The sequence below is a fragment of the Agrobacterium sp. NPDC089420 genome, assembly GCF_044900305.1.
Taxonomy (GTDB): domain Bacteria; phylum Pseudomonadota; class Alphaproteobacteria; order Rhizobiales; family Rhizobiaceae; genus Agrobacterium.
In genome coordinates, this window is sequence record NZ_JBJDMY010000022.1 from 1 (window position 1) to 44,791 (window position 44,791).

At 59.8% G+C, this 44,791-nt stretch carries 43 protein-coding genes; 26 read left to right on the forward strand and 17 right to left on the reverse strand.

Annotation, left to right across the window (positions count from 1 at the left end):
- The 7 genes from ACI2KA_RS23785 to ACI2KA_RS23815 form a co-directional block, all read left to right on the forward strand.
- The coding region (locus tag ACI2KA_RS23785; RefSeq protein ID WP_404504956.1) for a hypothetical protein at positions 1-101 on the forward strand (101 nt) is incomplete at its 5' end.
- A gap of 304 nt (positions 102-405) precedes the next feature.
- Positions 406-1,638 carry an ABC transporter substrate-binding protein gene (locus ACI2KA_RS23790; protein WP_404504923.1) on the forward strand — a complete coding sequence of 411 codons (1,233 nt, stop codon included), beginning with the start codon at positions 406-408 and terminating at the stop codon, positions 1,636-1,638.
- Between the two features lie 143 nt (positions 1,639-1,781).
- Entirely contained in the window at positions 1,782-2,684 is a 903-nt protein-coding gene (locus ACI2KA_RS23795) for a carbohydrate ABC transporter permease (protein WP_077985009.1), read from the forward strand.
- Positions 2,677-3,618 carry a carbohydrate ABC transporter permease gene (locus tag ACI2KA_RS23800; RefSeq protein WP_404504924.1) on the forward strand — a complete coding sequence of 314 codons (942 nt, stop codon included), beginning with the start codon at positions 2,677-2,679 and terminating at the stop codon, positions 3,616-3,618. Before ACI2KA_RS23795 ends, ACI2KA_RS23800 begins: the two co-directional genes overlap by 8 nt.
- A gap of 5 nt (positions 3,619-3,623) precedes the next feature.
- A complete protein-coding gene (locus ACI2KA_RS23805; RefSeq protein ID WP_404504925.1) occupies positions 3,624-4,712 on the forward strand; it encodes an ABC transporter ATP-binding protein in 1,089 nt (362 codons plus the stop codon).
- Positions 4,713-4,768: 56 nt separating this feature from the next.
- Positions 4,769-5,533, forward strand: a complete 765-nt coding sequence (locus ACI2KA_RS23810; RefSeq protein WP_404504926.1) for a sugar phosphate isomerase/epimerase family protein — start codon at positions 4,769-4,771, stop codon at positions 5,531-5,533.
- A gap of 23 nt (positions 5,534-5,556) precedes the next feature.
- On the forward strand, positions 5,557-6,690 hold the full coding sequence (locus ACI2KA_RS23815) for a Gfo/Idh/MocA family protein (protein ID WP_404504927.1): 1,134 nt from the start codon (positions 5,557-5,559) through the stop codon (positions 6,688-6,690).
- A 91-nt stretch (positions 6,691-6,781) separates the two neighbouring features.
- Here ACI2KA_RS23815 and ACI2KA_RS23820 read toward each other — a convergent pair whose 3' ends face one another.
- On the reverse strand, positions 6,782-6,952 hold the full coding sequence (locus ACI2KA_RS23820; protein WP_404504928.1) for a hypothetical protein: 171 nt from the start codon (positions 6,950-6,952) through the stop codon (positions 6,782-6,784).
- Positions 6,945-7,082: a hypothetical protein gene (locus ACI2KA_RS23825; RefSeq protein WP_304983532.1), complete on the reverse strand. Its 138-nt coding sequence runs from the start codon at positions 7,080-7,082 to the stop codon at positions 6,945-6,947. The genes ACI2KA_RS23820 and ACI2KA_RS23825 overlap by 8 nt, the downstream gene beginning before the upstream one ends.
- Positions 7,083-7,305: 223 nt before the next feature.
- Here ACI2KA_RS23825 and queC point away from each other — a divergent pair, with 223 nt between their 5' ends.
- Genes queC through queE form a run of 3 tightly spaced genes read left to right on the forward strand, consistent with a single transcriptional unit; the run spans position 7,306 to position 9,124 of the window.
- On the forward strand, positions 7,306-8,016 hold the full coding sequence (queC, locus tag ACI2KA_RS23830; protein WP_404504929.1) for a 7-cyano-7-deazaguanine synthase QueC: 711 nt from the start codon (positions 7,306-7,308) through the stop codon (positions 8,014-8,016).
- Positions 8,016-8,372, forward strand: coding sequence for a 6-carboxytetrahydropterin synthase QueD (queD, locus tag ACI2KA_RS23835; RefSeq protein WP_020811477.1), 357 nt, complete (start codon positions 8,016-8,018; stop codon positions 8,370-8,372). The genes queC and queD overlap by 1 nt, the downstream gene beginning before the upstream one ends.
- Positions 8,369-9,124 carry a 7-carboxy-7-deazaguanine synthase QueE gene (gene queE, locus ACI2KA_RS23840; protein ID WP_404504930.1) on the forward strand — a complete coding sequence of 252 codons (756 nt, stop codon included), beginning with the start codon at positions 8,369-8,371 and terminating at the stop codon, positions 9,122-9,124. Before queD ends, queE begins: the two co-directional genes overlap by 4 nt.
- A gap of 118 nt (positions 9,125-9,242) precedes the next feature.
- On the opposite strand, the gene ACI2KA_RS23845 is transcribed toward queE, so the two are convergent.
- From ACI2KA_RS23845 to ACI2KA_RS23870, 6 genes are all read right to left on the reverse strand, one after another.
- Positions 9,243-10,292, reverse strand: coding sequence for a Gfo/Idh/MocA family protein (locus ACI2KA_RS23845; protein WP_035220970.1), 1,050 nt, complete (start codon positions 10,290-10,292; stop codon positions 9,243-9,245).
- A 20-nt stretch (positions 10,293-10,312) separates the two neighbouring features.
- Positions 10,313-11,098 (reverse strand): ThuA domain-containing protein, encoded by a 786-nt coding sequence (locus ACI2KA_RS23850; RefSeq protein WP_046801358.1) that lies wholly within the window; start codon positions 11,096-11,098, stop codon positions 10,313-10,315.
- Between the two features lie 57 nt (positions 11,099-11,155).
- Entirely contained in the window at positions 11,156-12,184 is a 1,029-nt protein-coding gene (locus ACI2KA_RS23855) for an ABC transporter ATP-binding protein (protein WP_404504931.1), read from the reverse strand.
- A gap of 10 nt (positions 12,185-12,194) precedes the next feature.
- Entirely contained in the window at positions 12,195-13,028 is an 834-nt protein-coding gene (locus tag ACI2KA_RS23860; protein WP_003523786.1) for a carbohydrate ABC transporter permease, read from the reverse strand.
- Positions 13,025-13,999 carry a carbohydrate ABC transporter permease gene (locus ACI2KA_RS23865; RefSeq protein WP_404504932.1) on the reverse strand — a complete coding sequence of 325 codons (975 nt, stop codon included), beginning with the start codon at positions 13,997-13,999 and terminating at the stop codon, positions 13,025-13,027. Before ACI2KA_RS23865 ends, ACI2KA_RS23860 begins: the two co-directional genes overlap by 4 nt.
- Positions 14,000-14,063: 64 nt before the next feature.
- Positions 14,064-15,329, reverse strand: coding sequence for an ABC transporter substrate-binding protein (locus ACI2KA_RS23870; protein ID WP_404504933.1), 1,266 nt, complete (start codon positions 15,327-15,329; stop codon positions 14,064-14,066).
- A 269-nt stretch (positions 15,330-15,598) separates the two neighbouring features.
- Between ACI2KA_RS23870 and ACI2KA_RS23875 the strand changes: the two genes are divergently transcribed.
- Both ACI2KA_RS23875 and ACI2KA_RS23880 read left to right on the forward strand, forming a co-directional pair.
- A complete protein-coding gene (locus ACI2KA_RS23875; protein ID WP_404504934.1) occupies positions 15,599-16,612 on the forward strand; it encodes a substrate-binding domain-containing protein in 1,014 nt (337 codons plus the stop codon).
- A gap of 174 nt (positions 16,613-16,786) precedes the next feature.
- Complete coding sequence (locus ACI2KA_RS23880) at positions 16,787-16,984, forward strand: hypothetical protein (protein WP_003510923.1); 198 nt, start codon at positions 16,787-16,789, stop codon at positions 16,982-16,984.
- A 395-nt stretch (positions 16,985-17,379) separates the two neighbouring features.
- Here the strand turns inward: ACI2KA_RS23880 and ACI2KA_RS23885 are convergent, their stop codons facing one another.
- Complete coding sequence (locus tag ACI2KA_RS23885; RefSeq protein WP_404504935.1) at positions 17,380-17,970, reverse strand: DNA-3-methyladenine glycosylase; 591 nt, start codon at positions 17,968-17,970, stop codon at positions 17,380-17,382.
- A 99-nt stretch (positions 17,971-18,069) separates the two neighbouring features.
- Here ACI2KA_RS23885 and ACI2KA_RS23890 point away from each other — a divergent pair, with 99 nt between their 5' ends.
- The 4 genes from ACI2KA_RS23890 (at position 18,070) to ACI2KA_RS23905 (ending at position 21,274) form a co-directional block, all read left to right on the forward strand.
- The gene (locus ACI2KA_RS23890) at positions 18,070-18,450 is read left to right on the forward strand and encodes a hypothetical protein (RefSeq protein WP_404504936.1); all 381 of its coding nucleotides are present in this window, start codon (positions 18,070-18,072) and stop codon (positions 18,448-18,450) included.
- A 3-nt stretch (positions 18,451-18,453) separates the two neighbouring features.
- On the forward strand, positions 18,454-19,233 hold the full coding sequence (locus ACI2KA_RS23895; RefSeq protein WP_404504937.1) for an SDR family oxidoreductase: 780 nt from the start codon (positions 18,454-18,456) through the stop codon (positions 19,231-19,233).
- A 180-nt stretch (positions 19,234-19,413) separates the two neighbouring features.
- On the forward strand, positions 19,414-20,469 hold the full coding sequence (locus ACI2KA_RS23900; RefSeq protein WP_404504938.1) for a hypothetical protein: 1,056 nt from the start codon (positions 19,414-19,416) through the stop codon (positions 20,467-20,469).
- Between the two features lie 19 nt (positions 20,470-20,488).
- Positions 20,489-21,274 carry a L,D-transpeptidase gene (locus tag ACI2KA_RS23905; RefSeq protein ID WP_404504939.1) on the forward strand — a complete coding sequence of 262 codons (786 nt, stop codon included), beginning with the start codon at positions 20,489-20,491 and terminating at the stop codon, positions 21,272-21,274.
- Positions 21,275-21,349: 75 nt separating this feature from the next.
- Here ACI2KA_RS23905 and ACI2KA_RS23910 read toward each other — a convergent pair whose 3' ends face one another.
- Entirely contained in the window at positions 21,350-23,170 is a 1,821-nt protein-coding gene (locus ACI2KA_RS23910; protein ID WP_404504940.1) for a methyl-accepting chemotaxis protein, read from the reverse strand.
- A 143-nt stretch (positions 23,171-23,313) separates the two neighbouring features.
- Entirely contained in the window at positions 23,314-24,648 is a 1,335-nt protein-coding gene (locus tag ACI2KA_RS23915; protein ID WP_404504941.1) for an aspartate aminotransferase family protein, read from the reverse strand.
- A gap of 145 nt (positions 24,649-24,793) precedes the next feature.
- On the opposite strand from ACI2KA_RS23915, the gene ACI2KA_RS23920 reads away from it, so the two are divergent.
- From ACI2KA_RS23920 to ACI2KA_RS23935, 4 genes are all read left to right on the forward strand, one after another.
- The gene (locus tag ACI2KA_RS23920) at positions 24,794-25,342 is read left to right on the forward strand and encodes a cupin domain-containing protein (protein WP_004438580.1); all 549 of its coding nucleotides are present in this window, start codon (positions 24,794-24,796) and stop codon (positions 25,340-25,342) included.
- A gap of 619 nt (positions 25,343-25,961) precedes the next feature.
- Positions 25,962-26,642, forward strand: a complete 681-nt coding sequence (locus ACI2KA_RS23925) for a sugar transferase (protein ID WP_404504942.1) — start codon at positions 25,962-25,964, stop codon at positions 26,640-26,642.
- A gap of 191 nt (positions 26,643-26,833) precedes the next feature.
- On the forward strand, positions 26,834-28,093 hold the full coding sequence (locus ACI2KA_RS23930) for a polysaccharide biosynthesis/export family protein (RefSeq protein WP_404504943.1): 1,260 nt from the start codon (positions 26,834-26,836) through the stop codon (positions 28,091-28,093).
- A 7-nt stretch (positions 28,094-28,100) separates the two neighbouring features.
- Positions 28,101-29,369 (forward strand): O-antigen ligase family protein, encoded by a 1,269-nt coding sequence (locus tag ACI2KA_RS23935; protein ID WP_404504944.1) that lies wholly within the window; start codon positions 28,101-28,103, stop codon positions 29,367-29,369.
- On the opposite strand, the gene ACI2KA_RS23940 is transcribed toward ACI2KA_RS23935, so the two are convergent.
- The 5 genes from ACI2KA_RS23940 to ACI2KA_RS23960 all read right to left on the reverse strand — a co-directional run bounded on the left by ACI2KA_RS23940 (position 29,366) and on the right by ACI2KA_RS23960 (position 36,739).
- Complete coding sequence (locus ACI2KA_RS23940; protein ID WP_404504945.1) at positions 29,366-29,860, reverse strand: hypothetical protein; 495 nt, start codon at positions 29,858-29,860, stop codon at positions 29,366-29,368. The two genes, ACI2KA_RS23935 and ACI2KA_RS23940, sit on opposite strands and share 4 nt — an antisense overlap.
- Before the next feature lie 82 nt (positions 29,861-29,942).
- Positions 29,943-31,301, reverse strand: a complete 1,359-nt coding sequence (locus ACI2KA_RS23945) for an HlyD family type I secretion periplasmic adaptor subunit (protein ID WP_404504957.1) — start codon at positions 31,299-31,301, stop codon at positions 29,943-29,945.
- 8 nt (positions 31,302-31,309) lie between these two features.
- Positions 31,310-33,529 carry a type I secretion system permease/ATPase gene (locus ACI2KA_RS23950; protein ID WP_404504946.1) on the reverse strand — a complete coding sequence of 740 codons (2,220 nt, stop codon included), beginning with the start codon at positions 33,527-33,529 and terminating at the stop codon, positions 31,310-31,312.
- Between the two features lie 80 nt (positions 33,530-33,609).
- Positions 33,610-35,628, reverse strand: a complete 2,019-nt coding sequence (locus ACI2KA_RS23955; RefSeq protein ID WP_404504947.1) for a hypothetical protein — start codon at positions 35,626-35,628, stop codon at positions 33,610-33,612.
- 151 nt (positions 35,629-35,779) lie between these two features.
- Positions 35,780-36,739: a fibrinogen-binding protein gene (locus ACI2KA_RS23960; RefSeq protein WP_404504948.1), complete on the reverse strand. Its 960-nt coding sequence runs from the start codon at positions 36,737-36,739 to the stop codon at positions 35,780-35,782.
- Between the two features lie 911 nt (positions 36,740-37,650).
- Here ACI2KA_RS23960 and ACI2KA_RS23965 point away from each other — a divergent pair.
- Positions 37,651-38,421: a helix-turn-helix transcriptional regulator gene (locus tag ACI2KA_RS23965; RefSeq protein ID WP_404504949.1), complete on the forward strand. Its 771-nt coding sequence runs from the start codon at positions 37,651-37,653 to the stop codon at positions 38,419-38,421.
- A gap of 60 nt (positions 38,422-38,481) precedes the next feature.
- On the opposite strand, the gene ACI2KA_RS23970 is transcribed toward ACI2KA_RS23965, so the two are convergent.
- Complete coding sequence (locus tag ACI2KA_RS23970) at positions 38,482-38,832, reverse strand: hypothetical protein (RefSeq protein ID WP_404504950.1); 351 nt, start codon at positions 38,830-38,832, stop codon at positions 38,482-38,484.
- Positions 38,833-39,226: 394 nt separating this feature from the next.
- Between ACI2KA_RS23970 and ACI2KA_RS23975 the strand changes: the two genes are divergently transcribed.
- From ACI2KA_RS23975 to ACI2KA_RS23995, 5 genes are read left to right on the forward strand one after another with little or no spacing between them, the layout of a single operon-like run.
- Positions 39,227-40,249, forward strand: a complete 1,023-nt coding sequence (locus ACI2KA_RS23975) for a UDP-glucuronic acid decarboxylase family protein (protein WP_404504951.1) — start codon at positions 39,227-39,229, stop codon at positions 40,247-40,249.
- A gap of 1 nt (position 40,250) precedes the next feature.
- Positions 40,251-41,234 (forward strand): UDP-glucose 4-epimerase GalE, encoded by a 984-nt coding sequence (gene galE, locus ACI2KA_RS23980; protein ID WP_404504952.1) that lies wholly within the window; start codon positions 40,251-40,253, stop codon positions 41,232-41,234.
- Positions 41,231-43,159 carry a glycosyltransferase family 2 protein gene (locus ACI2KA_RS23985; protein ID WP_404504953.1) on the forward strand — a complete coding sequence of 643 codons (1,929 nt, stop codon included), beginning with the start codon at positions 41,231-41,233 and terminating at the stop codon, positions 43,157-43,159. Before galE ends, ACI2KA_RS23985 begins: the two co-directional genes overlap by 4 nt.
- Before the next feature lie 15 nt (positions 43,160-43,174).
- The gene (locus ACI2KA_RS23990) at positions 43,175-43,678 is read left to right on the forward strand and encodes a DUF995 domain-containing protein (protein WP_404504954.1); all 504 of its coding nucleotides are present in this window, start codon (positions 43,175-43,177) and stop codon (positions 43,676-43,678) included.
- Positions 43,679-43,691: 13 nt separating this feature from the next.
- Positions 43,692-44,654, forward strand: coding sequence for a glycoside hydrolase family 26 protein (locus tag ACI2KA_RS23995; RefSeq protein WP_404504955.1), 963 nt, complete (start codon positions 43,692-43,694; stop codon positions 44,652-44,654).
- Positions 44,655-44,791 lie beyond the last annotated feature (137 nt).

Genomic DNA, 44,791 nt, shown 5'->3' on the forward strand with positions numbered 1-44,791 from the left:
ATAACGGCCAGATCCCCCTCGAACTCATCGAAATCCAGACCGGAGCCTATATCGGAGAGGACGATGTCATCCGTATCGAGGATGATTACAAGCGACAATAACATCGCTAGCTGTGCCGGAGCGGCATGATCGAAGGCGGGGCGGATGATCTTCCGGCTCGCCTTTTCCGTTTCGGCCGATCAGCGCCTTTGTTCAGGGCGAATGACACTGTCGCCCGACGGCCCGGCAATCGGGCGGCTGGCCGGGTTGCATGCTTCATCCCCTGTCCTGCCACCTGCTCGGTCCATTTTCCGCCGTTGAAAGGGCCTGCGGAAAGCGGTGGCGAGATTCGTCTCTTAGGCGGTTGCCTAATGAAAAATCTTCGCATACGTTCCAACTGCAACGTTTCAGTGAGGGAGGAGACTCATGCGAATGCGTGTTATTTCTGCGGCCTTTTTGGCCAGTGTGATTATACCGGCGGGCATGGCCGGTGCCACCGATCTTGAGGTGACCCATTGGTGGACATCGGGCGGCGAGGCCGCAGCCGTGGCCGAGCTTGCCAAGGCTTTCGATGCGACCGGCAATAAATGGGTGGATGGCGCTATTGCCGGCTCGGGCGGCACGGCCCGGCCGATCATGATCAGCCGCATCACCGGCGGCGACCCGATGGGCGCCACACAGTTCAACCATGGCCGGCAGGCGGAAGAGCTGGTGCAGGCCGGCCTGATGCGCGACCTGTCCGACGTTGCCGAAAAGGGCAAGTGGAAAGAGGTGATCAAGCCGGCAAGCCTGCTCGACAGCTGCACCATCGACGGCAAGATCTATTGCGCGCCGGTCAACATCCATTCCTGGCAATGGCTGTGGCTTTCCAACGAAGCCTTCAAGAAGGCGGGCGTCGAGGTTCCGAAGAACTGGACGGAGTTCGTTGCGGCCGCACCGGCGCTGAAAAAGGCCGGCATCCAGCCGCTCGCGCTGGGCGGACAGGCATGGCAGGCCAACGGCCTGTTCGACACGCTGACGCTTTCGATCGGCGGCAAAGACCTTTATCAGAAAGTCTATGGCGACAAGGATGCCGAGGCGGCAGCAGGCCCCGAAATGGCGAAGATTTTCGCGGCGGCCGTCGAAGCGCGCGATATGGCCAAGGGCACCAATGTTCAGGACTGGAACCAGGCCACCAACATGGTGATTACCGGCAAGGCTGGCGGCCAGATCATGGGTGACTGGGCGCAGGGTGAATTCCAGCTCGCCAATCAGAAGGCCGGTACGGATTATTCCTGCCTGCCGGGTCTTGGCCTCAACGACTATATCACCACCGGCGGCGACGCCTTTTATTTCCCGGTGCTGAAGGACGAGGCGAAAACCAAGGCGCAGGACGTGCTGGCCGAAACCATCGTCGATCCGAAAACCCAGGTTGCCTTCAACCTGAAGAAGGGTTCGCTGCCGATTCGTGGCGACGTCGATCTCAATGCCGCCAACGACTGCATGAAGAAGGGTCTGGAAATTCTGGCCAAGGGCAATGCGCTGACCAGTACCGACCAGCTGATTTCTGCCGATACGCAGAAACAGAAGGAAGACCTGATGGCGGAATTCTTCGCGGGCTCGATGTCGGCGGAAGATGGGCAGAAACGTTTCGCGAGCATTATCGGCTCTGCTGACTGATTGTGATCTCTCCGGATCGGGGAGTGGTTCGCCGCTTCCCGATCCAACGTCCGGTCTGTGCGATATTTACCGGCACGGACCAGGTTTCATGCGGCAAGGTTTTTTGCTTGGCTGCAAACTGTAACGTTACAGGAGGAGGTAAAATGGCAGGACAAGCGCGCTCGGGGCGCCCCAACCAGCTCTTTCGCAATCTCAATTCCAAGATTGCCTCCATTCCGATGATCTTGACCGCCATGGTGATCTTCCTCGGCGGGACGATCTGGACGGTGGTTTATTCCTTCACCAATTCCAAGCTCCTGCCGCGGGCGAGCTTTATCGGTTTCGACCAATATGAACGGCTGTGGGCAGCGCCGCGCTGGATCGTATCCATTCAGAACCTGGCGATCTACGGCATCCTGTCGCTGATCTTCAGCCTCGTCATCGGCTTCGTGCTGGCGGCGCTGATGGACCAGAAAATCCGGTTCGAAAACACCTTCCGCACCATTTTCCTTTATCCCTTCGCCCTGTCCTTCATCGTCACCGGTCTTGTCTGGCAATGGCTGCTCAATCCGGAATTCGGCATCCAGTCCGTGGTCCGCTCGATGGGCTGGGAGAGCTTCACCTTCGATCCGCTCTATAATTCCCAGATCGTCATCTACGGCATCCTGATTGCGGCGCTCTGGCAGGGCACCGGGCTCGTCATGTGCCTGATGCTGGCCGGTCTTCGCGGCATCGATGAGGATATCTGGAAGGCGGCGCGTGTCGACGGCATTCCGATGTGGAAGACCTATATTCTCATCATCATTCCCATGATGCGGCCGGTCTTCATCACCACGCTGGTCATCATCGCCAGCGGCATCGTCAAGGTTTACGATCTGGTGGTGGCGCAGACCAGCGGCGGGCCGGGCATCGCCTCCGAAGTGCCGGCGAAATATGTCTATGACTACATGTTCCAGGCGCAAAACCTGGGACAGGGCTTCGCCGCCTCGACAATGATGCTTCTGACGGTCGCGATCATCGTCATTCCGTGGGCCTACCTCGAATTCGGAGGCAAGAAGCGTGGCTAATATCAGCACATTGAACACGGTTGTTGCCGGCAGCGATGCGGTTTCCAAGGAACTTTCCGGCCCGCGCGGCAAGAAGCCGAAGAAGACTTTTTCCCGCCGCAACATCATTCTCTACGGCACGCTGTTCGTGGCTGCCGCCTATTACCTGCTGCCGCTTTACGTGATGGTCGTGACCTCGCTGAAGGGTATGCCGGAAATCCGTCTCGGCAACATCTTCGCGCCGCCGGTGGAAATCACCTTCGAGCCCTGGGTGAAAGCCTGGGCCAATGCCTGCACGGGACTTAACTGCGACGGGCTTTCGCGCGGCTTCTGGAACTCGGTGCGCATTCTCGTGCCTTCGGTGGTGATCTCGATCATCGTCGCTTCCGTCAGCGGCTATGCCATGGCCAACTGGAAGTTCAAGGGCTCGGAGCTGTTCTTCTCGATCCTCATCATCGGCGCCTTCATTCCTTACCAGGTGATGATCTATCCGATCGTCATCGTGCTGCGTGAAATGGGCGTTTATGGCACGCTGACCGGCCTTGTCATCGTGCACACCATCTTCGGTATGCCGATCCTGACGCTGCTGTTCCGCAACTACTTCGCCTCGCTGCCGGAGGAATTGTTCAAGGCGGCGCGTATTGATGGCGCGAATTTCTGGCAGATCTATTTCCGCATCATGCTGCCCATGTCGCTGCCGATCTTCGTCGTGGCGATGATCCTGCAGGTGACCGGCATCTGGAACGACTTCCTGTTCGGCGTGGTGTTCACGCGGCCGGAATATTACCCGATGACGGTGCAGCTCAATAATATCGTCAACTCCGTGCAGGGCGTGAAGGAATATAACGTCAACATGGCCGCCACCCTTCTGACCGGGGCCGTGCCGCTGATCGTCTATTTCGTTTCCGGCAGGCTATTCGTGCGCGGCATTGCCGCAGGCGCAGTAAAAGGTTGAGCTATATGAACAAAAGCGTTTCCATCCGCGATCTTTCCCTGTCCTTCGGTGCCGTCACCGTGCTGAAAGACCTCAATCTCGATATTTACGACGGCGAATTCCTCGTCCTGCTCGGCTCTTCCGGCTGCGGCAAGTCGACCCTTCTCAACTGCATTGCCGGCCTTCTGGAGCCGACCGACGGGCAAATCTTCATCAAGGACCGCAACGTCACCTGGGAGGAGCCGAAAGACCGCGGCATCGGCATGGTGTTCCAGTCCTATGCGCTTTATCCGCAGATGACGGTGGAGAAGAACCTGTCCTTCGGCCTTCAGGTCGCCAAGGTGCCGAAAGAGGAGATCGACCGCCGCGTCAAAAGGGCGGCCGGCATCCTCCAGATCGAGCCGCTGCTGAAACGTAAACCCGCCGAGCTTTCCGGCGGCCAGCGCCAGCGCGTCGCAATCGGCCGGGCGCTGGTGCGGGATGTGGATGTATTCCTGTTCGACGAACCGCTCTCCAACCTCGACGCCAAGCTGCGTTCGGAACTGCGCGTGGAAATCAAGCGGCTGCACCAGTCGCTGAAGAATACCATGATCTATGTGACGCACGACCAGATCGAGGCGCTGACCCTGGCGGATCGTATCGCCATCATGAAAAGCGGCGTCATCCAGCAGCTCGCCGATCCCGTCACCATCTACAACAAGCCGCGCAACCTCTTTGTCGCCGGCTTCATCGGTTCGCCGTCAATGAATTTCCTGCGTGGCGAGCTGATCGAGAAGGACGGCAAGGTCGTCTTCACCACCAATGGCGTGACTTTTGCGCTCGATGGTTATCACGCGGAAACGCCGCTTGCCGCCGGCCGTGCCGTGGTACTCGGCGTGCGCCCCGAACATGTGCGTGTCGATGCCGATATTGCCGGTGGCGAAGTGCATGAGGCAATCGTCGATATCGAGGAGCCGATGGGCGCCGACAATCTGATCTGGCTGAAACATGCCGGCCACACCCTGTCCGTGCGCGTCGGCGGCCACCGGCGGTTTTCGCCGGGCACGAAGGTGCGCCTCGGCCTCGATATGACGATGGCTTCGCTGTTCGACGCGCAAAGCGAGGAACGGCTTTAGGCGTCCCACTTATTCCCCCACACAATCCCAAGACCCACATCTCTATGGAGGAGACAATGACAGAACTCGGTTTTCAGCTTTACAGCGCCCGCAATTTCCAGCCTTTTTCCAATATTCTGAAGAAGCTCTCGGCGGCGGGTTACCAACAGGTCGAAGGTTACGGCGCCATGTATGCGTCGCTGGATGATGCCGGGTTGAAGGCCCTGCGTGCCGAACTCGATGCTAATGGCCTTTCCATGCCGACCGGTCATTTCGGCCTCGACCTGCTTGAGGGCGATCCGAAAAAGGCCCTGAACATCGCCAAGGTCCTGGGCGTGGAGGCGATCTATTGCCCTTACCTGATGCCCGACCAGCGCCCGACGGATGCCGCGGGCTGGTTCGCCTTCGGCAAGCGCCTGCAGGAAGCCGGCAAGCCTTTCGTGGATGCCGGGCTTGTCTTCGGCTGGCACAACCACGATTTCGAGTTCAAGGCGCTTGCCGATGGTTCCACCCCGCAGGAACAGATCCTTGCCGGCGGACCGGACCTGAAATGGGAAGCGGATATCGCCTGGATTATCAGAGGCGATGCCGATCCGCTCGCCTGGATCGAAAGCTACGGCAAGCGCATCACCGCCGTCCATGTCAAGGACATCGCACCGGCTGGTGAAAATACCGACGAAGACGGCTGGGCCGATGTCGGCCATGGTACGGTGGACTGGAAGGGTCTCGTCGCGGCGCTGAAGGCGAAATCCGCCACGAAACATTTCGTGGTCGAGCACGACAACCCCAAGGATATCGACCGGCTGATCACCCGCTCGATCGCATCGTTCAAAACCTACTAAGTCTCACATTTCGGAGTTTCATCATGGCCAGGGATCTTGGCGTCGGCATCATCGGATGCGGCAATATCTCGTCTGCTTATTTTTCGCTGGCACCGCTCTTCAAGGGCATCAAGGTGCTGGCTTGCGCCGACCTCAACCGCAATGCGGCGGAGCTGAGGGCGGAAGAATTCGGTGTTGTCGCGCAGTCCATCGAGGAACTGCTCGCCAACAAGGACATCGACGTGGTGGTGAACCTCACCATCCCCGCCGCGCATTTTCCGGTGTCGAAAGCAGCCCTCGAGGCGGGCAAGCATGTCTATTCGGAAAAGCCGCTGGTGCTGTCGCTGGAGGAAGGCGAGGAGTTGCGGCGCATTGCCCGCGAGAAGAAGCTTTCGGTCGGCTGCGCGCCGGATACGTTCCTCGGCGGGGCGCATCAGCTTGCCCGGCAATATATCGATGACGGCAAGGTCGGTCGCATCACCTCAGGCACCTGCCATGTCATGAGCCCCGGCATGGAGATGTGGCACCCCAATCCGGGCTTCTTCTTCCTGAAGGGCGGCGGGCCGATCCTCGATCTCGGTCCCTATTACATCGCCAATCTCATCAACCTCATCGGCCCCGTCAAACGTGTCGGCGCGCTGACCACGATGGCGAACCCCACCCGCACGGTGACCAGCCAGCCGCTCAACGGCGAGATCATTCCCGTCGAGACGCCGACCAATATCCACGCGCTGCTGGAATTCGTGAACGGCGCGACGATCACGCTTTCGGCCAGCTGGGATGTGTGGTCGCATCGCCATGCCAATATGGAACTCTACGGCACGGAAGGCTCGATCTACGTGCCGGACCCGAATTTCTTCGGCGGTGTGGTGGAAGCAAGCGGCCGCGACAAGAATATCCAGCCGCTGGAGGACTGGGCGCATCCTTTCGGCATCGCCAATCAGGAAAGCCCGAACGGCCCGCGCGCCAATTACCGCACGGCGGGTCTTGCCGATATGGCGATTGCGCTTCTGGAAGGCCGTGATGCCCGCTGCTCGCTGGACCGCTCGCTGCACGGCATCGACGTGATGACCTCGATCCTGAAGTCCGGCGAGGAAGGCCGCTTCATCGAGATGAGAACGACCTGCACCCAGCCGGCCGCACTCGGCATCGAGGAGGCGCGGGCGCTGCTGCGCTGAGCCTGTTTCAACAAAAGGCCCGGCGCACTGCCAGTCCGCCGGGCCTTTCCGCTCAGCCGGCTACGGCGAGCGTCGCGGGTCGATGGAGCCTTCAAATTCCAATAAAAAGGCCGAGCCAGCGCGCCACGGTTCTGATCATCCAGATCAGGAAAACGAACGGGGCTATGCCGACCGCCGCGACAAGCGCTGCCGCGACGACGAAAAGCGCGGTGGTAAGATTGCGCCTGAACCGGTGGCGTTTCGTGCCGAGAGCTCTATCCATGGCGAATGGCGGCGATCAGCCCGCGAATGGTGAGTGTGACGTAAAACATGCCGGCCATCGCCATCAGCAGGCCAGCACCGAGAGAGCTGAGATTGTTCAGCGAAAACAGAAATGTATCAGCCGCCGCCATCGGCAAGACCCTTCAAGAACAATAAATTCCGCATTGTTCTAGATCGCGCCGGTTTCCCGCATATGTCCCGTTTGTTTCGTCTTGTTGCTGTGACGGGGCATTTTCGTGATGCTGCGGCTTGACCTCATGTCGGCAAGGCCCTTCACAAATCCGCCGCTTTGGTTTAAAGCCGCCCCCGTAATCCGGTCGCAGCCCACCCGGTCAAAACAAGGGATCCCAAATCATGAAAACCATCGTCATCTGCTCCGGCGGATTGGACTCCGTTTCGCTTGCGCATAAAATTGCGGCGGAACATCAACTTCTCGCTCTTGTCTCCTTCGATTATGGCCAGCGCCACAAGAAGGAGCTGGAATACGCGGCCGATTGCGCCAAACGGCTCGGCGTGCCGCATCATGTCATCGATATCAGAACCATCGGCGCACATCTCACCGGCTCGGCGCTGACCGACGACGTGGACGTGCCGGACGGACATTATGCGGAAGAGACCATGCGCTCCACCGTTGTGCCGAACCGCAACGCCATCATGCTCACCATCGCTTTCGGGCTGGCTGCTGCGCAGCAGGTGGATGCCGTGGCGATTGCCGTGCATGGCGGCGATCACTTCATCTATCCCGATTGCCGGCCGGGCTTCATCGACAGCTTCAACGCCATGCAGCGCCAAGCGCTTGAGGGCTACGCCGACGTCGAGCTCTTTGCGCCCTATGTCACGGTTTCCAAGGCGGCGATCGTGACCGATGGCGTGAAATACGGCACGCCGTTTGGCGAAACATGGTCCTGTTACAAGGGCGGTCTTACCCATTGCGGCCGCTGCGGCACCTGCGTCGAACGGCGCGAGGCGTTTCATCTGGCCGGCGTCACCGATCCGACCGACTATGAAGACCCGGATTTCTGGGTGGCGGCCACCCATGCCTATGCGGCGCAGGAGGTGCGCTGATGTTCCGCATCACCAAGGAATTTCACTTCTCCGCCTCGCATCAGTTGAAGAGCCTGCCGTCGGATCACCAGTGCAACCGCCTGCACGGGCATAATTACATTGTCGAGATAGAGCTTGCGGGCGAAGCACTGAACGAGCACGGTTTCGTGCGCGATTATCACGAGCTTGCGCCGCTGAAGCGCTATATCGACGATCATTTCGATCATCGCCACCTGAACGATGTCCTCGGTCATGACCGGGTGACGGCGGAGTGCCTCGCCAAACATTTCTATGACTGGTGCAAGGACCGCCTGCCGGAAACCAGCGCCGTGAGGGTCAGCGAAACAGCCAAGACCTGGGCGGAATACCGGCCATGACGGCGGCTGCACAAAAGATTGCAGCGAAGGAAACCACGATCCGCATCAGCGAAATCTTCGGCCCGACCATTCAGGGCGAAGGTCTGCTGATCGGTCTGCCCACCGTTTTCGTGCGCACCGGCGGCTGCGACTATCGTTGTTCCTGGTGCGATACGCTGCATGCGGTCGACAGCGAGTATCGCGACACGTGGAAACCGATGCCGGTCGAGGCGATCTGGCAGGAGGTACGGCGGCTTTCCGGCGGCGTGCCGCTGACGGTCTCGCTGTCCGGCGGCAATCCGGCCATCCAGCCGCTCGGAGCCTTGATCGCCAAGGGGCAAAGCGAGGGGTATCGCTTCGCGCTGGAAACGCAGGGCAGCCTCGCGAAAGACTGGTTTGCCGGTCTCGACTATCTGGTGCTAAGTCCTAAGCCGCCGTCGAGCGGCATGGAAACGGACTGGCGGGCGTTCGAAGACTGTCTTGCCGCCGCCGGCGAGGGGCCGCAGGTGGCGTTGAAGGTCGTGGTGTTCGATGATGCGGATTATGCCTATGCCAAGGCGGCATCCGCGCGTTTCCCGCATCTGCCTGTCTATCTCCAGCCCGGCAACCACACCCCGCCGCCGCCGGATGATGACGACGCGCGCGTGGATATTGACGGGGTGATGGATCGGATGTTGTGGCTGGTGGACAAGGTCAGCGAAGACCGCTGGTTTTCTGCCCGCGTACTGCCGCAGTTGCATGTGCTGCTTTGGGGGAACAAGCGCGGGGTTTGAGGCAGTTATAAGGTCCCTCCGTCATGCGGGTCCCCTGAACAAGTGCGGGGTGACGGAGAGCGAGGAGCGTCCTTTGCAGCAATCCATGCGGCGGCTTGCGCCGCCGCAATTTTGCGAATCAAGCCGAAACGGCCAACTCGCGCCTCTCCCGATCCGCGATGATCGACAGGTCGAGCACCTTCTGCAGATTGGCGGCGTGGCGGAAGTCCGGATCGGCGGGGCCGCCTTCCATGACCGCCTTGGCGAATTTTTCGTAATTCGTTGCCACGGGGTCGACATCGATCGTCTTCCAGATCGCCTTTTCCACATCTTCGCCGATGCAGGCACGAAGGCTGGAATAGTCAGGCGTGTGGATGACTTCCAGCGCACCCTTGTCGCCATGGATACGCAGGCGGAGCTCGTTCAAGTGACCTGTCGCCCAGCGGCTGGCATGGATGACGCCCATGGCGCCGTTTTCCAGTTCGGCGGTCATGGTGAAGCTGTCATTGGCGTCGAGGTCGTAGACGCCAATTTTATTGCCTTCATATTTGTCGAAGGTCTTCAGCCGCGTGAAGATGCGTTCCACATCGCTGCCCGCGCCATAGGAGGCGAAGTCGAGAATGTGGATGCCGACATCGCCCAGCACGCCGTTAGAGCCATGCTTGGTGGAAAGCCGCCACAGCCACTTGCTCTCCGTCATCCAGTCGCCCCAGGCCTTGGAAACGAGCCAGCTCTGGAGATAGGAAGCTTCCAGATGCCGCACCTTGCCGATCTTGCCGGCCAGAACCATCTCACGCGCCGCCTGCAAGGGGGCGACGTTGCGATAGGTGAGGTTGACCATGGCGACGAGGCCGGCTTTTTCGGCCGCATCGGCCATTTCGGCGGCCTTGGCGTAGTTTTCCGCCAGCGGCTTTTCGCAGAAGACGTGCTTGCCGGCCGCCAGCAGCTTCAGGCTGGTGGGATGGTGGATGGCATCCGGCGTGACATTGGCTGCCGCATCGAATTCACCCCAGGCAATGGCGTCATCCAGCGAGGTGAAGGAGAGCGGGATGTTGTGGCGGAGCGCAAAGCCGCGCACCACCACATCGTCCACATCCACCGCCGCGACCAGTTCGACGCCGGGGATTTGCGAGAAATAGGTGGCATGGTTGTTGGCCATGCCGCCGGTTCCGAGAATGAGAAGTCTCATGGCCAGTTATCTCCAAGCCCTTATCTGTAACCTGCTTCGCCTGCCTTGTGCAGCTTGGGGCCGCGTTCTTCGATCGGCTCCAGCGCCTTGTCGACGGGAACATTGGGAGCATCGTGAATGCTCTTCAGCGCGCCAACCGGATTATAGGCCCATTTCACCGAGTTGCTGATGACCTTCTGGACATTGGCATCGTGATAGGTCGGATAGGTTTCGTGGCCGGGGCGGAAATAGAAGATATTGCCGGCGCCGCGACGCCAGGTGAGGCCGGAACGGAAGACCTCGCCGCCCTGGAACCAAGAGATGAACACGGTTTCCAGCGGCTCAGGAACGGAAAACTGCTCGCCATACATTTCCTCGTTTTCCAGCTCGAAATGCTCGGGCAGGCCGGCGGCAATGGGGTGGCGCGGATTGATCGTCCACAGACGCTCGCGTTCACCCGCCTCACGCCATTTCAGCGCGCAGGGCGTGCCCATCAGCCGCTTGAACGGCTTGGAGAAGTGGCCGGAATGCAGGACGATAAGGCCCATGCCTTCCCAGACGCGCTTGGCAACACGCTCGACAATCTCGTCCTGCACCGCGCCATGGTCCTTGTGGCCCCACCAGACCAGCACGTCGGTCTTGTCGAGGCGCTCCTGCGACAGGCCGTGTTCCGGCTCCTGCAGCGTGGCGGTGGTGGCATTGATCTCGGGGTTCTGGTTCAGCGCGTCGGCAATGGTGTTGTGCATGCCGTTCGGATAGATCGAACGCACCGTCTCATTGATGTGTTCGTGGATATTTTCGCCCCATACAACGGTGTTGATGGTCATTGTCATGCTCCTCGGTGAAAGCCGGGACCTTGGGTGATCCCGGCGAAAGTTGAAATTTCAGGCAGCGCCCCGGGCGGGGTTGCGGGCAAGCGCCTGGCCTTGCGTGTCGAAACGGTGGATCTGCGCCGCATCCGGCACGAGGGCGATACGTTCGCCGGCCTTGCGGTCGGTCACGCCTTCTTCGCGAACGACGACGGGTTCACCGGCGCCGATCTCGACATAGATGTAGCTGTCCGATCCCAGCATTTCCGAATGCACGATCTCGCCGCTCCAGCCGCTGCCGTCGCTGGCGATGGTGATGTGCTCCGGGCGGATGCCGATGGTTTTCGCGCCTTCGGCTTCCGCATATTGGCCAGAAAGGAAGTTCATCTTCGGCGAACCGATGAAGCCGGCGACGAAGGTGTTGACAGGGCTTTCGTAAAGCTCCAGCGGCGTGCCGATCTGCTCGACCCGGCCGTCACGCAGCACACAGATGCGGTCGGCGAGCGTCATCGCCTCCACCTGGTCGTGCGTGACGTAGATCATCGTCGTGTCATGCATCGAGCGGTGCAGCTTGGCGATTTCCAGACGCGTGGCAACGCGTAGCGCAGCATCGAGGTTGGAAAGCGGCTCGTCGAACAGGAACACCTTGGGATCGCGCACGATGGCGCGGCCGATGGCGACACGCTGGCGCTGGCCGCCGGAAAGCTGTTTCGGCAGGCGTTCCAGATAGGGCGTGAGCTGCAGCATCTCGGCTGCCGCTTCGACGCGCTTCTTGCGCTGTTCCTTGTCCGCGCCTGATAGCTTCATGCCGAAAGCCATGTTTTCAAACACGGTCATATGCGGATAAAGCGCATAGGACTGGAAGACCATGGCGACGCCGCGTTTGGCGGGCGGCAGGCGGTTGACCGTCTCGCCGTCGAAGGAGAGCGTACCACTGGTAATTTCCTCCAGCCCGCAGATGAGGCGCAAAAGCGTGGACTTGCCGCAGCCGGAGGGGCCGACGAAGACCATGAACTCGCCGGAGCGGATGTCCATGTCGATACCCTTGATGACATCGAAGGCGCCGAAGGATTTGCGAAGATCGCGCAGTTGAATGGTGGTCATGATGTTTCTCCTAGCCTTTGACGCCGCCGGCGGTGAGGCCGGAGATGATGCGTCGCTGGAAGATCAGAACGAGGACGACGAGTGGGGCGGTGACGATGACGGAGGCCGCCATGATCGTTCCCCAGGGGATTTCGAACTGCGAGCCGCCCGACAGAAGCGCGATGGCGACCGGCACCGTGCGCTGCTCGTTCGACGAGGTGAAAGTGAGGGCGAAAAGGAACTCGTTCCACGCCGCGATGAAGGCGAGAAGCCCTGTGGTGACGAGCGCCGGCCACATCAGCGGCATGAAGACCTGGGTTATGATGACCCATGGCGTCGCGCCATCGACGATGGCCGCTTCCTCGATCTCGATCGGCAGGTCGCGCATGAAGGTTGTCAGCACCCAGACGGTGAAGGGCAGGGTGAAGATCATGTAGGAAAAGATCAGCGCGAGCGGCGTGTTGAAGATGCCCGCCCAGCGGATCAGTTCGAACAGGCCGGCGAGCACGGCGATCTGCGGGAACATCGAAACCGAAAGGATGGTGAGCAGCAGCAGCGCGCGGCCACGAAAGCGGACGCGGGCGAGAGCATAGGACGCAGTTACCGCAAGGAACAGCGACAATATGACGACGGAAGATGCGACAAACAGCGAGTTGCCGAGATTGCGCAGGAACGTGCCGTTGCCGATGACGAAGCTGTAATTGGTCAGCGAGAAGTCACGCGGCCAATAATTGACCTGGAACAGCGCCGAGCCGGATTTCAGGCTCGTCAGGATCGCGTAATAGAACGGGAATACCGAAATCACCATGATGATGGCGACCAGCGCGTAGAAGGCGGTGGTTTTCAGGATGCTTGGCAGGGTCATCGCGCGGCTCCATCGGTGTTGACGCGCCCGAGCCACATATAGATGACCGTGATCGAGGCGATGATGAGGAACAGCATGGTGGAGGCGGCGGCGCCATAGGAGAACTTGTCGAAATCGAACAGGTTCTCGCGTGCCAGCACCGACATGGTGCGGGTCTGGGCGTTATTCGGCGTCAGGATATAGATGAGATCGAAGACGCGCATCGCATCCAGCATGCGGAAGATGACGGCGACCATCAGCGCCGGCCGGATCATCGGTAAAGTGACGCGGAAAAACACCTTGACCGGGTGGATGCCATCCACCTTGGCCGCCTCATACATGTCCTTCGGCACCATCTGCAGGCCGGCGAGGATGAGCAGCGCCATGAAGGGCGTGGTCTTCCAGATGTCGACGATCAAGACGGCCACCATCGCGGTTTCGGGATTGGCGGTCCAGGCAATCTTGTTGGAGATCAGCCCGAGATTGAGGAACAGGTCGTTCAGGATGCCGAACTGGTCGTTCAGCATCCATGCCCACATCTGCGCTGAAACGATGGTCGGAATGGCCCATGGCACGAGAATGGCGGCGCGCACGAGGCCGCGCCCCTTGAATTCGGCATTCAGCACCAGCGCGACGATGAGGCCGAGCACCGTTTCGAGGCTGACGGAGACGACGGTGAATTTCAGCGTGTTGAGAACCGCGCCCCACCATGCGGGATCGGCAAGCAGGCCGCGATAGATCGTGCGGCCGCTGCTGAGCGTGATCCAGGTGAGGTAGTTCTTGAGGCCGACGAACTGCGCACCATCGAGATTGGTCAGCGATGCATCGGTGAGGCTGAACCAGACGGTGCGCACCAGCGGCCAGCCGGCCACCAGCGCTAGCACCAGAAATGTGGGGGCAAGAAACAGCCAGGCGGATTTCAGGCGTTCCGCCTGCAGGTCGGAGCCGGTGCCGGCTGCCGCGACCGGTCTTTGAAGGGCGATGTCGTTCATGGGGATATCTCGCGGTTGGGGCGCGGGAGACGGTCAGGCGAGACCGCTTCCCGCGCGGGCCGGATTACCAGCCGTTGCCTTTGAGATCGGTCAATTCAACCTCGAGAAGTTCGAGATTTTCCGCCGCCGTGCCGTTGCCGGAGAGCGTGTTGTGCACGGCGCCCCAGAACTTGGCCGAAACCTCGTTATATTTCACCTTTGCCGAAGCGGAGGGACGCGGAACGGCGGTCTGGAAGATCGGCTTCCATGTCGGCATGAAGGGCTGGGCCGCCGCGACATCCTTGTCATCGTAAAGCGAGGCGATCGTCGGCATGTTGGAAAGCTGGATCGCGCGCAGCTTCTGGGTGTCCTTCGATGCAAGGAATTTCACGAGCTGGATGGCCGCTTCCTGATCGTCGGAATATTTCGAAACGGCGAGGTTCCAGCCGCCGAGTGTCGAGGCGGGGGCCTCACCTTCCGTACCTGCCGGCAGCGGGGTGACGCCGAACTTGCCCTTGATGGCGCTGTCGTCGCCGTTACCCAATGCATAGGCATAGGGCCAGTTGCGCATGAAGACGGAATTGCCGGTCTGCCAGACGCCGCGCGCTTCCTCTTCCTTGTAAGCGAGCACGCCCTGCGGCGCGATGGTGCCGACCCAACCCTTGGCGGTTTCGATGGCGGCTGCGGCCTTTTCATTGTTGATGGAAATATCGCCGTTGGTCTCGACGATATGGCCGCCGCCGGCCGACGCGATCCATTCCAGCGCGTTGCAGGTCAGACCCTCATAGGCGCTGCCCTGGAAAACGAAGCCCCAGAGATCCTTCTGGCCGGCCTCACGTTCCTTGTCCTGAATTTCCTTGGCGGTTTCGCTCAGTTCCTTCCAGGTCTTCGGCGGCTGCTTGCCGTATTTGTCCAGAAGGTCCTTGCGATAGAAAAGTGCGGGCGCGTCGGTGAACATCGGCATGGCGACCAGCTTGCCATCCACGGTTTGCGAGGCGACGATGGAAGGGAAATGATCGCCGATGACATCCTTGGTCGCTTCGGTCAGGTCCACGAACTGGTCGGCCAGCTGCGGCGCCCAGACGACATCCGTCTGGTAGACGTCGACATCCTTGTTGCCGGCGGCCAGCCACAGCCGGTACTGGCTGAACTGTTCGCTGGACGATGACGGCATGGTGACGAGATTGACCTTGTGACCGGTCTCTTTTTCGAAAGCGGCGATCCGTTCGCGGAAGAACGCGACGTTCTTGCCGGTCGAATTGGCGGCGATGGAAAGCTCGGCCGCCTCCGCCGAAACGGCGGCGGAAAACGCGGCGCCGCACAGGAATAAAGTCTTCATGGAAATATTCATTGTCAAACTCCTCCGTTGACGCTTCCGATTGTCCTCAAAATTGAAAGCGCTTTTGACTGATGCGAGGCTCTCAAAAGCCGAGCAATCTGTCAATACTCTTTCTAATTCCCGGGAAATCGGCCGTTTTTGCGTGCAATTTTTCATCGTTTGCCTTTGAGAGTGATCAACTGTAAGGTTTCAGGTGGAGGAAAATTGAAATCGTTTTCAATTTTTGTCGGCTTGAAAAATCCGCAGCGGCGACGCATGCAGGGGCAAATTGGCAAAAAAATATGAAGCTCAAGGAATTCGCAGAGAAAGTCGGGCTCTCGCCCACCACCGTCAGCCGGGCGCTCGGCGGCTATCCTGAAGTGCGCGAGGAGACGCGCCAGCGGGTGATGGAGGCTGCGCTGAAACATGGCTACCGGCCGAACGCCAACGCGGTGAGGCTGGCAACGGGCAGGGCAGGGGCCATCGGCGTCGTCATGGGCCGTTCGGGCGGCGGGCATTTCTTTTCGGAATTCATGGGCGGCATGGCGACCCGGCTGGAGCGTGAAGAGACCGACATCCTCGTCAGCGTCACCGTCGACAATAATCTCGACGAGGAACTGGCGATTTTCAGTCGGCTGGCGGCAAGCGGCCGGGTGGACGGCATCATCGTACATTCGCCGCGGCCGGAGGATGAGCGCATCGCGCTGCTCAACCGGCTGGGCGTGCCCTTCATCGTGCATGGCCGTTCGAAGACGCCTTTCGAACATGCCTGGCTGGATATCGACAATCACGATGTGACCTATCGCCCGACGATCCATTTTCTGGAGCGCGGCCATCGCCACATCGCGCTCATCAACGGTCTTGTGGGCCGAACCTTCGTGCAGGATCGCGAGCAGGGGTTTCGCGATGCGCTGGCGACGCACGGCATCACGCCGGATCCGCGTTTCATAATGAATGAGAATTTCAGCGAGGATAACGCCTTCCGCTTCGCCCGTTCGTTGCTGGAGCAGACGCCGCGGCCGACGGCCTTCGTTGCCGGCGCGATGATGACGGCGCAGGGGGTTTACCGCGCCGCAACGCAACTCGGCCTGACCATCGGTAAAGATGTCTCCGTCATCGCCCATGACGACGTGTTTCCGTACCTTACGCCGGACAGCATGATGCCGCCGCTTTCCACCACCCGCTCCTCCATGCGCATGGCCGGCATGCGGGTGACGGACCTGCTTTTGCAGATTATTGGCGGACGCCCTGTCCGTGAGGTGCAGGAATTGTGGCCGGTGGAACTGATCTTGCGGGAATCGGTCGGCCCAGCGTGAGCCGGTCGTCATAGATCACTGATTCCACTCCATTTTGTGAACGTCAGTTGATAGCGTTCGCCTTTCGTCGTCTATACGTCAGCCGCGTCTCATGTATAATCGAAGCAGTCACGGGCGTTGTGGAACAGGACCCGGACCGGCGCGTTGAGGGGATGCGTCGATGGAGGATGACGGATGTTTGAATTTCTAAAGCCGCAACAGCAGACTGTGATCGATGACGTGGAGGCGACCGGCACCTATGCCGATGCGCTTCTCAACGTTCCAAGCCCGGAACTTACCCGTTCGACTGCCCGCGAACACGGGCATGAAGCCCATTCCCGCGACTATTGCGAAAATCGCGATATCTCCCGCAGTTCGCTCGGTTTCGCGTGAATCTTGCCCGAGCCGGTGCAAAAACGTCGTTAAAAAGGAACGGACCGGCCGCCCCCGCGTTTGCCTGTACGAACCGCAGGGCGGCGCAACCGGACCGAAGGGACCTGACCGGCATTTGACCGATGGGCGAATTGGGTGTTGCGCCGCCTGAATGGCGACGGCGCAACGGCGTTGTCCCGATGGATGACAGCGCTGCCTCCTTTCGATTCGGATCGGGCGCGCTCATATCAGGAGGCTGCGATGCCCACCGTCCCCGTCGAACCCTATCCGGAACCGCCGATACCGGTGCCGCCACGGCCGGATATTCCGCCGGTGGAGGAGCCGGAACCCGACAGGCTGCCGGACGAAGTTCCGACCCCGAACCCCGACGAAAACGACCAGCCGCCGAAAATACTTTACGGTTTCAAAGCCTCCTGGCGATCGAATTTCCGGCTTATGAAAGCCGAGCCTTCAAGCCCGAAGCGCCACGGATAATCGACGGCGCGGCTGATGCCGATGCGCCTGCCGCAGGTCACGGCGGCGGCTTCTTTCGGCAGCTTCAGGAAAAATGGAGGCGCGTTCAGCGGCGCTCCGTCCATATCCCCCGTGATCGCCATCGCCTGGCAAAGCCTGCCCGGGCCTGAGCAGAGAAGTTTAACTTTCTCGGTTCCCCGCCGCAGCTTCATCATGTCAAGGCCTGTCAGGGGCTCTATTGCGCGCAACAGTACGGCTGACCCCGGAGCGCAGACGAAATTGGCGCACCAGTGAATGCCGTAGGAGCGATAGACATAAAGATGGCCGGCGGGGCCAAACATTGCCCTGTTGCGCGGTGTTTGGCCGTTGAAGGCATGGGATGCGGGGTCGTCCGGATGATAGGCTTCGGTTTCCACGATGATACCGCCGGTATTGCCGACACGGAACTCCGCGCCGATGAGGGTGCGGGCAACGTCAAGCGCGTCGCGCCGAAAGAAGCTCTCCTGCATTTCCGGGCCAAAGGCCTGATCCATCGGGAACCCCTTCCGCTCCGCCATCGTTGTCAATTCAGGTTCCAGTCGTCTTTTCAGCATCGGATTTGCGCCGATGCTTTTCAAACCGGAGGGCATGTCATGCAACTTTCCACGACCTATGTAAAACGCAATAATGGCGCCGTCTCCGTCGAATTCGTCGGTAGCGATGGCGATCAGGTGTCCGTTCGTCTGGCGGACGGACTGGAGGGGATCGACGATTCCGAAGCCATCCGGCGTGCCAGCGCGGTCATGGTGCAGCTGACCGCTTTCGGCACGCGCCACGGCGTCGATGCGCCGTCGCAATTTTCGGCGCTGGGAACGGCGCAGTCCGATGGGCCGCATGGCCGGGCAAGCGCCCGCGCCGCGAAGGATCGCGACATTCTGGAGGAAGAACTGGAGGAGGGGCTGGAAGACAGTTTTCCGGCCAGCGACCCCGTTTCGGCAACCGTGACCTCTATCGCATCCAGAAAAGGGGCATGACCATTGGCTTATCGAAAAGTTGCCCTTGTCACCGGTGCGGGTTCCGGCATCGGGCGTGCCGCCGCATTGCATCTGGCTGCGGAAGGATTTGCAGTCGGGCTGCTGGGTCGTACCGAATCCGAGTTGGTGGCGGCAAGGGATGAGATTGTCTCCGCTTCCGGCGCCGCGAAGGCGATTGTCGCGGATGTGGCGGACGAGGCGGCCATGGATGACGCCGTCAAGACGCTGGTGCGGGCTTTCGGCCGCCTCGATGCCGTTGTCGCCAATGCCGGCGTCAACGGTGTGTGGGCGCCGATCGATGAATTGAAGCCTTCCGAATGGGACGACACCATCCGCATCAATCTGCGCGGCACCTATCTCACCATTCATGCCAGCGTGCCGCATCTGAAGGCCGCAGGCGGCGGTTCCATCGTCATCGTCTCGTCGATCAACGGCACCCGCACCTTCACGTCGCCGGGCGCGACGGCCTATGCGGTGACGAAGGCCGGTCAGCTCGCCATGGCCCAGCAATTGTCTCTGGAACTCGGGCGTCATCGCATCCGTGTCAACGCGGTGTGCCCGGGCGAGATCACGACGGCGATCGATGAAAATACCGACATTCGCGGACGCGAAAAGACCGAGGTGCCGGTGCTGTTTCCGTCGGGGGACATTCCCGTGACAGGTGGTGTGGCGGGGACGAGCGACGATGTCGCCGAGCTGATCGGTTTTCTGGCATCGGACGCATCGCGCCATATCACCGGCACGCCGATATGGATCGATGGCGGGCAGGGGCTGCTTCGATAGGGGGACCCGTTCGCCCTTCAAATCCCCGCAATCCCCTCACGGCCTTGTGTGCTTATGATTAACGAAAGGGTAACATCTGTTCACGAGACTTTGTCCATGGCGAGGTTGCCGTGTTGTGGCCACCTTCGATAGTTAAGCGTCTGCCGGAAAGGCGGGCAAATCAGGCGGGCAGAACGATCCATGGGCATGCAGGCATTGCTGGGTTTCGCGGTTGCGGGAGTTCGGCAAAGGGTGAAGACAGGGTTGAGAATGGCTGCGGTCGTCGCGATCGGCGGCGGCCTTGCCGCGTGCACCTCCATGGGGCTCGACAGCGTCAAGAAGGACCCGCCGAAGCTGTCATCCAAGATGATGGCGCAGATGTCCGCCAAGAGCATGCGTCCGGAAAGCCCGGTGCTCGTGCGCATCTTCAAGCAGGAAAGCGAGCTTGAGGTCTGGAAGGTCGACAAGACCGGAAACTACGCCCTTCTGAAGGCCTATCCGATGTGTCGCTGGTCCGGAAAACTCGGACCCAAGATGAAGACGGGCGACCGGCAGGCGCCGGAAGGTTTTTATCACGTCTCGGCCGGCATGCTGAATCCGAACTCGCAATATTACGTGTCCTTCAATCTCGGTTATCCCAACCGGCTGGAATCTGCGCTCGGTTATACCGGCGAGGCGCTGATGGTGCACGGCGCCTGCTCGTCCTCCGGCTGTTACGCCATGACCGACCAGCAGGTGGGTGAGATCTACGCCATCGTCGCGCGGGCATTGCAGGGCGGGCAGGACCGCTTTCAGGTTCAGGCCTATCCCTTCCGCATGAGCGCGCGCAACATGGTGGCGCATCGGGATGATCCCAACATGTCGTTCTGGAAAACGCTGAAGGAAGGTTACGATTATTTCGAGGTGACGCGCCGCCAGCCCAAGGTTTCCGTTTGCGGTCGCCGCTATGTCTTCAACAGCGAATTTGCCGGCGGCGAGCCTGCCGATCCACTGGCCGCCTGCCCGCCGGCTATCAACCAGCAGGACCCGCTGGTGGCCTCGAAACTGGCCGAAGAACAACAAAAGCTGGCCGCCGCGATGAACGAGGGAACTTCTGCCCCGCTCAGCGCGTATGTAGACGGCGGCATGCATCCGAGCTTCCGGGCCATTCTGAAATCCAGCGGCGCCAAGGCCATGGCATCGCAGGTTTCCGGCACGAAATATCCAATCAGCCGCCCAGAAGCGGCGCTGGCAGACCCCTTTGCCAGTGTGAGATGACGTAAATGAGGTTTTTCAATTGAACGAGACGACAACGACCCGGCGGGGTTTCCTGCTTGGAGCAGGCGGATTGGCGCTTGCCGGCCTTGCAGGCTGCAACACGACCGCGCGTGAGGCTGCCCGGCCGGCCGCGCCTGCCGAAGACCCGATGTATGCGCTGATGTACGGTCCCAAGCCGGACGAGCAGTTTCCGCTGCCGGAAATTCCCTATAAGCGGATTCCGCGCCAGTTCCTGCGGCAGATGGTGGCGAACCCGACGGGTGAACGCCCCGGCGTCATCGTCGTCGATACCGCCAATCATTTCCTCTATCTTACCTATGAGGACGGCCAGGCCATGCGTTACGGCGTCGGTCTCGGCCGCGCCGGTTTCGAATGGGCCGGCCGCGGCGTGATCCAGTACAAGCGGCAATGGCCGCGCTGGACGCCGCCCGACGAAATGATCGCCCGCCAGCCGGAACTGGAACCCTATAGCAGCCGCAATGGCGGCATGGAGCCGGGTCTCAAGAACCCGCTCGGCGCACGTGCGCTCTATATCTTCAAGGATGGCAAGGACACGATCTACCGCCTGCACGGTTCTCCCGAATGGTGGACCATCGGCAAATCGGTGTCGTCCGGCTGCGTGCGCCTCATCAACCAGGATATTGTCGACCTCTACAACCGCGTGCCGGATGGCACGCCGATCGTGGTGACGGCGCTCGGCCCGGCGCAGCAGGGTGTGTCAATCGGGCAGGAGGGCGTTCCCGTCGCGCAATATGGCAATGGCGTGATCGGCGACGGCCTGTCGCAGCCGGTGCAGGCCTATTGATAGAGACAAATTTCCGGCCGCCGCCGGCGGCGGCTGGAGAGGACGGGCGAGTGTCGACGCGATCGCGGCTGCCGCTCAGGCCACTTGACGGATATCGTCACGGTCACCCACATTTGCCATGTCCAGCCGGAAACGCGATACCAGTGCGCGCAGCTTTGCCGTTTCGGCGGCAAGCGTCGCCGAAGCGGCGGTGGATTGTTCCACCATGGCCGCATTCTGCTGGGTGGCGTGATCCATGGAATTTACCGCGGCGTTGATTTCCGCAAGACCGGTCGATTGTTCGGCTGCCGATGTGGCGATCGCATTCATATGGCGGTCGATTCCGGCGATGCGTTCGCCAATATCCTTCAGCGCCGTGCCGGTATCGAGCACCAGTTTCACGCCGCTTTCCACTTCCGCCGACGACTGGCGGATGTGGTCGCGGATTTCGCTGGCGGCTTTTGCGGAACGCTGGGCAAGATCGCGCACTTCCTGCGCCACCACGGCAAAGCCCTTGCCTGCCTCACCCGCGCGGGCGGCCTCCACCCCGGCATTCAGCGCGAGAAGATTGGTCTGGAAGGCGATTTCGTCGATGACGCCGATGATGCCGGTGATCTGCCGCGAAGAGGTCTCGATGCGGCGCATCGCCTCTTCAGCGTGGCTCACCACCTCCACCGATTTCAGGGCGCTCCGGTTGGCGTCGGTGGCGGCCAGCCGTGCTTCGGCGGCGCGCTTGTTGGCATTCGACACATTGACCGTGATTTCATCGAGCGCCGCGGCTGTCTGTTCGAGGGAAGCTGCCTGATTTTCCGTGCGGCGGGAAAGGTCGCCGGCGCCGGCGGCAATCTCGCGGCTGCTGCCGTCGATCGTGCCGATGCCATTCGAAATGGCGAAGAGCGTTGAGGCCAGTTGCCGGACCGAGCTGTTGAAATCGTGGCGCAGGGCTTCGAATTGCGGCGCGAAGGCTTCGTCGAGCTGAAAGGCGAGATCGCCCGATGCGAGCCGTTTGAGGCCGGCCGCAAGGCCGGAGGTGGCAATGCGCAGCCGTTCGGAGGCGGCCTCCTCCGCGTGTCTCCGCGTCGCTTCCTGGTCGGCTTCCGCCTGTCGGCGCGCCGATGCCGCCTGTTCTTCAAGCGCCCGGGTGGCGATGGCCGCCTGCCGGAATATCTCGACCGCGCCCGCCATCGAGCCGATCTCGTCTCTGCGGTCGATGCCGGAGGGCGGTTGTGACGTGTCGCCCGCCGCGAGAACCTCCATGTTGCGCGACAATTCCAGAATGGGACGGATGACCGATCTGCGGGTCAGAAGGAAAAGTCCGGCGGAGAAAAGCGCCGCGAGAACCAGCAGCACCTTCAAGACAAGGTTGATGGTCGCCTTGGTTTTTTCGCTTTCGGCCGAGGCGGCGTCGGACAGGGCCTCGATCTGGTCGCCGGCGATCTCCATCGCTTTTTCCAGCGCAGAAAATTGCCGCATGAACTCGGGCATCAGCTTGAGAGCGTCTTCCTGCCGCGAGCCGGCGAGACCGACAACCGCACTGGCGGCGTCGATATAGGCAAGAAGCGGTTTTTCGACACCGTCGATGACGGTCTTGACGTTCGTACCTGCCGAAAGGGCCTTGTTTGCCGTGATCATTTCCCGGAAAGTCGATTCATGCTCGGCCAGATCGGTCTTTACCGCATTCAGGTCCAGGCCCATATCCCCATCGGAAGAGAGAATGGCGGCAAGGACGTCAGAGCGAAGCGCGTCATGCATCATGTCCGCCTGCATGTGATTGCGAAGCACATCCGCCGAAAGCGCTACATATTCACTGTTGTGGTTGAGCGTTTCCGTGGCCCACATGCCAACGCCCGTGGCGCTGCCGGTGATGGAAAAGATCGCAATGCTTGCCAATATTATCTTTTTCTGAATCGACGCCATGGGGATGTTCCCGCCCTGTTGGTTATACTGCGGGAAAATAATAGAATATGCTTAATAAATGATCTATTTTTTGCATTAACTGGATATAGGCAGAAAAGGCTGCAATTTTATTGCAGCCTTTTCTTTATTAGAAGTTTATATTTCTACTGTGCTCTTTGCAATGCATCGCCAAGAATTGAAACGATGTCGTCGAAATGGGACTTTTCGGCGATCAGCGGCGGTGACAGGGCGATAATGTCGCCGGTCACGCGAATGAGCAGGCCGCGCTCGAAGCAATCCACGAAAACATCATAGGCGCGCGCGCCGATGGCACCATCGCGCGATTGCAGCTCGATGCCGGCGATGAAGCCGATGGTGCGAATGTCGATGACATTCGGCAGGCCCTTCAACGAATGGATGGCGTCGTGCCAGACATCCTGCAATTCGGATGCACGGGTGAAGAGGCCCTCATCGCGATAGATGTCGAGCGTGGCGATGCCGGCGGCGCAGGCGACGGGGTGGCCGGAATAGGTATAGCCGTGGAACAGTTCGATCTGGCTTTCCGGGCCATGCATCAGCGCATCATGCACCTTGCGGCTGGTGAACACGGCGCCCATGGGGATCGCGCCATTGGTCAGGCCCTTGGCGGCGGTAACGATATCCGGCGTAACACCGAAATAGTTGCTGGCGAAGGATGAGCCCATGCGGCCGAAACCGGTAATGACCTCATCGAAGATGAGCAGGATGCCGTGCCTGTCGCAGATTGCACGCAGACGTTCCAGATAACCCTTCGGCGGCACCAGTACGCCGGTGGAGCCGGCCACCGGTTCGACGATGCAGGCGGCGATGGTTTCCGCGCCGTGCAGGGCAACCAGCCGTTCCAGATCGTCGGCAAGCTCGGCGCCGTGTTCCGGCTGTCCCTTCACGAAGCTGTTCTTTGCAAGGTCATGGGTATGGCGCAGATGATCGGCCGGAATCTGGGGGAAAACGCGACGGTTGTTGACGAGGCCGCCAACGGAGATGCCGCCGAAACCCACCCCGTGATATCCGCGCTCGCGACCGATAAGACGGCTGCGGGTGCCCTGGCCGATGGCGCGCTGGTAAGCGATGGCGATTTTCAGCGCCGTATCGACGGATTCGGAACCGGAACCGGTATAAAACACCCGGTCGAGCTTGCCGCCTTCCGGCCCGGGCGCGATTTCCGCCAGCCGTTCGGCGAATTCGAAGGCGACGGGGTGCCCCATCTGGAAAGAGGGAGCGTAATCCATGGTCGAGAGCTGGTGTTTGACGGCGGAAGCGATCTGCTGACGGCCGTGGCCGGCATTGACGCACCAAAGGCCGGCCGTGCCGTCGAGAACCTGGCGGCCATCATTGCTGGTATAATACATGCCCTCGGCGCTCGCCAGCAGACGGGGATTGGCCTTGAACTGCCGGTTGGCGGTAAACGGCATCCAGTAGCTGTCGAGTGAGGTGGAATTGGATCGGCTCGGGTTGTCCATGGTGGTCTCCTGTTCGTTGCCGCCGATTGAAAGCTATTTTCGCGACCGAACAAGCCCTTTTCTCGCTATGGCCAAGCTATTGAAAATATTATAGGTGTGAAGGAAGATTTTCGATATTTCGAACAAGGACAACGGGAACTCCAGCATGTCGGTGGATATAGGCGGGCGTTTGCGCCATTTGCGGCTGCGTCACAACATTTCGCAGCGGGAGCTCGCAAGGCGTGCCGGTGTCACCAATTCGACGATCTCGCTGATTGAATCCAACACCTCCAACCCATCGGTCGGCGCGCTGAAGCGCATACTCGACGGCATACCCATCGGCCTTGCCGAATTTTTCGCCTTCGAGCCGGAGACAAGCCGCAAGGCCTTTTATCGGGCGGACGAACTGGTCGAAATCGGCAAGGGGCCGATATCCTTCCGGCAGGTGGGCGAGAATGTTTTCGGCCGCAGCCTGCAGATCCTCAAGGAATGTTACCAGCCCGGCGCCGACACCGGCAAGGTGCCGCTGGTTCATGATGGCGAAGAGGGGGGTATCATTCTCTCCGGCCGCCTGGAAGTGACGGTTGATGAGGAGAGGCGGGTGCTCGGTCCGGGGGACGCCTATTATTTCGAGAGCCGCAGACCGCACCGATTCCGCTGCGTCGGTCCCGTCGCCTGTGAGGTCATCAGCGCCTGCACGCCGCCAACCTTCTGATTCCGCCTGTTTTGGCGTCCTGTTCGGGCTGCATGAGGGTTGCGGAGCGGTCTGACGACAGAATTTGGCCGCCAGCTCCAGCTTTTTTGCGTGGCTGCCATGACCAGAATGCAGTTTCTTGCCACTCTTTTGCCGTGTTTGCGCCGCCTTAGCAACTTTTCCATCGTTTTTTCTTGGCGCGACAGCAATACCGGGCAAAAAAATCCCGGCCAATATGTCAAATTTTATATGCATTGCCACAATCTTGCTGCGATGCAAAAAAATTTAATAGTCTGTTACATAGGCCGTTGTTCTTGATGTTCCTGTCTCATCTCATCAAGTCATAAGAAACACATAAGAAAAGACTGTCGGCGGCGCAAAACCCAATACATGCCGGGACGGCACCCATGCTCTCCACACATGGCCGGCTGCACATTTGTTGCTTTTTTATGCAACCGTTAATATTGCCCGGACGTTGATCGGCCGCTCGCGCAAGAAATCGCATAGACGGTTATGGGCAATGTGCCTTACAAAAAATCCATTAGCATCAAATTCCGAACACAGACTTGTTATCTCTTTTAGACGGAAAGAAGCGCCTCCGGGCACCGACCAATCGCAAAACATAAATGGAGTTCTCTCTATGAAGTCCGCGACCCAATCGGCTGATCAGACACTCAGCAGCTCCGAAGATTTCGATGTCAGTTTCCCTATCGGAGGCATCGCAAAACGCAGCTTCGATATGACGTCGGCTGCACTTGCGCTGCTTGTCTTCAGCCCGATTTTCCTGTTGATCGCCGCGCTGGTGAAACTGTCCGACCCAGGCCCGGTGTTTTACGGCCACCGTCGTGTGGGCCATAACGGCCGTTATTTCCATTGCCTGAAATTCAGGACGATGGTGACGAACGGCGACGAAGTGATGCGGCAATATCTTGCCGCCAATCCCGAAGCCGCCGAGGAATGGCGCGCCACCCGCAAGCTCAAGAACGACCCGCGCGTCACCGCCGTCGGTGCCGTGCTGCGCAAACTCAGCCTCGATGAACTGCCGCAGCTCATCAACATCATCCGCGGCGAAATGAGCGTCGTGGGTCCGCGTCCCGTCGTCGACGAGGAACTCGGCTATTATGAAAATGCTGCCGGCTATTATCTCAGCACCCGCCCGGGCCTGACCGGTCTGTGGCAGATCAGCGGCCGCAACGACGTATGCTACAAGACCCGCGTGGCTTTCGACACGCAGTATGTGCAGAACTGGTCGATGCGGCAGGATGTCTTCATTATCGTCAAGACCATACCGGCCGTGTGCCTGTCGCGCGGCAGCTACTGAAATCAATATTGAGTTCGGCTTTATCGATTTTCGTTTCGACACGCACCCGACCGGGATCCCAAGTCCGGTCTTCGGGTGCGTCATTGGTGCTAATCATGGCGGCCGCTTCTGCGGCGCTGCGCAGCCGGCCCTGTCCGGTTGCCCTATCGCCTGATCGCCCTGAGGGCGATAAGCAAACAGGGAGTCTCCCGATGAACGGCCTTTTTGCCGCAACCCGCCAGCCGCTTACCGCGCTTGTGCTTGCCGCTTCCGTCGCCTTTGCCGCGCCGCTTTCCGTCATGGCGGCGGACGGCGCCCAGTACAAGCTCGGCACCGCCGACAAGCTGCGCATCCGGGTTGCCGAATGGCAGCCCGCCGATGGCAGCATCCGCAACTGGGATGTCATCAACGGCGATTATTCCGTCGGCCCGTCCGGCACGTTGTCCCTGCCTTTCATCGGCCAGCTGGATGTGGCGGGGAAAACCCCCTCCGAGGTCAGCGAACAGATCGGGGCGCAGCTTCAGAGCAAGTTCGCGCTGCGCAATCTGCCTTCGGCATCCGTCGAGATCGCCCAGTTCCGGCCGATCTTCCTGAGCGGCGACGTGCAGACGCCGGGTGAATATCCCTATGCCGCCAATCTTACCGTGCTGAAGGCGGTCAGCCTCGCCGGCGGTCTGCGGCGCTCCGATGCCGGGCAGCGCTTTGCCCGCGACTTCATCAATGCCCGTGGCGACGCCGCCGTTTATGACAATCAGCGTGCAAGGCTACTCGCCCGCCAGGCGCGGCTGATCGCCGAGGTCAAGGGCGATCAGGCCATCGCCAAAACGCCGGAAATGGAAAAGATCAGCGAGATCGACGCATTGCTGGCCAGCGAAAGCGCGCTGATGAAATCGCGCACCGAGCGTTACACCCTGCAGCTGAAGGCGCTGGGCGAACTGCGCGAGCTTCTGGAAAGCGAAGTGGCTTCCCTGCAGAAGAAATCGGAAACCCAGAACCGCCAGCTTGAGCTTGCCAATGAAGATCGTGAGCGCGTGAACCGGCTGAACGAGCAGGGCTTGGCGCTGTCGCAACGGCGTATATCCGCGGAGGAGCGGGCCGCGGAGGTGGAGTCCACCCTTCTTGATATCGATACGCAGTCGCTGCGGGCCAAGCAGGATATCAACAAGGCCACCCAGGACGAAATCAACCTGCGCAATGATTGGGAAGCCCAGCGTTCCAAGGAATTGCAGGACACCGAAGCGGAACTGGAAAAGCTTAATCTGCAGCTGACCACCAGCCGCGAATTGATGTCGGAGGCGCTGGCGCAATCGGCCGAGGCGATCCGCTTCGATCCCTCGGGAAAATCCGCCACGATCGGCTATGTCGTGGTGCGTGAGGAAAACGGAACGCCGAAGGAACTGAAGGTGGATGAGAACGCCTTGCTGCAGCCGGGCGACGTCATCAAGGTCTCGTCCGAAATCCTGATGCAGTGAGGTTTGAATGCGGATCGCCAAATCGGCGCTGATCGATCCCGAACGCAATGAAATTTACGGAATGGCGGCGGTCGCGCTGTCATTCTGCGTATTCGCCTATTCGTCGCGTTTCGGGCAGATTTCGGTTCTGGCCTATTATGGCATGTGGCTGCCGCTGGTGGTGGTCGATTACCGCCGCGTCCTCGGCAATTACCCGCGTTATCTCTGGATATTCGCCTTCGGTATTCTCACCGTGCTGTCCAGCTTCTGGTCGGAGGCGGTGTCGGTGACCATGCGCGCCTCCATCCAGTATATGACGCATATCGTCTGCTCTCTGATCGCCATGCGCGTCATTTCCATCCGGACGCTGACGCGCGGCGCGTTGATCGGCATCGCCCTCGTTCTGCTTTATTCGTTGCTGTTCGGTATCTATCTTTTCGATGCGCTGGACGGCACCTATAGTTTCGTCGGTGCTTTTTCGTCGAAGAACCAGCTCGGCTTTTATGCGTCCCTGGGCGTCATCTTCGCCGCTTCCTCCGTGCTGGTTCTCAAACAGCGAGGCATCTGGCTGCCGATCGCCGGCGTCACCGGGCTGTTATCGGCCTATAGTCTCGTCGCATCGCAATCGGCGACATCGGCCATCACCACGGCGGCGGTGGTTGCACTCATCATCGGTTTCATTCCGATCGGCATGCTTTCACCGGCAAACCGCAAGATGACGTTTTTTGCGCTCGGCGGCCTTGGGGCGCTGCTGGCTGTCGCTTCCCTGCAATTCGGTCTTCTGGATGCCATTCTCGGCATCTTTGGCAAGGATTCGACGCTGACCGGCCGTACCTATCTCTGGCAGCAGGGCATCGAGGCGGCAAAACAGACGCCCATTCTCGGCGTCGGTTATCAGGGCTTCTGGGTCGCCGGTTTTGCCGATGCCGAACGCCTGTGGAACGATTTCTTCATCACCGGACGCAGCGGCTTCCATTTTCACAACACCTATATCGAGACGGTGGTGGAAAACGGTTTTGTCGGCATGTTCCTGCTCGGCATGGTGCTTTACGGAACGCTCCTTGGGCATCTGCGCTCGGTTCTGATGCGCAGAAGCGATCCGCAGGGTGTCATCCTGTTCGCCATCTGCGCGCTGTTCGTGGTGCGCTCCTTCGTGGAGATCGACATCATCTTCCCCTATCAGATCGGCTCGTTCCTGCTGTATTTCGCGGCCGGTAAACTGTGCCTTCCGGCGAAAGCCGCACAGGGTGGCGACGCTCACCCGGCGATCGGCATGCGGTTGCAGACAGGCGCCTAGAGGTAATCGGCCGAGACATGCGGGCTGGCGTGGATGAAGCTCCACATGTCCTTGCTGACATCGACGATGTCGGCGATCGATTTTTCCAGATGGCCGATTTCCTTCTCGTCCATGCTTTCGACCTTGCCGTAACGCACTTGGCTGTCATCCTCCACCAGCCGCATGAGCTGGGTGCTGGCGATTTCCCCCTTTTCATCGAAGGAATAGATGCAGTGATTATATTTGTTGCGCGTCTTTGCTTCCTTCTTCAGCCGCGCCATGATGGAGAGAATGGTCTTGCGGTCCTGTGTCGGCGTTGAGGGCAGCTTCGCCAGGCGCTCGATGAGATCCATGCGTGCCCGCGTGGTGTTGAGCGTCAGAAACACGACGATGGCCGCTTCCTTCTCCACTTTCAGGAGATGGACGATCAGATAGATCATCAGGCTTTCGGTGTTGGTCCACACGTAGTTCAGCCTGCCGACCAGCAGCAATACATCCGACATCGCCGCCATGTCGCTTCTCCCGCCCCGACGAACATGCCGTCATCATACGCTGTCCGGCATCAAAATGACAGTCTAGGCCACTGTTATCTCTTCATCTTTCCTTGAAGGCGCGGGACATGCTGTCGGAGATCGGTTTGGTCAGATATTCAAAGAAGGTGCGTTCGGACGTCTGGATCAGCACGTCGGCCGGCATGCCGGGTACGGGATGGAAATTATGGACCTTGGCGATCTCCTCGTCCGGCACCTGCACGCGCACGATATAGACGTCCTTCACCTGCAAACCGGCATTTTCCTCGATACTATCGGCGGAAACGTAAAATACCCTGCCGTTCAGGACCGGCGTGGTGCGGCGATTGAGCGCCGAAAGGCGGATCGCCGCGGTCTGGCCCTCGTGCAGCTGGTCGATGGAGGTTCTGAGAACCTGCGCCTCCAGAATAAGAGGGACATGGGCGGGGAGGATTTCCATGATCGGCTTGCCGGTGGTGATGACGCCGCCCGGCGTGTGATAATAGGACCGTACCACGGTGCCGTTGACCGGGGAACGGATGACCGTGCGTTCCAGCACTTCCGCGGCGCCGCGCACCTGTTCGCGGACGCTGTCGAGATCGGATTCCGCGGTTTCCAGCGCATCGAGCGCCGCCTGCTTGTTGGCATTGACGGCGATGATCGCTTCCTGCTTGAACTTGGCGATTTCGGCCTCGCTCTGGTTCATTTCGCCGCTCAGCCGGGCAATGTCGCCCATGGCGTCGGCAATGGCGCGTTCCAGCGCCAGCATGTCGGTCTTGCGGATGACGCCGTCCCTGGCGAGTTTCTCCTTGGAGTCGCGTTCCTGGGTCAGAAGCGCCAGCTGCCGGTCGAAGGACTGCTTTTGCCCGTCATAACCCGCATAACGGAACTCCAGCGACCTGATATTCTTCTCGATCAGGTTCAGCTGTTCCTCGAGCTTGATGAGCTTGCTGTGGAACACGACGTTCTGGCTCTGGATGATGGCATTGATGTCCGGATCGCCGGCTTCCTTCATGACGATATCCGGAACCTTGAAGCTTTTTTCACCCTGGGCTTCGGCGCGCAGACGCGTCACGATGGTTTCGAGACGAAGGCGCCGCAGCTGCAACATGCGCTCATTGGCAAGCGCGGTCGTCTTGTCGAGCGTCAGCAGGACGTCGCCCTCCTTGACCGTATCGCCTTCGTTCACCATCATTTCCTTGATGATGCCGCCTTCCAGATGCTGGATGACCTTGTTGTTGCCGGTGGCGACGAAGCTGCCCTGGGCGATGATGGCGGAGGCGAGCGGTGCCGTGCCGGCCCAATAACCGAAACCGCCGAAGGAGGCCAGCAGGACGGCAAGGCCGATCGAGCTGTGCAGGCGGATGGAGCGCGGCACCTCGCTGTACCATTCGAGCTGGCCTTCGGATTTGACGTCGGCGGCGGTGTTCTTTTTCCTGAACATCATGATCCTCAACCCTCGATCTGCGGGGACTGGCTGCCTTGGCGGCCATTGCCGGAAAGCGCCTTCAGCACCTCCATCCTTTCGCCGAACATGGCGACGGAACCGTCCTTCAGCACCATGATCTTGTCGACGCACTGCAGAAGCGCCGGCCGCTGGGTGATTGTGACGGTGGTGATGCCCTGTTTCTTGGCATGCAGCAGGGCTTTGGCCAGTGCCTGTTCGCCCTGTGTATCGAGGTTGGAGTTTGGCTCGTCCAGCACCACGAATTTGGGATCGCCGAAGAAGGCGCGGGCGAGAGCAATGCGCTGTTTCTGGCCGCCGGACAGCGGCGCGCCATCGGCGGCGACGACGGTTTCATAACCCTGCGGGAAACCGGCGATCAGCTCGTGCACATCGGCCAGCACCGCTGCCTCGTAAATCTGCCGGTCCTCGATATCGTCGCGCATGCGGCAGATATTCGCCTTGATGGTGCCGGGAAAAAGCTGCACGTCCTGCGGCAGGTAACCGATGCTTTCACCGAATTGGCGCTGGTCCCAGTTGCGCAGGTCCATGAGATCGAGGCGGACATTGCCTGACGTGGGCAGGATGGAGCCGACCAGCATCTTGCCGAGCGTTGTCTTGCCGGAGCCGGAATTGCCGATGATGGCAAGCGATTCTCCCTTCTTCAGGGAAAAGGAAATGCCGTTCAAGATCACCTTCTTCTGCGGCGGCGGCACGAAGAGGATGCGCTCCACATCGAGACGCCCTTCCGGATTGGGCAGGCGCAGCCGCGGAAAATTCAGCGGCGAGGTAATGAGAAGCTGCTTGATGCGGCCGTAGGAAGCGGCGGATTTGTTAAACTGGTGCCAGCCTTCGATTGCGCCTTCGATGGGCGCCAGCGCGCGGCCGGAAATGATGGAGGCTGCAATCACCATGCCGCCGGTAAGTTCGCCGGACAGCGACAGATGCGCGCCCCAGCCCAGCAGTGCCACCTGGGTGATCATGCGCGCCGCCTTGGAGACGCCGGAGAACATGATGTTGCGATCCTGCGCCGCCACATGCGATTTCAGCGAACCGGCGGTTTCTCGGCCCCACATCTTCACCGCTTCGGGGATCATCGCCAGCGCATTGATGATCTGCGAATTGCGCGACATGGAATCGAGGTGAAAATTGGCGCGGCTGAGATAACCCGATGCTTCGGAGAATTGCCTGGCGGTGAAACGCTGGTTCAGCCAGGCGATGATAAACAGTACGGCGCAGCAGACCATGATGATGATGCCGAGATGCGGGTGGACGAGATATACCACCACGATGAAGAGCGGCATCAGCGGTGCATCGAGAAAGGCGATCAGCGTGCCGGAGGTGAGGAAGGAGCGCAGCTGCTGCAGATCCTGCAATATCTGGTAGTCCTTGCCGCTGCCGTGCAGGGAGGCACGGGCGGCGGCGGAAAGGATCGGCGCGCCCAGCTGCACCTCGAGTTCGACGGCGGTGCGCATCAGGATGAAACGGCGGATGGCGTCCATGAAGGCCTGCAGCAGGACCGCACCGAGCACGGCAACCGTCAGCATCACCAGCGTATCCATCGAGCGGCTGGTCAGCACCCGGTCGGAAATCTGGAACAGATAAAGCGGAATGGCGAGCAGCAGGATGTTGATGGCGACAGTAAACAGCATCACCACCACCATGTTGCGGCGAACGGCTGCAATGCCCTTGGCAAGACTTGCGGCGAAATTGATCGGCTCGCTGCGCTTGTGGAAGCCGCTCTGGCTTCCGCCGTCTCCACCGCCTCCACCGCCGCCATTGTCAACCGGATCCTTGCCGCCGCCGCCTGTCACCGGCCGCCGCTCGTTTTCGCGGATCGGCCCGTCATTATTGTCGATGGTCTTGACGAAGGGCAGGTCGGGTGTGTTTTTCAGTTCCGCATTGTCGATCTTGGCCTGGGGTTGCGGGGCAGGCGTCGGCTGTCGCTCCTGTGGCGGGGCTTTCCTTTCCTGCGGTGCATTGCGTGATTGTGCTGGCTGTTGGGGCGTCGGCGAAGATCGGAAATCCGGCGCTGCCGGTATTGCCTGCGGCGAGGCAGGGGCTGTTCTTGCGGCCTGTTCCGCACCGGACAATTGGCGCAGGTTCTCGACGGCGTCGTTGATGGCGGAAATACAGGCATCCGTCAGCCTGCTGTCTTCGGCGTCCTGATCCAGCGGCAAGTCCAGCGAGCGCCCGTCGGCAATGGTTCTTCTTGAAATATGATCCATTTTATATTGGTCCCCTCGGTGATCGTGCGGTGTTTGCGGTTCTGGCCGAGGGCGGAGGCACCGGCCGCCGCCCGACGGAATTACGCAACGACCGTCTGCATGACGTCGGATGGATGGGCGTTCGACCAGGAGAGGTCGTGGCCGCCATTGATGACGCCGTCGGATTCGTTCTGGGTGGTGGCGGGATCGTCGTGCAGAAATGCGATGACCTCGTTTGCCAGCTGGCCGTGCTGCGCCGGCTGTGACGTATCGTTTTCGATGATGCCGCCCTGTATCAGTATGGCATCCGAATAGACGCCGCCGGCGACATAGGTGGTCGAGCCGAAGCTGTCATAATCGACGATCTGCGCGAGATTGACCACCGCGTTGCTGCCGGTGTCGATATGAACGGTGGCGTTGTCGTTGTTTTCAAGAACCTTGGCGGCGGCTTGGGTCACATCATCGGAATCGCCCAGCACGCTCACCTGCTTGATGATGCTGACGTCATAAAGATTGCCGGTGATGTAAAGAACGTTCAGCCCCTGATAGCCGGCGAAGTTGGCGTCGTGGGCCAGTGCATCCGGCATGTTCGGGTCACGCTCGTTGATCGCGTTCACCGTCTGGTGCATGTAGTCCGGCATGGTTTCGAACCGGCCGTTGCTGCCGACATTGTGAATGGAAGCGTCATTCCAGAGCAGGTTGTTGCCGGACTGGATGGTTGCGCCTGCTGGCGCATCGGGATTGGCGCGCGCCCAGTCATTGTCGTAAAGGACGGCGATCTGGCTGATGAGGTTCATGTCCAGCACATTGCCGCCGACGATGATCAGATCGTATTGCATGCCGATGCCGAGGAAATTCGCAATGTTGAGGGCGGCGTTGCCGCCCGTCAGCAGGCTGACACTGGTGCCGGCCGTGGTGATCGTCATTGTGTCATTGTCACTGATGAACTGGTATTGCTCGATCCAGTGCACGAAGGACACGTCACCTTCGAGCACGCTGACGCGCCAGGCGTTAGGAAAGATCGGCGTCTCACCCGTTTCATGGGCGCCCGCCGCATTTTCCGCGCCGGGATAGACGCTGCGCTCAAAGCTGGCGATATTGTAGGCCGCTGTGCCTGCGTGATCTGCGGAGCGCGTGAAGACGGAATCGATCTCGTCCCTGTCGCTGTAAATATAGGCCTGGGTGATGGCGTCGATCTGATGGTAGTTGCCCATGACGGCGGTGACGGAGGCCATGACGCCGGTATTGACGAGAGTGGCGACGTTGGCGACGATATTGCCGCCTGCCGCCACATCGAGGCTGTTGCCGGCGGGGCTGTCCTCATGCAGCGAAACATCGCTTTTTTCAGGTGCTTCCGGCGGCTTGGCGATACCGCGATCGGGCAGGTAATCGTCAAGCATCGGCTTTTCGCTGGCGATCGCGCCATTGATATAGAGGCCGTTGATATCGTTGCCGGCCAGAACGAAATCCTGGTCCGCACCCGTGCCGAGCGAGGTGACGTCATTGTCGCGCGCATGTTCGATATAGTCGTGCGCGGACCTGGCGAGCGCCTGTAGCGCATCGTAGCTGTCGGTCCGCTGGAAACCGGCGAAAGGCGTGAAGACGGACGCTTCATTATAGAACTCGACGGTGCGTTCGGTCACGAAACTGGTGTCACGGGCCACATTGGGGCCGTCCGTCATGTTCAGATAATCGTCGTCCTGAAGAATATTGACCTGGGCGATATGGGCGGCAACGGAGCCGGGGCCGGTATGTATCACCAGTTCGCGCTCGTCCTCGAAGGAGAGGCGGCCGGGAAAACGGAAATGGGCGGCGGAGATATCGACCGGTATCGCATTTGCCAGCTGCTGCATGTCATATTCGACCATGCGGGCGAAATGTGGGTTCAGGTAATCGAAATCGTAGTAACCGGCGCGATATTTGACGCCGGGATCGTAATCCTCAAGCGGCACGGCGTAATTTTTGTCGAGCAGCCTTGCCGCCTCGTCGTCCGGCAGCCGTTCCGGATCGGAATGTGCCTGGCCTTCGCTATAATTGGCTCGCAGCCGCGCTTCCTCGGTTACCGTGTCGAACAGGCCGATGAAATGCGCAATCATGTCCGAAATCTTGTCGATATGCATTGGAGGTCCCTCCCCGATCATTGCGGCAGGGACGGGGAAAGGCGGATGGCACACGTCTTGGAGGCGGTGCTTCGTTTGGCCCAACCCGGTCTTTCAACCGCAAACTGCACCGGCGGATGCCGGTGCAGCTCTTTTCGTCAAGAGGTGGTTGTCAGGAGTGATCCTCACCGACGTCCGAAACATGCGAGTTACCGCCGGTGATCGTGACGTCAACGGCATTGGAGAGCATGTTGGCGCCCTGCACCAGTTCCAGATGGAAGCCGGAATTTGCAAGGATTGCCGATGCATCCGCAGTGCTGGAGCCCGTGGCGTCGTCGCCGGCCTTGAGGTCCCATCCCTTGCCGTCGATGCCTTCGGCGCCATAGGCGTCACCGGCATTGGCGCTCAGGTGGTTTTCCGCACCGCTGTTCTGCATCTTGATATCCCAGGCCTGATCCTGATCCGCCAGGTGGTTGGCCTGCACAAGGCTGAAGCCCGTGTCGTTGCCGTCGCCGTTAAGCGAGCTGTTGAGGATATTGTCGACATCGAGCGTGAAGGAGAAGTCGTCACCGAGGTTGAAGGTGAGGTCGCCGCCGGCGATGCCGAGATTGCCGACATCCTTGACGCCGGTGATGTTGCCGAAGTCGTCATCCGACTTGTAGAAACTGTCAGCGGAGTTGAAGCTGTCGGAGGTCGTCGTGGTCTTGATGGAGGTGTCGTTGTCGGAATAGGAGAACGTCTTGTTGTCCGTGTCCGTGATGGTCTTCACATTGGTATCGTTGTCGCTGTACGACTTGCTTTCATAGCTCCAGTCGTAATCGGTCTTGATATCCGTGTTGGTTTCTGTGCTCGTTTTGACGGTGGTGTCGTTGTCGCTATACGACTTGCTTTCGTAGCTCCAGTCATAATCGTTGTCGCGATTATCGCCATTATTGGCGGAGACATCGATCTTGGCGTCAACATCCACATTGGTGCTGTTGTCGCTATTGTCGTTGTTGCGGTTTTCACCATTTGCGGTGCCGACGTTGCTGTCTTCCACCTTGGCGTCATTGGTCGAGGTGTTGGCGAAACCATCGGCAAGCGCGCCGATCTTGGTGATATCGTCGCCGGCAGGCTGTGGATTGTAACCCATTTCGATTTCCTCCGAAAAAGCTCGGAGCAGCTTTCGAAATCCCTCTCATCTCAAACGGGATTTTTCTCGCGCTTGCTCCGTATGGCCTAAGATTGATGTTTGCAGATGCACTCGGTACGCTTCATCTGCGGTTCGGTAGTGGCCCGTGATCGGGCTCTTTTTGTTCCGCCCTTGCGCGCTACTCGGTAAAATGGCGCACAAATCCGTTCCTCGCTCCAAACGGGAGCGCGGTGGCGTCGTCTTTTTTTGGCTTTCATGTTTCGTGAAAAGGAACCGGCGGTTTCAAACACATCTTAAGGGCCGGAAGTATCTTCCCATCGGCCGCCGTTGAGCGACGGTCAGACTGTGCCGCAGAAAAATTGCGCTTCCTAGATATCAATTCGGGCTAAACATATCGGTGCTTCACCCCGAATATATATGCGGCAGCTGCGGACCGGGCGGGTTTTTACGCCGGTCGAGCACAAATAAAGACGCGCTTTGCCAGGAGGGGGCAGCATTTTCGGGGGGTGTGGTTTATATCGGCGGGAAAAGGCCCTTATCCCGAAAAGAAACAGCCCCGAACTTCTTTCGTCGGCGAGCTATGTAAAGGGATATCAACTAAAAGTTATATTTTACCGGATTGCAAAACCCTAACGAACGCTTTTCCGATGTGTTTGTTTTTGCATTGGTTTCAGGATGAATGATTCTATCGCGCTGTAACCTGTTTTGTATGTCAATTGTAAAAAATAACCCGTTTGGGCCATTTATTTACACAGCTTTTCGTATTAGCCTCCTTAATTAACGGGTAATTAATGATAGTTGACATGGCCTGGAGCGGATAAGAGCCCCTGAATATCAAGGGGAAATATCCGACAGACGACAGAATGCGCAACCAAAAGAAAGTAATGCGTAAGCGCTTGAGGGAGGCGTCAATGTTCATGGGAACGTCAGATTATGCGGCAAAACAAAAAAACGCCGTCGCACCTATAAATGGAACCTTATTGATCATAGCGGATCCGGATCTGTTTTCCGAGTGCCTCACGGAGGCGTTGGGCAAAAAGTTCCCCACATTCGCCGTGGTGAGCATCACCTCGTCTGCGGAGATCGACGACGATTACGGAAATAATGTCCGGCTGGTGCTGCCCTACAGGATCTCGGGCGAGCGTCTGCACGCCGTCCTTTCCGAGGTGCGGGAAAAGCACCCGGATGCGCCGATTGCGCTTGTCGTCGAAACCATCGACAAATTCGAGGAGCCGCTGAAGCGACTGGTGGGCATGCGTGTCATCGACGGCGTGCTGCCGCTCAATCTGCGGCTCGATGTCTTCATGGCCGCCGTCGATCTGCTTATGAAGGGCGGTGAACATTTTCCCGCCGCTCTTCTCGGCAAGCTCACGCCTTATTCGCCATCCGTCAACGGCAAGAGCGTTCAAAACAGCGCCGTGATCGCCAACCGCGCCGATGCCCTTGCCGCCAGCAGGAGCGATGTGGCGGCGTTGACGACGCGCGAGGTGCAAATCCTCGATCTGCTTTGCAAGGGAACGCAAAACAAGATCATCGCTGATCGGCTGCATCTGTCAGAGAATACGGTCAAGGTCCACGTTCGCAACATTTACAAGAAAATGAACGTGCGCAACCGGACGGAAGCGGCCTCCCGCTTCTTCAGCAAGGATGAGGGCGAGGGTTTCTCCGGCTGGAAGAACTAAGCGCCGGGTTGGCCGCGGCCGTGCCAGGCGTCGGTTTCCGCCGGATTGTATGCCGCAGGCTCAGGGCCTCAGGAAGCAGCGGGACTTTTGCCCGAATCCGCTCGGTGAGCAGATATAGGGAGAAGACCCGGAATAGGACTGCCGCGATACGATGGGCGTGTCGGAGGCATCGGCAACAAGCGTAACGGCGGCATTGCCGGTTTTTTGATAGCCGTAGGACGCCTTCGCAGGAGCAACCCGCGTCCTGATCGAGGCCGTGTCGGCCGACACGGTTTTGATGAGAACGGCGTCCTCGACCACTGAACATGAAGCCGTGGCGAATGTGAACGTCACGAGTGCCGCGGCGACAAGCGCGAAACGACAATGGCGGGCGGCTTTGCCGCCCCGGGAATAAGGCATTTCATTCGTCATGTGTGTCCCCTGAAATCGACTTTCTGTCGCATCCCGCCGGGCGGTTCCGTTCCCGGTGGACCGAGCCTTACAAAGCCAGGATAGTCCCGCCTGGTTGAGCGAAGCTTGCGCTAATGCTCAATAAGAAAGGCATAAAGGAGGCGTAGTTAAAAAGTATTAAATCAAGGTGCTATTTCGAGTAAATTCGGGTAATCAATTGTAATATTTTGATAAAATAAAGTTGACCTGTTTTTTGTCGCGCTTATCATGAAAGTTGAAGTTTATCTCTTTGAAATATTAAAACCTCCAGAAGAAGTAAAAACCGGAGGATGATATTCAAGATATCGTGCAATCGGGAGTTTGATCCAGTTCAGTCGAATCAGCTGTGCTGATTCCTCATGGGGAGGAGTGTGTAATGCGTAATTTCGTTCCCAACGAGCATGACAACGGCGCCACCATCTACTCCGAATGGAGACCTGGCCAACGTGTACTCGTCAATGGCGGCGCCGGTTTTCTGGGCTCCCATCTTTGCGAACGCCTGCTGGCTTGTGGTCATGAAGTCGTCTGTCTCGACGATTTTTCGACCGGGCGCACCGCGAATGTGGCGCATTTGCGCGACAACAAGCGGTTTCTGCTGGTCGAGCACGATGTGCGCAAGCCCTATGACCTCGACGTATCGCTGATTTTCAATTTCGCTTCGCCGGCCTCGCCGCCGGATTACCAGCGCGATCCTGTCGGCACATTGCTCACCAATGTCCTCGGTGCCGTCAACGTGCTGGAAGTCGCCCGCCGATGCGGTGCAACCGTCGTGCAATCCTCCACGTCGGAAGTTTATGGCGATCCGCTCGTCAATCCGCAGCCGGAAACCTATTTCGGCAATGTAAATACAATCGGGCCGCGAGCTTGTTACGATGAGGGGAAACGCAGCGCCGAAACGCTGTTTTTCGATTATCACCGCTGCCACGACGTCGATATCAAGGTTGGGCGCATCTTCAACACCTATGGTCCGCGCATGCGCCCGGATGATGGGCGGGTCGTTTCGAACTTCATCGTGCAGGCGCTGAAGGGCACGGACATCACCATCTATGGCGATGGCAGCCAGACGCGCTCCTTCTGTTATGTCGATGATCTGATCGACGGTTTCCTGCGCTTCTCGTCGAAGCCGAAAGGTTGCACGGGGCCGATCAATCTCGGCAATCCGACGGAAATTCCGGTGCGGCAGCTGGCGGATATCGTCATTCGCATGACGGGTTCGCGGTCGCGTATCATACACCTGCCCGCCGCGATCGACGATCCGCAGCAGCGTCGTCCCGATATTTCGCGGGCAAACGAGCTGCTGAGATGGCAGCCGCGCGTGCCGCTCGAAATCGGCCTGGAGAAAACCATCGTCTATTTCGATGCGCTGCTGGCCGGCAAGACCGTAGCGGAGGCCGTATGAGATGCCCCGCACAATCCTCGTCACGGGCGGGGCCGGATTCATAGGCAGCCACATCTGCAAGGCACTGGCGCAATCCGGCTTCAAGCCAGTCGCTTACGACAATCTCTCGACGGGTCACGCGGATTCTGTCCGCTGGGGTCCCTTGATCGAAGGCGACATCCTTGATCGCGGCCTGCTGAAGGCCACGCTGCGGGAGTTCTCACCGGCCTTCATCATCCATTGCGCCGCCAATGCCTATGTCGGCGAATCCGTGGAAGATCCGCGCAAATATTATCGCAACAATGTCAGCGGCAGTCTTTCGTTGCTGGATGCCTGTCTCGACGGGCACATTAACGGGCTGGTGTTTTCCTCCAGCTGCGCCACCTATGGCGTGCCGCTGCAATTGCCGATCCGCGAGGAAACCGCGCAAATGCCGGTCAACCCTTATGGGCGTACCAAGCTGATGTTCGAGATGGCGCTCGAGGACTATGCCGCTGCCTATGGCCTGCGCTACGTGGCGCTGCGCTATTTCAATGCCGCGGGCGCCGATCCGGATGGTGAACTCCGCGAACGTCATGAGCCGGAGACGCATCTGATCCCGCGGGCGCTGATGGCTGCCGCAGCGCGGCTGCCGCAACTTGACGTGTTCGGCGCGGATTATGACACCAGCGACGGCACCTGTATTCGCGATTATATCCACGTCAGCGATCTGGCCGATGCCCATGTGGCCGCCGTCCAATATCTCGCCGACGGCGGTGAGACTTTGCGCGTCAATCTCGGTTCCGGCCACGGCACCTCGGTTGGCGACATCATCCGCGCGATCCACCGCGTGACGGGGCAGGCGGTGCCGGTGCAATTCGGCGCAAGACGGGCCGGCGATCCGCCGGCGCTCTTTGCCGATATAGAGAGGGCGCGGCAGACGCTCGGTTTCGTGCCGAAGCACTCCGATATCGATACGATCATCCGCACGGCCGGCCCCGGTTTCGGACTGGAGGTGCGGTCATGACGGTGCGCTCCACCCCTGCCGTCACATCGTTGCGCTCCGCCGCAGGCATGTTGCGGATGGCGCCGGTCTTCACCGGCTGGAGCCGCCTGGCCTATCGTCTCGGCATTGGCGGCTGGCTGGTGACGCTCGCCTATTTCTGGATCTGGTGGCTAGACCGGGACCGAGTCATCGATTGGCCCTATTACACGGTCGTCACGCTGGCGCTGGCCTGGATCACGCTTCTGCCGTCCTATTTCATCTTCATCTTCCTCAATGCCAGGATTGTCGACCGGCAATCTCCTTTGCCTGAGGGCCGGGTGGCGATGGTCGTCACCAAGGCGCCGTCGGAACCTTTTTCGGTGGTGCGCAAGACGCTGATGGCCATGCTGGAACAGAAAGGGCTGGAATTCGACGTCTGGCTTGCGGATGAGGACCCGGATGCGCAGACGCGGGCTTGGTGCGGGGCGCATGGCGTTTTTGTCTCGACCCGAAAGGGCGTCGCCGATTACCACCGCAAGACCTGGCCGCGCCGCACCCGCTGCAAGGAGGGCAATCTCGCCTATTTCTATGACCATTATGGTTATGAGCGTTATGATTTCGTCGCCCAATTCGACGCGGATCATGTGCCGGAACCGGACTATCTGCGCGAGATCATCCGTCCCTTCGCCGATCCGGCGGTCGGATATGTCTCCGCGCCGAGCATCTGCGATGCCAACGCCGACCAAAGCTGGGCGGCGCGCGGCCGGCTGCATGCCGAGGCAAGCCTGCATGGCGCGCTGCAGCTGGGTTATAATCATGGCTGGGCGCCGCTCTGCATCGGTTCGCATTACGCCGTGCGCACAAAGGCGCTGTGTGAGGTCGGCGGTCTCGGACCGGAACTTGCCGAGGATCATTCCACCACGCTTTTGATGAATGCCGGAGGCTGGCGGGGCGTGCATGCCGTCAACGCCATCGCGCATGGCGACGGACCGGTCACCTTTGCCGATCTCATCGTGCAGGAGTTCCAGTGGTCGCGGAGCCTGATGACCATTCTGCTGCAATATTCAAGACATTACGTGTCGCAACTGCCGCCGCGTCTGAAGTTCCAGTTTCTGTTTTCACAGCTCTGGTATCCGTTGTTTTCCGGCTTCATGGCGTTGATGTTCGTGCTTCCCGCCATAGCGCTGATGCGCGGCCATGTGCTGGTCAGTGCATCCTACCCGGCGTTTCTGGCGCATTTCCTGCCGGTTTCGCTGATCATGATCCTGTTCGCATTCTTCTGGCGGGCCACGGGGGTTTTCCGTCCGCACGATGCCAGGCTCTTCAGCTGGGAAGCCATGGTGTTCCTGTTCCTGCGCTGGCCTTGGTCGCTGATGGGCGTGCTGGCGGCGATACGCGATACGGTCCGCGGTGATTTCGTGGATTTCCGCATCACACCCAAAGGCACGCAGGCCAAACCGCCGCTGCCGTTGCGGGTGGTCGCGCCCTATATTCTTCTGGCGTCCATCAGTCTTCTGGCCATGCTTCTGGCGCCGCGGGAAAATGCGGCCGAAGGCTTCTTTATCTTCGCTGCGGTCAATGTGGCGATCTATGCGGGGCTGTCGGTCTTCCTGCTCATCCGTCACGCCATGGAAAACGGTTTGCCCAGGTTGCCCGCATTGCGCGGGGGAGCGACGGCCGCGGCCTGTTCGCTGCTGCTGGTGACGGCGAGTGCGATGGAGCTTGGCGCCCATGCGGTTGGCGGGCTGGAGGCCCTGTCGCACGGACAGCCCTATGTCAGTTTCACCGAAACGCGGTTCACTGTCGCCGGTGCGGGTGTGGAAGGCGCGAGATCGGTGCGCCTGAGGTTGCGCATCGACCTGCCGGGATTGCCCGGACAGCGGCGTATGCAGGCGGAACCCGTCGCGGCGCCGCCGACGGCGGCGACCGGAGAGATCATGCTGGCCGACAATAGGGTCGGACAATAGAAGGAGGAGGCTGTGATGAGAACAACAATAAGCAAGTGCGGATTCTCCGCTTTCGTACTCAGTCTTGCGGTGATCGCGCCCAGTGCCGTTCACGCCGCAGGCGGCACGAAGACGCCGAAACCGCTCAGAACCAGCGAAGTCGTGGAAATGTACTTCGACAAGACCTGGAAATGGGATACGGGCGGCGGCCGGTTCATTGCCGATGGCCGCAAGTTCATTGCCGCAACGGAAGAGAAGGGCAAAAAATCCGTGGGCGAAGGTCGCTGGACGGTGGATGCCAACGGCACTCTGTGCATGCGCGCCACCTGGAAAAGCGCGGCAGGAAACGGCAAGGCCGATACCTGCTTCGATCACGGCCGCATCGGCAAGGTGCTCTATCAGCGCAAGCAGGGCGGCCAATGGTACGTGTTCCGCCATGATCCGCCGAGGCCCGGCGATGAATTCCTGAAACTTGTCCGCAAGGACGATGTCACTCCGCAGATCGCCGCCTATGACAAGGCGATGACAGCGACGCGGTAGGGAGGAACGTGTCATGCAGATAACGAGAAGAAGACTGCTTTTCGCAAGCGGGGCTGCTGTCGCTTTTTCAGCCAGCATGTATCCCATGTTCAAACTGGATGCGCAGGGTGTCGCGCCCATGGGCTCCACGGGCATGAAGACGCTTGCCGACAAACGCCCGACATTGCATGCCGATGGTATCCGTTTCGGCGCCTACGATCCGCATGGCGATTTCACCGGCCAGGCCGGCGTGGCGACGGAACATCTGTTCCTGCCCTGGGAGGACGTGGATCTCGACAGCCTGGCGCTGGCGGACGCCTATGCCATGGAGCGCAAGCGCAACATTCTCATCACCGTCGAGCCCTGGTCCTGGGACGTCAACTGGCGGCTCACCTCCGATGAGCTGCGCCGCAAGGTGCTGAGAGGCGATTATGACCAGAACATGCAGGCGATCGCCGCGCGCATGTCGGCGATGAAAAGCCCGCTGATCCTGCGCTGGGGGCAGGAAATGGAAGACACGTCCGGCCGCTTCTCGTGGTCGGGCTGGAACCCGCAGGACTATATCGCCGCTTACAGGCGCATGGTGGACATGACCCGCAAGGCCGTGCCCGGCGTGAAGGTGATGTGGTCGCCGAAAGGCCTGGAAGGGCTCCGCGCCTATTATCCCGGCGACAATTATGCCGATCTGGTCGGCCTCTCGGTCTTCGGTCTCGAGGGCTATGACAAGATCGAATATGGAGGACCGCAGACATTCTCCGATCTGCTGCGCAAGGGTTATGGACTTGTCGAAACCTTCAACAGGCCGATCTGGGTTGCCGAACTGGGTTATGAAGGCGGCGATTCCTATGTCCGTCCGTGGATGAACGATGTGACGCTGAAACAGGCGGATTTTCCGAAGCTGGAAGAGGTCGTCTATTTCAACGACAAGGATGTTCATCCCTGGCCGCATAATCTCGGCAAACCGGACTGGCGCGTGGTGCGTCCGGCCAAGGCTTGAGGCCGGAGCGGGCCGGGACGTCAACCCGGCCCGCCCGGACATTACCCACCGATCTCCAACACGGCCTGTGCCTCATAGATGGCGCAGACGATGTGATAAAAGGTGCTGGCGGGCGCCGGCTCGTCGAGCATCGGCCT

What these genes read in the sequence shown, in the direction of transcription:
- ACI2KA_RS23790 (WP_404504923.1), top strand. Translation starts at nt 406, where the DNA reads ATGCGAATGCGTGTTATTTCTGCGGCCTTTTTGGCCAGTGTGATTATA.
- ACI2KA_RS23795 (WP_077985009.1), top strand. Translation starts at nt 1,782, where the DNA reads ATGGCAGGACAAGCGCGCTCGGGGCGCCCCAACCAGCTCTTTCGCAAT.
- ACI2KA_RS23805 (WP_404504925.1), top strand. Translation starts at nt 3,624, where the DNA reads ATGAACAAAAGCGTTTCCATCCGCGATCTTTCCCTGTCCTTCGGTGCC.
- ACI2KA_RS23810 (WP_404504926.1), top strand. Translation starts at nt 4,769, where the DNA reads ATGACAGAACTCGGTTTTCAGCTTTACAGCGCCCGCAATTTCCAGCCT.
- ACI2KA_RS23815 (WP_404504927.1), top strand. Translation starts at nt 5,557, where the DNA reads ATGGCCAGGGATCTTGGCGTCGGCATCATCGGATGCGGCAATATCTCG.
- ACI2KA_RS23820 (WP_404504928.1), bottom strand. Translation starts at nt 6,952, where the DNA reads ATGGATAGAGCTCTCGGCACGAAACGCCACCGGTTCAGGCGCAATCTT.
- ACI2KA_RS23825 (WP_304983532.1), bottom strand. Translation starts at nt 7,082, where the DNA reads ATGGCGGCGGCTGATACATTTCTGTTTTCGCTGAACAATCTCAGCTCT.
- queC (WP_404504929.1), top strand. Translation starts at nt 7,306, where the DNA reads ATGAAAACCATCGTCATCTGCTCCGGCGGATTGGACTCCGTTTCGCTT.
- queD (WP_020811477.1), top strand. Translation starts at nt 8,016, where the DNA reads ATGTTCCGCATCACCAAGGAATTTCACTTCTCCGCCTCGCATCAGTTG.
- queE (WP_404504930.1), top strand. Translation starts at nt 8,369, where the DNA reads ATGACGGCGGCTGCACAAAAGATTGCAGCGAAGGAAACCACGATCCGC.
- ACI2KA_RS23845 (WP_035220970.1), bottom strand. Translation starts at nt 10,292, where the DNA reads ATGAGACTTCTCATTCTCGGAACCGGCGGCATGGCCAACAACCATGCC.
- ACI2KA_RS23850 (WP_046801358.1), bottom strand. Translation starts at nt 11,098, where the DNA reads ATGACCATCAACACCGTTGTATGGGGCGAAAATATCCACGAACACATC.
- ACI2KA_RS23855 (WP_404504931.1), bottom strand. Translation starts at nt 12,184, where the DNA reads ATGACCACCATTCAACTGCGCGATCTTCGCAAATCCTTCGGCGCCTTC.
- ACI2KA_RS23860 (WP_003523786.1), bottom strand. Translation starts at nt 13,028, where the DNA reads ATGACCCTGCCAAGCATCCTGAAAACCACCGCCTTCTACGCGCTGGTC.
- ACI2KA_RS23865 (WP_404504932.1), bottom strand. Translation starts at nt 13,999, where the DNA reads ATGAACGACATCGCCCTTCAAAGACCGGTCGCGGCAGCCGGCACCGGC.
- ACI2KA_RS23870 (WP_404504933.1), bottom strand. Translation starts at nt 15,329, where the DNA reads ATGAATATTTCCATGAAGACTTTATTCCTGTGCGGCGCCGCGTTTTCC.
- ACI2KA_RS23875 (WP_404504934.1), top strand. Translation starts at nt 15,599, where the DNA reads ATGAAGCTCAAGGAATTCGCAGAGAAAGTCGGGCTCTCGCCCACCACC.
- ACI2KA_RS23880 (WP_003510923.1), top strand. Translation starts at nt 16,787, where the DNA reads ATGTTTGAATTTCTAAAGCCGCAACAGCAGACTGTGATCGATGACGTG.
- ACI2KA_RS23885 (WP_404504935.1), bottom strand. Translation starts at nt 17,970, where the DNA reads ATGGATCAGGCCTTTGGCCCGGAAATGCAGGAGAGCTTCTTTCGGCGC.
- ACI2KA_RS23890 (WP_404504936.1), top strand. Translation starts at nt 18,070, where the DNA reads ATGCAACTTTCCACGACCTATGTAAAACGCAATAATGGCGCCGTCTCC.
- ACI2KA_RS23900 (WP_404504938.1), top strand. Translation starts at nt 19,414, where the DNA reads ATGGGCATGCAGGCATTGCTGGGTTTCGCGGTTGCGGGAGTTCGGCAA.
- ACI2KA_RS23910 (WP_404504940.1), bottom strand. Translation starts at nt 23,170, where the DNA reads ATGGCGTCGATTCAGAAAAAGATAATATTGGCAAGCATTGCGATCTTT.
- ACI2KA_RS23915 (WP_404504941.1), bottom strand. Translation starts at nt 24,648, where the DNA reads ATGGACAACCCGAGCCGATCCAATTCCACCTCACTCGACAGCTACTGG.
- ACI2KA_RS23920 (WP_004438580.1), top strand. Translation starts at nt 24,794, where the DNA reads ATGTCGGTGGATATAGGCGGGCGTTTGCGCCATTTGCGGCTGCGTCAC.
- ACI2KA_RS23925 (WP_404504942.1), top strand. Translation starts at nt 25,962, where the DNA reads ATGAAGTCCGCGACCCAATCGGCTGATCAGACACTCAGCAGCTCCGAA.
- ACI2KA_RS23930 (WP_404504943.1), top strand. Translation starts at nt 26,834, where the DNA reads ATGAACGGCCTTTTTGCCGCAACCCGCCAGCCGCTTACCGCGCTTGTG.
- ACI2KA_RS23935 (WP_404504944.1), top strand. Translation starts at nt 28,101, where the DNA reads ATGCGGATCGCCAAATCGGCGCTGATCGATCCCGAACGCAATGAAATT.
- ACI2KA_RS23940 (WP_404504945.1), bottom strand. Translation starts at nt 29,860, where the DNA reads ATGGCGGCGATGTCGGATGTATTGCTGCTGGTCGGCAGGCTGAACTAC.
- ACI2KA_RS23945 (WP_404504957.1), bottom strand. Translation starts at nt 31,301, where the DNA reads ATGTTCAGGAAAAAGAACACCGCCGCCGACGTCAAATCCGAAGGCCAG.
- ACI2KA_RS23950 (WP_404504946.1), bottom strand. Translation starts at nt 33,529, where the DNA reads ATGGATCATATTTCAAGAAGAACCATTGCCGACGGGCGCTCGCTGGAC.
- ACI2KA_RS23955 (WP_404504947.1), bottom strand. Translation starts at nt 35,628, where the DNA reads ATGCATATCGACAAGATTTCGGACATGATTGCGCATTTCATCGGCCTG.
- ACI2KA_RS23960 (WP_404504948.1), bottom strand. Translation starts at nt 36,739, where the DNA reads ATGGGTTACAATCCACAGCCTGCCGGCGACGATATCACCAAGATCGGC.
- ACI2KA_RS23965 (WP_404504949.1), top strand. Translation starts at nt 37,651, where the DNA reads ATGTTCATGGGAACGTCAGATTATGCGGCAAAACAAAAAAACGCCGTC.
- ACI2KA_RS23970 (WP_404504950.1), bottom strand. Translation starts at nt 38,832, where the DNA reads ATGACGAATGAAATGCCTTATTCCCGGGGCGGCAAAGCCGCCCGCCAT.
- ACI2KA_RS23975 (WP_404504951.1), top strand. Translation starts at nt 39,227, where the DNA reads ATGCGTAATTTCGTTCCCAACGAGCATGACAACGGCGCCACCATCTAC.
- galE (WP_404504952.1), top strand. Translation starts at nt 40,251, where the DNA reads ATGCCCCGCACAATCCTCGTCACGGGCGGGGCCGGATTCATAGGCAGC.
- ACI2KA_RS23985 (WP_404504953.1), top strand. Translation starts at nt 41,231, where the DNA reads ATGACGGTGCGCTCCACCCCTGCCGTCACATCGTTGCGCTCCGCCGCA.
- ACI2KA_RS23990 (WP_404504954.1), top strand. Translation starts at nt 43,175, where the DNA reads ATGAGAACAACAATAAGCAAGTGCGGATTCTCCGCTTTCGTACTCAGT.
- ACI2KA_RS23995 (WP_404504955.1), top strand. Translation starts at nt 43,692, where the DNA reads ATGCAGATAACGAGAAGAAGACTGCTTTTCGCAAGCGGGGCTGCTGTC.